Below are 57,671 nucleotides of genomic sequence, written 5' to 3'. Positions count from 1 at the left end.
ATATTCTCCTCGCCGCCATTGCTGAAAACAACCCCGGACTCACCGGCATCGACAATGACTACAAGGAAACCAAGCCGCAGCTTCGCGTCGAAATCGACCGGAACAACGCTGGCGACCTCGGCGTAACCGTGAACAATATCGGGCGGACGCTCGAGACGGTTTTTGGCTCTCGCCGGGTGACGACCTTCATCGAGGATGGCGAGGAGTACGACGTTATCCTCGAGGGCGAACGCGCGGGCCAACGCACGCCGAGCGACATGAGCAATCTTTTCGTGCGCTCCGAGCGGTCGGGCGAGCTCATTCCGCTCGCGAATCTCGTAACAGTGAGCGAAATGGCGGGCCCATCCAGCCTCAACCGCTACAATCGCGTACGTGCCATCACCATCGAGGCGGCCCTTGCGGATGGCTATACGCTTGGTGAAGCGCTCGACTACCTCGAAGGACTTGCCCGGGAGAAGCTGCCGGCCGGTGTTACGATCGACTATCGCGGCCAATCGCTGGATCTGGTCAAGTCCGGAAGCGCGCTTGCCTTCATATTCGTTCTGGGTCTCGTCGTGGTCTTTCTCGTGCTTGCTGCACAGTTCGAAAGCTTTATTCACCCGATCATCATCATCACAACGGTACCGCTCGCCATCGCCGGCGGGCTTCTCGGCATCTGGCTCACGGGCGGAACGATCAATCTCTACACGCAGATCGGTCTCATCATGCTGATCGGTCTCGCGGCAAAGAACGGCATTCTCATTGTGGAGTTCGCTAACCAGCTGCGTGACGAAGGCCGCGGGTTTCACGACGCATTGATCGAAGCTGCCGGTATTCGTCTCCGTCCGATCCTGATGACAGCCATCACGACGGCGGCGGGAGCCGTGCCGCTTATCCTCTCCTTCGGCGCCGGCGCGGAGACAAGGGCCGCCATTGGCGTCGTCATCTTCTCCGGCGTCATTGCCACCACCGCCTTCACACTTTTCGTGGTGCCCGTCACCTATCAGTTGCTGGCCCGGCGAACCGGTTCGCCCGGCGATACAAAGCGCCGCCTGGAACAGGAGATGGCGCCGGAAGCCAGCGACCCGATGCGGCCCCGACCGATGGAAGGCGCGGAATAGAAAGAAATTCCCAGGGCACGTCTTGACTTGCGTTCTCCACGGCCGAGATCAATAGACATGGATTGGCAGGAAATTCGCAAAAAACGGCTGACAAAGCCGATCTTCGGATGGGCTCAGCGCGCACTTCCGACAATGTCGGCAACGGAGCAGGAAGCGCTGGAAGCGGGCGATGTCTGGTGGGAGGCCAACCTCTTCACCGGCGACCCCGACTGGCAAGTGCTGCTCAATACACCAAAACCCGAGCTCACTTCCGAAGAGCGGGCCTTCATGGACGGCCCGGTCGAAGAGCTTTGCAGCATGCTCGACGACTGGAAGATTACCTGGGAAGACGGAAATCTTTCTCCTGAAGTCTGGGATTTCATTCGTCAGAACCGCTTCTTCGGCATGATCGTGCCGAAGAAATATGGCGGGCTGGAATTCTCGGCCTTCGCGCATTCCGAGGTTATTCGCAAGATCTCCAGCTGCTCGGCGACGGCAGCCGTCACCGTCATGGTGCCGAACTCGCTCGGGCCCGGCGAACTCCTGATGCAATTCGGGACGGACGAGCAGCGCGAATACTGGCTACCCCGGCTTGCCCGCGGCGAGGAAATCCCCTGCTTCGGCCTTACGAGCCCGGAAGCAGGATCCGATGCCGCCTCCATGGTCGATACCGGTGTTATCTGCCGGGGTACATGGAAAGGCGAGGAGGTTCTCGGCATCCGCCTCAACTGGCACAAGCGCTACATCACGCTCTCACCAGTGGCAACGGTTCTCGGCCTCGCGTTCAAATTGCGAGACCCGGAGCACCTGCTTGGCGATGAGGATGAGCTCGGCATCACCGTCGCGCTCGTGCCGACGGATCTTCCCGGCGTCGTCACGGGACGGCGTCATCTTCCCTCTTTCCAGATGTTCCAGAACGGGCCGACCAAGGGCGAAGACGTTTTCATCCCGCTCGACCATGTAATCGGCGGAGAAGCACAGGTCGGCAAAGGCTGGAAGATGCTGATGTCGGCGCTTGCCGCGGGCCGTGGCATTTCACTGCCTTCCCTATCGGCGGCCGCTGCCGCTTTCTCTGCCCGGACGACCGGGGCCTATGCGCGTATCCGCGAGCAGTTCGGCATTTCCATTGGCAAGTTCGAGGGTGTGCAGGAACGCATGGGCGCGATCGCCGCCACCGCTTATCAGCTCGATGCGGCGAGGCGGCTCACTTGTGCGGGGCTCGACAGCGGGCGGAAGCTCGCCGTTATTTCAGCCATCATGAAAGCTCATGCAACCGAGCGGATGCGTCAGGCCGTGAATGACGCAATGGATGTTCATGCGGGCAAAGCGGTCATCGACGGACCGAACAATTATCTCGGCAATCTCTACCGCGCCGTGCCTGTCGGTATCACGGTCGAGGGCGCAAATATCCTCACACGTAATCTCATTATTTTCGGGCAGGGCGCGATCCGCGCACATCCTTACTTGCTGAAGGAAATGGAAGCGCTGGAAGAGGATGATCGCGAGGAGGCGCTTGCAAAATTCGATGAGGCCTTCTGGGCGCATGTGGGGCGCGGCCTGAAGACAGCGGGACGCGCCTTCATTCGCAACTGGTCAGGCGGGCTTATCTCTCCTTCACCCAAGGCAGGTAAGGCCAGCCGCTACTATCGGCAACTTTCCCGGCGCGCGGCGGGATTTGCCCTTCTATCCGATTTTGCACTGCTGACACTCGGCGGCGCCCTGAAGCGCAAGGAAATGCTGTCTGCCAGGCTGGGGGATATTCTCTCGGAACTCTATTTCCTTTCCGCAGCACTTAAGCGCTGGGAAGATGAAGGTCGCCAGAAGGAAGACCTGCCGCTTCTCGCCTATTGCATGGATGCAGGCCTCGCAACCATAGATCAGCGCTTTGCCGAATTGTTTGCAAACCTGCCGAACCGGCTTGTTGCTGCCCTCTGCAAGGTCATCATCCAGCCCTTCGGTGCGCGCACTCGTGGCCCGAAAGACAAGATCACCATGGAATGCGCCGAAATCCTCATGGCGCCATCCGCGAGCCGAGACCGGCTGACGGATGGGCTCCATCTGGGCCGGGAAGGCGGGGCAGTGGCTAAACTCGAAGGCGCTTTCAGTCTTTCTGTTCTCACCAGTAAAGCGCGAGAGGCCATGCACAAGGCCCGTATCGAGGACCCGGAGGCTGCGGTCGCCAGTGGCGATATCACCGCCGCAGATGCACATAAGATTACCGACTACCGGAAAGCCGTGGCTGAGGTTATAGCTGTGGACGACTTCTCGCCGGAAGAGCTGGCGCTTCACGGTACCCAGGGAGGTCGTGCGGCTGGGCAAGCGCAGACGGCAAATTTCTGATCCGGCCTGCGGGGAAGCGGGTGCGAGCCGGACAGGCGGCTGATAGACTGAAGAGCAAAGCGGAGCAGCCCCAGAATCCGGTAAGAAAAAGCCTTGTCCAGCTCGCCCATGACTTTTGACGATGCCACTGCCCTTGCGGATGCAGTTATCTCACGGGTGGGCAAAAAGATCGTCATAGCTTTGCCGCTCGGTCTCGGCAAGCCGAACCATCTGACAAATGCGCTGGTCCGCCGCGCCATTGATGACCCCTCGATTTCCCTTCAAATTTTTACCGCTCTGACGCTGGAAGTGCCGCGCCCTTCAAGCGACCTGGAGCGGCGCTTCATGGGCCCCGTACTAGAAAGGTTGTTCAAGGGCTATCCTGACCTTGTCTATGCGAAGGCGCTCCACGCCGGTGCACTGCCGCCCAATATCGAGGTCAATGAATTCTTCATGCAGGCCGGGCGTTGGCTCAACTCGCCGCTGCAACAGCAGAATTATATTTCCGCCAACTACACCCATGCGCTGCGCTATGTCCTGGAGAGAAATGTCAATGTCGTGGGCCAGCTGGTTGCGCCGTCGGCTTCCCGCGACCATTTCAGCCTGAGTTCAAATCCCGACATAACAGTCGACTTGTTGAAGGCCCGACGCGAGGGGAGGGCCGATTTCATCTGTGCTGGCGAGACAAATCGGGCGCTGCCCTATATGGGTGGCGAAGCGGAAGTCGAGGCAACCGAGTTCGACTTTCTTCTCGATAACGAAGCGCTTCAGTTTCCTCTCTTCGCTCCGCCACGCGAGCCGGTATCGCTGGCTGACTATGCAATCGGGGTTCATGTCGCCAGCCTCGTACCCGATGGCGGAACGCTCCAGATCGGCATAGGCTCGATCGGGGACGCCATTGGACAGGCGCTGGTATTGCGTCATCAGAACAATGAAGTCTTTGCGGCAATCGCCTCTACTTTGAATGTGCGGGGACCGGAGCGAGTACCTTTCAAGGAAGGGCTCTATGGCGCCAGCGAAATGCTGGTCGAGTGCTTCATCGACCTCATTGAGGCGGATGTCCTGAAACGCGAGGTCGACGGTGTACTCGTGCATGGCGGCTTCTTTCTTGGATCCACATCGCTCTATCGGCGCTTGCGGGAGATGACGCCAAAGGAGCGCGCCCGCATTTCGATGGTGCCCGTTTCTTTCGTAAACGACCTGCATGGCGATGAAGAGCGCAAGCGCGCAGCACGCACGAAGGCACGATTCGTCAATACCGCGATGATGGCGACGCTGACAGGCGCCGTCATATCCGACGGGTTGGAGGACGGGCGTGTGGTGAGCGGCGTGGGCGGTCAGTATAATTTCGTCGCGCAGGCCTTTGCACTCGAGGATGCGCGCTCGATCATCACCGTGCGCGCAACGCGCAGCAAAAAAGGCGAGACGGTATCGAACATCGTCTTTTCCTATGGCCACACCACCATCCCGCGGCATCTGCGCGACATCGTGGTGACGGAATATGGCATTGCGGATCTGCGGGGAAAGACAGATGGCGATGTGGTCGCCGAAATGCTTTCCGTCGCGGATTCCCGCTTTCAAGCGGAGCTGCTTGAACAGGCGAAGAAGTCCGGCAAGATCGCAGCCAATTACGAAATCCCGGAAAGACAGCGCCACAATACGCCCGCGCACCTGGAAGCTGCGCTTAGTGAGACGCGGGAAGCAGGGCACTTGCCGCTCTTCCCCTTCGGTAGCGATTTTACCGAAACCGAAGTTGCACTGATGCCCGCCCTCGCCCGGCTGAGCAACGCTTCCAGAAGCGATCTGGCAAAGCTCATGCTTCGTGGAGGGCCGGAATCCGCCAGCACCCAGAGACACCTCGAACGAATGGGGCTTTCAAATCCCTGTTGCTTGAAAGAGCGGCTCTACAGACGCCTGCTTTTGAGTGCCCTTGCTCCCTGAGAAGCCATATCTGAAGGAAAATTTGCACAGGAATACGAGCGCCCTTGATGACGGTCGCTGCCGATCCCAATTTTTCCGAAGAAGGATTATGGAGTTTATTTTTGCGGTTTCCTGCATCGCCAAGACTGTGTGACTTCTGTGCCGCACTGCACAAAAATACGGTTTCCCCAAGGAAAATACCGCCCGCCGGTCTTGGATGTTGACCCGTGGTTCACATATATAGCGCCGATATATCGGCACTATATACCCGGCAGACCGCCGGCCAGGAATTACCCTATGCAAGTCACGACCCTCTGCCTCGGCGCGCTCGTTTTCGGCGACGCCACCGGCTACGAAATCAACAAGATGTTTGAGGATGGGCCATTTAGCCATTTCCTTGACGCGAGCTATGGCTCGATCTATCCGGCGTTGATGCGGCTGACGGAAGAAGGGCTCGTAACCTGCAAGGCGGAAGCGCAAGAACGCCGCCCGGACAAGAAAATCTATTCCCTCACAGAAAAAGGCCGGTTGAAGCTCCGCGAGGCGCTACAGCAGCCGATTGCCGACGACAAATTCCGCTCGGAGTTTCTTTTTACCCTGCTCTTTGCGCATCTTCTCCCGCGCAATCGCGTCCGCACCATGATGGACCACCGGCTTGCAGCACTGAAAGAAAAGCTCATCGAGCTTTCGCAACCAGACGCGGAAGATACCCCCGGCATGGATTTCGCCCGGCAATATGGATACGCGATCTATTCCGCCTCCATCGACTTTCTCGAAAATAAACGGCATCTGATCGAAGAGATCGCAACCGAAGAAGAAGCGCATGTTTGACCGGATCAAAGAACAAGTTGAAAAAACAACTAGCGGACGTCTTCACCGCTCGCATTTCGTAGCGATCGGCATTGCCGTCCTGATCGCATTGTGGTTCGCGACGGGTATTTTCAGCGGGAAAGAGAATACGGGCTCGAGCCTCACAGCAGCCGAGCAGGACGCCGCAAACACCGAAGCTGCGCGTGTTCGCGTTGCCGAATCCACCGCAACCATGCGGCGCGGCTCCATCATTGTTCGCGGGCGCACCGAAGCCAAACGCGCCGTCGAGGTCCGTGCGGAAACGCAAGGAACGGTGGCAAAGCTTCCGGTCGAGAAAGGCGAACGCGTTTCCGAAGGCGACGTTCTTTGCGAACTCGCTCCTAATGCCCGCGGTGCGCAGCTTGCCGAAGCCCAGGCACTGGTGAAACAACGGCAGCTCGAATATGACGCCTCCCGGCAACTCGCAGAAAAAGGCTACCGCGCACCCACAGTCGCCGCCGGGTCAAAGGCAGCTTTTGACGCCGCTCAGGCACGTCTGAAGCAGATGCAGGTCGAAATGGGGCAAACGAAGATCAAAGCGCCGTTCGACGGCGTCTTCGACAGCCGCCCCGTGGAAGTTGGCGACTATATGCGCGTGGGCGACACCTGCGGGCTTGTGGTCGAGTTGAATCCCCTTCTCATCGTGGGTCAGGTCGCGGAAGACCGTGTTGCCTCGCTCCAGATAGGCGAGGTCGGCAACGCAAGGCTCGTCACCGGCGAGACGGCGGAAGGCACCATCCGATTCGTGGCGAAAACCGCTGATCCCGCGACCCGTACTTTCCGGGTCGAACTCGAAGTCCCCAACGAAGACCTGTCTATGCGTTCGGGCGTCACCGCCGAAATTATCGTTCCCGGCAAGGAAATCATGGCGCACCGGATTCCGAGCGGTGTCATCACCCTTGATGACAATGGCGTAATCGGCATACGCACGGTCAATGCGAACCAGCAAGTCGAGTTCAAGCGCGTGACCCTCGTGGACGATACGCCGGATGGCCTTTGGGTAACCGGCCTACCCGAGAAGATCACGTTGATCACGGTCGGACAGGATTACGTCAAGGAAGGACAGAAGGTCGAGGCCGTGACCGGCAACCAGGTTGGAGCGACGCTGTGAACTCCTTTATCGAAGCCGCTCTCGGACATTCGCGCACCGTCCTGACGTCAATGGTGTTGCTGGTCGCGGCCGGCATCATTTCCTTCATCTCGATCCCGAAGGAAGCCGACCCGGATATTCCGATTCCGATCTTCTATGTCTCGATCATTCATCAGGGCATCTCCCCGGAGGATGCCGAGCGGTTGCTCATTCGTCCGATGGAGACGGAACTTCGCTCGCTTGAAGGGCTCGAAGACATCACGGCAATCGCTTCTCAAGGTCATGCCGGTATCCTGCTCGAGTTCGACGTGAATTTTGACAAGGACGCCGCACTGCAAGACGTGCGCGAAAAGGTCGACCTTGCTCGCGCAAAACTTCCGGGCGACACGGAAGAACCCATCGTCCGGGAGTTCAACGCAGCTCTGTTCCCTGTTCTCATCGTCACGTTATCCGGCGAAGTCCCGGAGCGAACGCTTTACAACGCCGCTCGGCGGCTTAAGGACGAGATCGAAGGTGTTCCGACCGTTCTCCAGGCGGAGCTTGTGGGCCACCGCGATGAACTTCTGGAAGTCGTGATCGACCCGGCGAAGCTCGAATCCTACAATGTTTCGCAGAGCGAACTGATCAACGTCGTTCAGCAGAACAACCGCCTGATCGCGGCAGGCAATATCGATACCGGTCAGGGCCGGTTCTCGGTCAAGGTGCCCGGGCTCTTCGAGGACCGCGAAGACGTTCTCAACCTGCCCGTGAAGGTCTCCGGGGAAGGTGTCGTCACGCTTTCCGATATCGCCGACATTCGCCGCACCTTCAAGGATGCAGACGGTTATGCCCGTTTCAACGGGCATCAAGCCATTGCCATTGAAATCACGAAGCGCATTGGCACGAATATCATCAACAACAACACGCAGGTCCGGCAGGTCGTGTCGGAGTTCACAGAAGACTGGCCGGAGGCCATCCATGTGAATTTCACGCTTGATGCTTCCGACTGGATTTTCCGCTCTCTCGGCTCGCTGCAATCATCCATCATGGCAGCGATCGTTCTCGTCATGATCGTCGTCGTTGCCGCGCTCGGCCTTCGTTCAGCCATGCTGGTCGGCATTGCCATCCCGACTTCCTTCATGATCGGTTTCTTCTTCCTCGCTTCCGCCGGCTACACCATCAACATGATGGTGATGTTCGGTATGCTGCTCGCCGTAGGCATGCTGGTCGATGGTGCCATCGTCGTTGTGGAATATGCCGACCGGAAGATGTCGGAGGGACTCGACAGACGCGAAGCCTACACACTTGCCTCCAAGCGCATGTTCTGGCCAGTTGCCTCATCCACTGCGACAACCCTTGCAGCTTTTCTACCCATGCTGCTGTGGCCCGGCGTAAGTGGCAAGTTCATGAGTTATCTCCCGATCACATTGATTGTGGTGCTTTCCGCCTCGCTACTGACAGCCCTGATCTTCGTGCCCGCGATGGGTACGATCTTTGGCAAGGCGGAAACCGAGAACAATGAGGTCTTGAAGCAGTTAGCCGGTGCCGAGACCGGCGACATTCGTTCGCTGTCCGGGCTCACCGGCTCCTACGTGCGATTCCTCGACCGCTTGATCAGGTATCCCGGGCGTGTGCTGGCCGTGACGGGGGGTGTACTTGTCACCACCATTGTTCTGTTCTCAACGTTCAATAACGGCGTCGAGTTCTTCGTGAACACCGAACCGGAACGCGCCATCGTACTCGTCAGCGCGCGCGGCAACCTTTCCGCCCAAGACACGTTGACGCTGGCGCGTGACGTGGAGCAGATCGTGCTCGATACGGACGGCGTTGCAACCGTCTTTACCCGGACGGGCCCCGGTCTCGGCAGTGGCTCATCAGGCCGCAATGACGTTCCCAAAGATCTCATTGCCCAGATGATGATCGAGCTGAAGCCTTATGAGGAACGGCGGAAAGGTGCCGTTATTCTTGAGGACATTCGCCAGCAGACGAAATCGATCCCCGGTATCAAGGTTGAACTGCGCAAGCAGGAAGACGGGCCGCCGACCGGCAAGGATATCCAGGTCGAGCTGACCTCGACCGACTACCAGAAGCTGCTCGAAACCACCTCAATCATTCGGGCGCATCTCGATAGTGAGGTGGAGGGCCTTATCGACGTCGAGGACGGAAGACCCTTGCCCGGTGTTGAATGGGTGATGACCGTCGATCGCGAAATGGCCGGACGGTTTGGCGCAGATGTGACGTCCGTTGGGGCTGTCATTCAGCTCGTCACCAACGGCATCATGATCGGCGATTACAGGCCGGACGATGCGCAAGACGAAGTCGATATCCGCGCGCGTTTCCCTGACAACTATCGAGTGCTCGATCAGCTCGATCAGCTGCGTGTGCAGACCTCATCCGGGCTCGTTCCGATCTCGAACTTCGTGCATCGCGAGGCGCAACCGCAGGTAAGCACCATTGAGCGGATCAACGGCTTTCGCCGCATCATGATCAAGGCCAACACGGCGGTCGACCCGGCCACGGGAGAGAAGATCAACGTGGACGAGAAAGTCAGTGAGATTTCCGCATGGATTTCTCAGCAGAAGATTGATCCGGCCGTGAAAGTGAAGTTTCGCGGTGCAAATGAAGAACAGGCAGAGTCGGCGTCATTCCTCGGCGGCGCGCTTATTGCTGCGCTATTTCTCATGTTCATCATCCTGCTGACGCAGTTCAACAGCTTCTATCATTCCGCTCTGACGCTTTCGACGGTCGTTCTTTCCACGATCGGTGTGCTGATCGGCATGGTCGTGACGGGGCAGGCGTTCTCCGTGATCATGACCGGCACGGGCATCGTCGCGCTTGCGGGTATCGTCGTGAACAACTCGATCGTTCTGATCGACACTTATCAGCGGCTGCGGGAGGATTCGATGGACGCAGTGGAGGCCGTGCTGCGTACAGCGGGCCAGCGCCTCCGCCCCATCATGCTGACGACCATTACAACCATGCTCGGCCTGTTACCGATGGCGCTTCAGATCAATCTCGATTTCATCTCGCGCGATATCGTGATTGGTGGCCCTGTATCGGTCTGGTGGGTCCAGCTTTCGACCGCGATCATTTTCGGCCTCGGATTCTCGACGCTGCTCACGCTCGTCCTTGTACCGGTGCTGCTTGCAGCGCCATCCGTCATCAGGGAAAAGCGCAAGGCACGGCGCGAAGCATCGCAGGACTGGAACGATGATGTGGGGAACAGTACCCGGCGCGCAGCCGAGTAAGTTCACGCTTCGTCGATTACGGGATTGGAAAGAAGGCCTACGCCTTCGATTTCGATCTCGATCGTATCGCCATGTTTCATCCAGAGAGGCGGCGTGCGCGCGAACCCCACGCCTGCGGGCGTTCCCATGACGAGCACATCGCCGGGTTCCAGTGTCATGCATTGACTGAGCAGCATGATCGTCTCGTCGACGGGAAAGATCATGTCCGCCGTGTTCGCGCTCTGCATGACGGCGCCATTGAGGCGGGACTGGATATTCAATCCGGTGGCGCCCGGCGGCAGCTCATCGGCGGAAACGAAAGAAGGTCCGAAGGGGCCCGTGCAATCGAAATTCTTGCCGATCGTCCATTGCGGAGTCCGTCGCTGGTAGTCGCGGACGGAGCCGTCGTTGAAGCAGGAATATCCCGCAACGAATGAAAGCGCATCCGACTTCAATGTATGGCGAGGTACGCGACGTCCAATGATGACGGCGAGTTCTGCTTCAAAATCAAGCTGTTGCGAGATGCGGGGCCGACGCATGGGCGCGCCGTGGCCAACGAGCGAGGTCGCGCTGCGCATGAAAAAATTCGGATAGTCAGGTTTTTCGCGGCCACCTTCTGCAGCATGTGCAGCATAATTGAGGCCGAGGCAGATGATCTTGCCCGGGCGGGGGACCGGCGGAAGAAAAGCTATTTGCGACAAAGAGATACGCGGTGCGGCCTCAACGGCGCCGCGGATGGCCTCGAAGCCCTGCTCGCCCGCCTCAAGGGTCGCGAGGAGGGATGAGGGCAAGCCGGAAAGTGCTGATATATCAACAACTTCGTCGCCAATGAGGGGGCCGAATTTTTCCCTGCCGTCATGTTCGAACGTCACGAACCGCATCGCTTCAAATCCCCCGTCTCTTTTTCATAGCGGAACGGGCGATCTAGGCGCGAAGCCGGGGACAAGTCAACGAGGAGACGGGGATAACCGGGCCCGACTGTCATCATAACGTCACCATAACGTCACCATAACGTCACAAATGCAATTTACTCGACGATGAGGTTGTCGAGTTCGCCCATCAGATTGACCGAGATGACGACATGCTCGCCGGGCTGGAGGTAACGCAGAGCGTCACGCTCTTTCGCGATCTGACGTTCGACGACATGAGAGGCGATGGTGCGGTCCCAGCCGCCCGCGAGCCAGTCCCAGGCACCCAGCGCCATAGCGGACTTGTCCACGCCCCGGAAGACCGTGCCGTCGGGCGTGCCCGCCAGGATGGCGGTGCGGGAGGGAACGATGCCATCATCGATCGGGAGACCGACTTCCCGACCCTCGAAATCCCAGCGTATGTCCTGACGAGCGGCGGACTGACGGATGAGTTCGTCGAAATCCCAGATCGCTTCCGACTGGCGGGCGGACTGCGCCACACCACCGTTGCGCCAGAGACGCAGTTCGACGGCGGCGGCGAAGGCGCGGACGTCGCGCGGGATGACGAAGAGGTTGCCGACGGGCAGGAAGCCCGGCGCGCTCTTGCCGGTGGTGAAGCCCTTGCCGGAGGTGACGTCGGAGGCGTCGATATTGCGCATCAGTTTCGCGCGGTCGGTGACGTCGTTGCAGAGGATGAGGCCTGCTTGCGCAGGCGCCTGCGAAATGTCGAAAGCATCGAGCGCAACGAAGCAGAGCTCGACTTCATAGTCGAGCAGCGCATCGCCCGCCGGGATGGGCGCATCGAAAGCTGTGGGCTCTACTTCCTTTGCGAAGAGAAAGGGGCCGTCCTCGACCGTCGCCTCCTCTGCATGTTCGGGGAAGTTGGTGCCCGCCGCGATGTGCGAAGCGGTGAGGTCTACCGGGATACCGAGTTCGGCGCGGGAGAGCGTGACCTGTTTGCTTGAGGCGGCGAGTGCCGCAATCGCGTCGTAACCCTGCGCGGTGTAGAGCGCGACGGGATCGACGGCGCCGGTGACGACGGTGAGGTCAACGCCCGTCACCTGCTTTCCCTCATAGGACGAGACCAGGATGAGGCGTGTGCCCTCCTTGTCGCGCGCGAAGGTGAGCGCCTCTTCGACGGGGGCGATTTCAACCGTGCCGAACGTACCCGCCTGCGCCGCGTGAGACATGGATAAACCCATCAGCAAAACTCCGACAAAACGCGCAAACATGCCGCCTCCATTTTCAATTCGCGAGCAGGAACACGCCGATGGTATTCACTGTCATCAGTATGGTGCCACCGAAGAGGTTGGTGTCCACGAGATAAATCTTGCCGAAGATGTTGAAGCGGAAGGGTTTGATGCCGTTCACATCTTTCAGCGCGCCACCGTAAAGCCGCATGGAGGCGAGCGTCGCGTAGAAGCTTGCGCCCCAGACATAGTTGAGGATGGCGGCGACCCAGATGTGAACCGTGTAATCCACCGCATCGGTCCAGAGCAGCCAGAGAATGACGAGCGAGACACCAGACTGGCTCAGCACCTGCCAAACGACGTGAAAGCGGGCGTGGGGCGGCCAGAGCGGGTTTGTCGCGTGGGTCTTGTTGAAGTCGGCGAAGATGGGACCGACGAAAATCATGAAGGCGACCACCGTGAAAAGCAGCCGGGGAACGAGAAGCGCGTCGAAACCGGTTTCCATTTTCCGTTTCCTCAGATGAGACCGGGATAGGTGCCGCCATCGAGCTGGAGGTTCTGTCCGGTGATGAAGCCCGCCTGCGTGCTGCAGAGAAAGGCGCAGGCATCGCCAAACTCCGAGGGATCGCCCATGCGCTTGGCTGCAATCGACTCCGCGATTTCGGCGCGCGCCTCTTCCATCGTGATCTTCTTGAAGGCCATAGCGAGCTCGGCCATCTTTTTCTGGCGGTCCGTGTCGAAACGCTCGGGCAGCATGTTGTTGATCGTGACGTTGAAGGGCGCGAGGTCGGTCGACAGTCCCTTGCACATGGCGGTGAGGCCGGAGCGCGCGGCGGTAGAGAGCCCCATGACGGAGCGGGGCGCCTTCACCATGGCGGAAGTGATGTTGACGATGCGGCCGAAGCGGCGCTCCTTCATACCGTCCATCAGCGCCTTGATCATGAAGAGCGGCGCCAGCATGTTGGCATCGAGCGCGGCGCGCCATTCGGCCTCGCCCCATTGGGCGAAGTTGCCGGGGGGCGGGCCGTCATTGTTGTTCACGAGAATGTCGGCGTCAGGACAGGCGGAGAGGAGACGCGCCCTGCCCTCTTCCGTATTGAGGTCCGCAATGATCGGGAGGACGGAGCCGGTCGCGTCCGCCGAGATGTCGTAGGCCGCCCTGTCGAGACTTTCGGCGTTACGCCCGTTCACGACGACATGCACGCCTTCGCGCGCAAGCGCCGCGGCGCAGGCCTTGCCCAGGCCGCGCGACGACGCGCAGACAATCGCCTTCCTTCCGTTCAGTCCGAGATCCATGAGCGTGTCCTTTACTAGATGGCGTGAGCGGGGAGCGCGAGCGCGGGAAGCCCGAGCAGCAGGGCCATGCGGCGCTGCAATTCGCGCGGCGCCTCTATCGGCGCGGAAAAACGGCAGGCGATGTGACCATCCGGCCTGACAAGGAGCGCGCCCGCATCGGCCAGACCAGTGAGCGCCCGCCAGTCTTCGCTGTCCGTGAAATCCTGCCCGGCGACGAGGCACTGCATGCCTTGCGCGCGGGCCGCGCTTGCCCAGGCGGTGGCGGCAGGACCGGCAAGAAGCATGAAGCGCGCGGGATCGCGGAGCGAAAGAAGCGAGACTTTTTCGCCGCCGCTCACGACCCAGCGATGCGGGAGATGGGCGCCGACGTCCCATGACGGTTCGTAGTTGGTGATGTCGATTTCCGAAGCGGCGAGAAGCGGCGGCGCATCGGCGAGCGCGGCGGAATTATAACGATAGCCGAGCTGGAGATTGAAGCTGTCGAAATGAGGGCGCTGCGCCTCAATGGCGGCAGGAAGTTCCGCGCTGGCGGCGGGGTCTACCGCGAGGACGCCGTAATGCTCCATCATGCGCTCAGGGTCTGCCCCGTAAAGCACACCGAAAAGATCGAAGAGCTTCGCGGCGTTTGTGAGGCTCTGTTCGCTGTTCGCAATAGCGACGGGGCGGCGCTCCGTCTCGTAAGTGTCGAGGAGCGCTTCGCCCGCTTCACCCTTCAGCACGGCGGCGAGTTTCCAGGCGAGGTTCTGCGCATCGACTGCGCCGGTGTTGAGGCCGAGGCCGCCTGTCGGCGGAAAACGATGCGCAGCATCGCCCGCGAGGAAGACGCGGCCCTTGCGGTAGTGTTCCGCGATCTGCGCCGACATGGCCCATGGGCTGATGTTACGGATGGTGAAAGAGGTATCGCCACCAATAGCGGCTGCGACCAAGGGGCGGCACTTCGCCTCGTCGAAACGCTCCGGCGAGGCGACCGCGGGGTCGCAGGGATGCATGAGCACCCATGTGCCCGCGCGGTCATAGGCAATGATGACACCGCTGGTTGCCGGATCGAAAAGGAAATAGAGGACGCCGGGACGCGGCGCGGTCGCGCTCCGCAGGTCAGCCTCAAAATGGATCATGATGTAGTGCTGGAGGGCCTCGGGGCCTTCCATCGCGATGCCGAGCGCATCGCGCAGGCGCGAGCCCGCGCCATCGGCGGCGACGACATAGCTGCAGTCGAGCCGCGCGGTTTCGTTTTTGCCCGTGAGCGTCGCCACGACACCATCGGGGTGCTCTTCCAGACTCGTGCAGGCGACACCGCGCTGGAAGGAGACGAGCGGCTCGGCGGCGAGCGCCTCGAAGAGCGCAGCCTCGAATTTCGATTGCGGGATGTTGGTCAACGGAAAAGGCGTGTAGGCGAGCGCCGCGTCGTCCTGACGTTCGTAGGGCAAGGAACCAAATTCAGGGCCCGACAGCGTTCCCATGAAGCGGACGAAGCCGGCATCGTTGGCGCTTGCCCCTGCCCTTCGGAGGGCGGCAGCGGAGACGCCGATGCTTTCGCAGATCTCGAGCGTGCGTGGATTTACCGCATGGGCACGAGGCGCGGAGGACGGCAGGGGCCGCCTGTCGACCAGATGCGAGACGATACCCTGGCGTGCGAGCAGAAGCGCGGCGAGGCAACCGACCGGACCGGCGCCGACGACGAGAACGGGAAGGCGGGACATGCGCGCTCCATAAAATGAGATTACTCTCATATTTGAGATACATCTCATAAATGGCTTTTGTCAAGCCCGGTGCCGCGCTATGCTGCACGGCACAAGGAGCGGCGGCGTGCGGCAAGGACATTTCCAGGAACAGGCGACAGGCGGCGGCAAGCGGGAGCGGACGCGCTCGGCCCTGCTCGACGCGACCGTCGCCGTGGTGGCGGCAAAGGGGATGGAGGCGACGAAGATCCTCGACATCACCGAGGCGGCGGGGCTCGCGAACGGCACCTTCTACAACTACTTCACGGACAAGGACGAGATCCTGCGCGAGGTGGCCTACGGGATCGCACTGGCGGTGAGCCGGCAGCTCGACGAGGAGATGAGCAGCATCGAGGACGCGGCACGGCGCGTCGTGACGGCGACGGCGCGCTTCATCGAAATCACGATCGCCGAGCCGGACTGGGCGCATGTGCTGCTCGGAAGCGCCGAACACCTGCCCGAGGTGCGGCGGGACATCTATCGCTATCTCAGGAGCGACATCGAACGCGGCGTTGAGCAGGGGAAGTTCGATGTCGAGGTGACACCCTTCCTGCTCGACCAGGTGGCGGCGCTGATCGGCGTTGCGCTGCGCGCGCAGATTCACGGCGGACGGAACCCGGGACTGGCGCGGCAGACCTGCGAGAGCATTCTGAGGCTTCTCGGCATGAGCCCGGCAAAGGCGCGCAAGCTCGCCAGCGCGGCCTGAGCCTCACCTGTCCTTCCCGACCCCATTTGCCGTCCGGATTTGACAGGCGGGCCAGAGCTTTCTACTCAGGAATTAAAAGAAATTCCGGGCAAGGGAGGCCCTACCCCATGAAAAGCCTGTTGATCGCCAATCGCGGCGAGATTGCCGTGCGCATCGCGCGCGCGGGTGCGGAACTCGGATTGCGGACGGTCGCCGTCTACGCAGAGGACGATGCGCTGTCGCTTCATGTGCGCGCGGCGGACGAGGCGCTGCCGCTGACGGGGACAGGGGCGGCCGCCTATCTCGACGTTGCGCAAATCGTCGCCGAAGCCAAAAAGGCGGGATGCGATGCGATCCACCCTGGATATGGCTTCCTGAGCGAGAATGCGGGCTTCGCGGAAGCCTGCGCGAAGGAGGGGATTATCTTTGTCGGGCCCTCGCCCGAGGCGTTGCGCCTCTTCGGCGACAAGGCACAGGCACGCGCACTGGCTGAGAGGGAGGGTGTGCCGCTTTTCCCCGGCACGAACGGTGCGACGAGCCTTGAGGAGGCCCGCGCCTTCATGGAAGCGCTTGGCGATGGCGGCGCCGTGATGCTGAAGGCACTGGCGGGCGGCGGCGGACGCGGGATGCGCGCGGTGACGAATATCGAGGAGCTGGCGGAGGCTTATGAACGCTGCCGCTCGGAGGCGACGGCCGCCTTCGGCAGCGGCGACATCTATGTCGAGAAGCTGGTGCGTAAAGCGCGCCACATCGAAATCCAGATCGTCGGCGACGGAAGCCATGTGACCGATCTGGGTGAGCGCGACTGCACGCTGCAAAGGCGCAACCAGAAGGTTGTCGAAATCGCGCCAAGCCCGACGCTCGACGTCGCGACGCGCAAACGCCTGACGGATGCGGCGCGGAAGCTCGCAAGCGCCGCCGCCTATAAGGGCCTCGGCACGTTCGAGTTCCTGATCGATACGGAAGCGCGGACGCCGGAAACGGCAATTGCCTTCATGGAAGCCAATCCGCGTTTGCAGGTCGAGCATACGGTGACGGAGGAAGTGACGGGCATCGACCTCGTCAAGACGCAGCTCAGGATCGCGGGCGGGGAGACGCTGGCCAATCTCGGTCTTCGCGAGACCCCTGCCCCGCGCGGCTATGCGATCCAGCTTCGCGTGAACATGGAGCGGATGAACGAGAAGGGCGAAGCGGTGCCGACGGGCGGCACACTCAGCGCCTTTGCGCCGCCTTCGGGGCCCGGCATCCGCGTCGATACATTCGGCTATGCCGGATACACCACCAGCCCGCATTACGACTCGCTGCTTGCAAAGGTGATCGCGCATTCGCCCTCGCCGGACTATGACGCGGCAATTGCACGGGCAAGGCGCGCACTCAGCGAATTCCAGATCGAGGGCGTGACGACGAATATCGCCTTCCTGCAGGCACTGCTCGCGCGGGCGGATGTTCAGGAGAACAAGATCTATACGAGCTTCATCGCCGAACATGCAGGCGAACTCGTGAAGACGCATGCGGAACAGGAACGCTATTTCACCGGCGCGAATGGCGATGGCGCCGCGGCCCCAATGAAACAGGTGGAAGGACCGGCGGGAACGACGCCCGTGCCATCGACCATGCAGGGCAAGGTCATTTCCATCGATGTGAAGGAAGGCGCGAAGGTCGCGAAGGGCCAGCAGATCGCCGTGCTCGAAGCGATGAAGATGGAGCACACCATCGCCGCGCCCTTCGGCGGCACGGTGCGGAAAGTCGCCGCCGTCGCGAACGCCACGCTTATGGAGGGCGAGCCGCTTCTCTTCGTCGAGGAAGGCGCAGGCGGCGACGAACTTGCGATCACGGAAGAAGCGGTCGACCCCGATTACATCCGGCCCGACCTGCAACATGTGATCGACCGGCATGCGCTCGGCCTCGACGAGAACAGGCCCGACGCCGTGGCGCGGCGGCGCAAGCGCAACCAGCGGACCGTGCGCGAGAATATCGATCATCTCTGCGACGAGGGAAGCTTCATCGAATATGGCGCGCTGGCACTTGCCGCGCAGCGCAGACGCCGCTCGATGGACGAGCTTCTGAAGATGAGCCCGGCGGACGGGCTCGTCTCCGGCATCGGCACTGTGAACGCGCAACTCTTCGGCGAAGAGAAGGCGCGCGCGATGGTGATGGGCTACGACTTCACCGTGTTCGCGGGCACGCAAGGCGCGATGAACCACAAGAAGATGGACCGCATGCTGTTTCTCGCGCGGGACCAGAAGCTGCCCATCGTGCTGCTGGCGGAAGGCGGCGGCGGACGGCCGGGCGACACGGACACGGCAGGCGTTGCCGGGCTCGACACGCCGAGCTTCCATACGTTTGCGACGCTTTCGGGCAAGGTGCCGCTTGTCGGCATGACGGCGGGACGGTGCTTTGCGGGCAATGCCGCGCTGCTCGGCTGCTGCGACGTGATCATTGCGACGGCCGATTCCAATATCGGCATGGGCGGGCCAGCGATGATCGAGGGCGGCGGGCTCGGCGTCTATACGCCGGAGGAAGTCGGCCCGGCGGATGTTCACCGCGAGAACGGCGTGATCGATATTTTCGTGAAGGACGAGGAAGAGGCGATCGACGCCTGCCAGAAATATCTCTCGTATTTTCAGGGACCGGTGGATGACTGGGAGGCGGGCGACCAGCGGCTGCTGCGCCACATGATCCCGGAGAACCGTTTGCGCGCCTATGACATCGGCAAGGTGATCGAAGGTGTGGCGGACAAGGGCTCCGTGCTCGAACTGCGCAAGGGCTTCGGCATCGGCATCAAGACGGCGCTCATCCGCATGGAAGGCCGCCCGATGGGGCTGATGGCGAATAATCCCTATCACCTTGGCGGCGCCATCGACGCGGAGGCCGCCGACAAGGCCGCGCGCTTCATGCAGCTTTGCGATGCGTTCGGGCTTCCGATCCTGTCGCTTTGCGACACGCCGGGCTTCATGGTGGGACCGGAAATCGAGAAGCAAGCCCAGGTGCGCCATGTGAGCCGCATGTTCGTGACGGCAGCGAATATGAGCGTACCGCTGTTCGCGGTGGTCTTGCGCAAGGGCTACGGGCTCGGCGCACAGGCGATGACGGCGGGAAGCTTCCACGCGCCGTTCTTCAACATCTCATGGCCGACAGGCGAGTTCGGCGGCATGGGGCTCGAAGGGGCGGTGAGGCTCGGCTATCGCCGCGAGATGGAGGCCATCGAAGACCTTGAAGAGCGCGATGCCTTCTACCGCAAGATGGTCGACCGGTATTACGAGAACGGGAAGGCGACCAACATGGCCTCCTTCCTCGAAATCGACGCGGTGATCGACCCGGCCGAGACACGCCACTGGGTAACGCGAGGGCTGAAGTCGCTGCCGCCCGCAGAGGCGCGCATAACGCGGCCCTTTATCGATACGTGGTGAGACGCGAGGCGCCGGAGCTTTGGAGCAGATCATGACCGGATGGAATCGCTGTGCGCTTCCATCCGGCCGTGAAAATCTGTTCTTCGCCTATGATCTGGACCGTTTTCCGAACCGGCAGGTGGAACCCCCTGCCTGGAAAACCGTCCAGGCTCAATCTTCCTTCGCGACCTTCTCGAAATCACTCGCGTCGTGACGCTCGGGCAACTGGCTCGACTTTTCGCCCCAGACGCGATTGACCATGCGGCCGCGCTTCACGGCGGGACGCCCGGAAATCTCATCTGCCCAGCGGTTCACGTTCTTGTATTCGTGGACACTGAGAAATTCGGCAGCCTCATAAAGAACGCCCTTCGCCAGCGCGCCATACCAGGGCCAGATCGCGATGTCGGCGATGGTGTATTCGTCGCCCGCGATGTAACGGCTTTCACCGAGACGGCGGTCCAGCACGTCGAGCTGGCGTTTCACTTCCATCGCAAAACGGTCGATCGCATATTCGATCTTGAAGGGGGCATAGGCATAGAAGTGGCCGAAGCCGCCGCCGAGATAAGGGGCGGAGCCCATCTGCCACATCAGCCATGAATAGACTTCGGCGCGCTTCGCGAGATCCTTCGGCATGAAGGCGCTGCCGAATTTTTCCGAGAGATAGAGCAGCATCGCGCCGCTTTCGAAGATACGGGTCGGCGGATTGGTACTGTGATCCATGAGGGCGGGAATTTTCGAGTTCGGATTGACGGCGACGAAGCCGGAGCCGAACTGGTTGCCCTCGCCGATATTGATGAGCCAGGCGTCATATTCCGCGCCCTTGTGGCCAAGCTCCAGCAGTTCTTCCAGCATCACCGTGACCTTGACGCCGTTCGGCGTGGCCAGCGAGTAAAGCTGGAAGGGATGTTTGCCGACCGACAGCTCTTTTTCATGCGTCGGACCGGCAATGGGCCGGTTGATGTTGGAGAAGCGGTTTTCGTTCTTGTCCTGGTTCCAGGTCCAGACCTTGGGCGGAACATAGGCTGTGTCGGACATGTGGCATCTCCCTGTTTGCGGATTTTCTTGCAGGCGTTTTCAGAATCAGGCGGCTTCCTCGGCGACGAAACCCTTCCAGCCGCGCATATAAGTGACGAAGGCGCTGCCGAGACCTTCGTCGCGCAAATGCTCTCCGGTGACGGGAAGCGCGGGTGAGACATAGGACGGATCGGCAAGCACCCGGCGCGGGAAATCGTGACGCAGGATCGCGGCGCGTCCGACGACGGCAAAATCGCAGCCCGCATCGATGACGGCATCTGCATCCGCCGCGCTCATGATCTTGCCCGCAGCGCCGAGGCGAACTTCGCCACGCGGCAGATCGGTGAAATAGCTCATGAGCGAACGGCCCTGGAATTCCTCTTCGACGGGTTCCTTCGCCACATCCCAGAGCGACATGTCGAGGAAGTCGATCTTCGCGTCGCGGAGAAGCTCCGCCGCGACATCGCGCACTTCAGCGAGCTTGAGACCGAAGCGCTCCGGCGAGAGACGAATGCCCAACTGGAAATCGGGCCGGCAGGCGGCGCGAATGCCTTCGACGATTTCGAAAGTGAGGCGGGCGCGATTTTCCAGCGAGCCGCCGTAAGCGTCGTCGCGCCGGTTAAGCTCCGGCGAGAGAAACTGCGCAAGGAGATAGCCATGCGCGCCGTGAATCTCGACGCCGTCGAAGCCCGCTTTTTCCGCGCGCTTCGCCGCCGCGATGAAAGCATCGCGCGATGCCTCGACTTCGCCCGGCGTCATGGCACGGGCGCCCGTGTCCTTGTCATCGGAGGGGCCAACCACATCCGTCACGATGTCCTTCGGCGAGCGGATACCGGCATGGTGAAGCTGGACGGAAGAAACCGAGCCTTCTGCCTTGATGGCGGAGGCCAGCCGCGTGAGGCCTTCGAGATGCCTGTCGTCCCAGACGCCGAGCTGGCCGGGAAAGCCCTGTCCGCCCGCCTGCACATGGGCAGCGCAGGTCATTGTGAGGCCGAAGCCTCCCTTGGCGCGCATGGTGAGCCAGTGAAACTCATCGTCCGAGAGGCGGCCATCTTCATGGCTCTGCGTATTGGTGAGCGGCGCGAGCATGAAGCGGTTCTGCCAGGCGGGGCCGTGAGCGAGCGAAAGCGGCGCGGCAAGCTTGTTCGGCATTGGATATCCTCGAAGGCAAGAAAATGGCGACTGGTTCCTATATAGAGGTTCCACGGCACTTATTCACCCAGGAGAAATTTTCCCTTTTTTGAATGGAGAATTTCCGCCGTTCGCCGGACGCGAAGGCAGGACAAGCCGCGTGAGGGGCTGGAGGGCGCGCCGCGCCGTAGAGACCGCGGTCAGGACCGCCACGAGGACCGGATCAGATCTGGCCGGGCGATTTATTCTGTAGACTGATAAAGGGTAACGACGCAGGCGCCGCCAAGGCCAAGATTGTGCTGGAGGGCGACACGCGCGCCCTCGACCTGGCGGGGGCCTGCCTGCCCGCGAAGCTGCCAGGTGAGTTCGGCGCATTGGCCAAGTCCCGTGGCGCCGAGCGGATGCCCCTTGGAGAGAAGGCCGCCCGAGGGGTTGGTCACGACCTTGCCGCCATAGGTGTTGCCGCCGTCCCAGATAAATTTCTCCGCACCCCCCTCCGGGCAGAGGCCGAGCCCTTCATAGGTGATGACTTCATTGGTGGTGAAGCAGTCGTGAAGCTCGACGACATCGACATCTTCCGCGCCGATGCCTGCCTGTTCATAGACGATCCGGGCGGCTTCCTTCGTCATGTCGGCACCGACAACCTTGATGAGGCTTTTCTCGGCGAAGGTCGACGGATAGTCCGTGGTCATGGCCTGACCGGCGATGACGATGCGCGTATCGAGGCCGTGCTTGCGGGCGAAATCCTCCGAACAAAGGATGGCGGCGGCCGCGCCGCAGCTCGGCGGGCAGCACTGGAGCCGCGTGAGATTGAGGAACATTTTCGGCGAGTTCATCACATCCTCGACCGACACAGGAGTGCGGAAGATGGCGCGTTCATTGTGCTCGGCATGGCGGCTCGCCTTTTCGCGCACCTTGGCGAAGGTCTCGGTCTTCGCGCCGAACTTCTGCTGGTACTCGTAGCCCGCGCCGCCGAAAAGGCGAAGCGCCATCGGCACTTCATCCGCGCCTTGAAAGGATTCGTCTGCGATCTTCAGGAATTCGTCGAGCGGGCCCGGCCGATCGTCGAAGAGCGACCCAAGCGCACCGGGCGACATCTGCTCGAAGCCCAGGGCGATGGCACAATCGACGATGCCCGCTTCCACCGCCTGACGCGCAAGGAAGAGCGCGGAAGACCCCGTGGAGCAATTGTTGTTCACGTTGACGACGGGAATGCCTGTGAGGCCCACCTTGTAGAGCGCGGCCTGGCCCGCGGTTGAATCGCCATAGACCCAGCCGATATAGGCCTGCTGGACCTTGGCGTAATCGAGGCCCGCATCGGCAAGCGCGAGGCGCGCCGCATCCGCCCCCATCTCGTCATAGGAGGCGCTCGCGCCCGGCTTCACGAAGGGAAGCATACCAACGCCGGCAACAACCACGCGATTGCCCATACTGCATTTTCCTCTTCGGCCAGTTCAGTTTCTACTTTTGAGTAACCTATGGTCCTTATGGTATGTTGTCAAACCCCGAGACGAGGCTATGCTCGGCCGCGAGCGTCACGCAGCGGACGGACAATGAACAAGACGGCAATCGCATCGCCCTGGAAGAACGAGGCTGAACGCAAGCAGGAGCGCGCGCTGAAGCGCGAGGCCGTGCTGGCGGCGGCGGCGCATATGTTCTCGGAAAGGGGCTATCACCGCGCCTCGCTGGACGAGGTGGCGCGTGTTCTGAACGTGACGAAGCCGACGCTCTATTACTATTTCAAGAACAAGGAGGCGATGCTCTATGCCTGCATCGAGCACGGGCTTGAGCTGCTGAATGCCGCGGGCGAGGACGCGAACGAAGATGGGGGCAGGCACACAGAAGACGCGGCCAATGGCATGGAGCGGCTTGTCGGCTATCTCAAACGCTATGCGGTGGTGAGCGAAACGGATTTCGGCCGTTGCGCGGCGCGCATCAGCGACAATGAATTGTCGGAAGAGAGCGCCAGAAAAGTGCGGCGCATCAAGGGGACGATCGACCGGAAGATCCGCGACCTCGTGTCGGCGGGCATTGCGGACGGGTCCATCGCTTCGTCGGACCCGAAAGTGACGGCCTTCGCGCTCGCCGGTGCGCTCAACTCCATCGGTCACTGGCATGCGGGAAGCGCGAGTCTGCCCGGCGCGCGCATCGCCAATGAATATATCAACCTGCTGGTGAACGGCCTCGCGCCGCGGAAAGCCGCTCCGTGATATGAAAGCTTGCGCGCTTTATCGGGCCAGGCCGAAAAGACCTCTTTCTCCCGTGAGCACCCGGAACGCATCCGAGATACCGACGACCGTTTCCGCGCCGCCGAGACAGAGATAGCCCCAGGGGCGCATGACCTTCGACAGGCCTGTGAAGACGCGCTTTCGGGTCGCCTCGTCGAAATAGATGAGGACATTGCGGCAGAAGATGACGTCGAAAGATCCCATGCCGCTCGTGTAGGGATCGTCCAGCAAATTGTAGTTCCGGAAATCGATCATCTGCCGCAGCTCGTCCTTCACGCGCCAGCCATCGCTTTCGGGCACGAAGTATTTTCGAAGCATGTAATCGGGGAGGCCGCGCGACACCTCGAAGAGCGAGTACCGGCCCGCCTCCGCCCTTGCGAGCATCCCGTCCGAAATATCGGTGGCGACGATTTCCACCTGCCAGCCGTTCAGGGCGGGTCCCATCTCGGCGAGTGTCATCGCGAGCGAATAAGGCTCCTGTCCGCTCGAACAGGCCGCGCTCCATATGCGGATGCGCCGGGACGTCTTTGCCTTTTCCATCACGTCCGGCATGAGGCTCTTGCTCAGACGTTCGAAAGGCCAGGCGTCGCGAAAGAACAGCGTCTCGTTGGTCGTCATGGCGTCGATGATCTGCTTCAGCAGAACCTCGTTTCGCGTCCGGCGAATTTCGCCGATGAAACTGCCGACGCTTTCGATACCGCTGCGGCGCGCGAGCGGCCCAAGCCGACTTTCGATGAGATAGCCCTTTTCCGGCGTCACCACGAGGCCGGCGCGATCGTAGAGAACCTGCTTCAGATAATCGAATTCGACATTGTTCATTTCGCTTCTCCCCCCGCGATACGAAAGATCGCCGGACCTATCAGTTGCAACGGCAGAATTTCCTCACAGATGCCGGCCTGCGCAACCGCGCCGGGCATCCCCCATACAACGCTGCTCGCGCGATCCTGCGCGAGCACGCGCGCCCCTCCCTCAATCGCTGCCTCCGACCCCTTGAGGCCATCGCAGCCCATGCCCGTCAGGATCACCACGAGCAGGCGTTCCTTGAAGTTCTTCGCAAGACTGCGCAGCATCGGATCCACTGCGGGCTTGCAGGAATTTTCCGGCGGTCCGTCATCGAGCCGGATGATCGTTCCGCCCGCCGCGCGGCGCTCCACCAGCATGTGCTTGCCGCCCGGTGCGATATAGATATGCCCGGGCTGGAGCGGCTCGCCATCGCGGGCCTCCGTGGCGGGGCGGCCGGAATATCGCGTCATATGCTCCGCGAGGAGCCCCGTGAAGGTGGCCGGCATGTGCTGCGTTACCATGATCGGCTGGGTGAGCCGCGGATCGATATTTCTCAGCACCTCCGCCAGTGCCTGCGGACCGCCGGTCGAGGAACCGATGGCGATCACCTCGGGCCGCGCCAGATTGCGCGCGGGGTTGCGCGGCGAAGGCTTCGGCTTTCCGGCGGCGGCCGCAGGCTTCGAGGGAGCCGGTTTCCGCTTCGCCGTCTTTGCGTCGCGCGCACCATGTTCGCGCACCTTGCTCACGAGTTCCGCCCGGAAGCTTTCCGCGCCCCCCAGCCCCGCTTTCGGTTTGGCCACATAATCCACCGCGCCCATCGCCATTGTCTTCAGCGATATGTCCGCGTCGCGCTGGCTTGCCGACGACACCATGATGACCTTCACGTCCGGCCTCAGTTCCAGCAGGCGCGGAAGCGCGGCGAGCCCGTCAAGCTCCGGCATCTCGATATCGAGAACGACGACGTCTACCTCGCGGTTGCCGATTGCCTTCAACGCCATGAGCCCGTTCGGTACGGAGGCGACGACCTTGATACCTTCTTCCTCATCGAGGGTGCGGGTAACGATTCCACGCGCAATGGCGGAATCATCAACGACCATCACCCGGCAAAGGTTTACCTCTTCGTTGCTTCGTCTCTCCGAACTGCTTTTCATTTGCCCCTATCGCTTTCCCTTGCCGCCCGCGAGGAGCCGGTCAACCGCGTCCTGCTCCATAGCCGCGCCGGGAAGCGCAGGCCCATTGAGAAGGCTCTCTTGCGGAGGAGACGCCGGTTGCGCCGCCTGCCCTTCGGCCAGTTTCGCAAGCGTGCTCTCGATTTCGGCGAGCGTCCCGTTCACCTGCGACATGCGCTGACCGACCATGTCCTGAAAACAGCAAGCTTCCATGATCTCGCCGCAACCGGCCGCCACCTTCTCCCCGGCGGCCGCAGTATCCGAAAAATCGATCTCCGACATTCCCTCGACCGCCGTCAGGATGCGGTCGACGGCTGCTTCCATCTCCTTGACGGCCACCTTCTGCTCGTTGACGGCCCTCTGCAGCTTGTGTGTGCGAAACGACGGCCCGAGCAGCGCTTCGAGATGCTTGCGCCCGTGCAACATGGTCCGGCACATGTCGATGCACTCATTGGTCAAGCGCTCGATGCGTTCGAATTTTCCTTCCGCCGCCATCAGAAATCTCCCAGTACCGTCTTCAATTTCGCCTTCAGCACCTCGGCGCTGAACGGCTTGATGATGTAGTTGTTGACGCCTGCCTGGCGGGCAGCCATCACGTTTTCAACCTTGGATTCGGCGGTGACCATGACGAACGGGAGCGACTTCAGCCCGTCATCGGCACGGACTTTTTGCAGCAGCTCGTATCCCGTCATCGGCTGCATGTTCCAGTCGGAGATGACAAGCCCGTATTTCTTGCCCTTGAGCTTCGCCAAGGCGTCCGTTCCATCCGTCGCCTCATCGATCTCGGTGAAACCCAGCTTGTTGAGCAGGTTCCTCACGATGCGGAGCATCGTCTTGTAGTCATCCACAATCAGAATCGGCATTTTCATGTCGACGGCCATAAATTCATCCTCCGTTATGCTGCGTGAACCGGGTCGACACCAATCGCGCTGAGTACACTGGTGACGCTCAAGACCAGCAAAAGCCGGTCGTCAAGCCGGTAGATCCCCTGGGAGACGTCGCGCCAGCGCTCGTCGAGCGTCGCCGGCACACTCTGCCGCTCTGACATCGGCAGGCTGAGCACCTCCCCCACCTCATCGACGAGAAGGCTGAACGGCTCATCGTCATGCTCGACGACAACGGCCATCGCGCGTTCGACAAAGCCATCCGCGGGCAAACCCAGCCTCGTTCGCATATCGATCGCCGTCACGATACGGCCACGCAAGTTGAGAGACCCCGCGATCTCGACGGAAGCGAGCGGAATGCGCGTGATGATCTGGGGACTGAGCACATCGCGGACGTTGAGAACCGGAATGCCGAAAGTCTGCCCGGCGACCTTCATCGTCACATAGTCTTCGGTCGCCGTTTCCGAGCCCTCGACGGGTGCTGTCGTGTGAAGGGACGTGTTCATGCGCTGGCCTCCCGCTGGGTATCGGCAGTGGATGTACGCGAGAGAACATTGAGCAACGCCTTGGGATCGAGCTTGGTCACGTAATCCGTGAAACCCGCCTCCATGCCACGCTCTATGTCCCTGGAATTCGCATGAGAAGAGAGAGCGACGATCGGCACATCGTCCAGTCTTTTATCGGCACGAAGCGTACGCACCAGGTCGAAGCCGGAAAGCCCCGGCATTTCGATGTCGGACACGATGAAGTCGAAGGCCGCGCCATCCTTGCAGAGCGATATCGCCGCTTCTGCGTGCTCTGCAACCGTCACGGAGTACCCGGCGATGGTGAGCATCGGGATAAGGAGGTTGCGGAAGAAGGCACTGTCCTCGACGAGCAATACATGCCGCTCGCTGTCGTTCCCGAAGGGGCTCTCGGTTTTGACCTCGAACCAGTCGGCATCGCTCTGCCGGAGATAATGAACCGTATCGATGATGTCGGTCGCATTGCCGCCGATGATCGCGCTGCCGAGAATGCCCGGCCTGCTGCCTCCCGCGAGGTGAAGATCGAGCGGCGCTTCGATAATATCGACGACACGGTCGACGACGAGGCCGAGCATGCGGTCCCCGTCCACAAAGACGAGAATCGGGTGCTTGCCTTGCCGCTCCGCAGGGTGCCCATCGAGATCGATGAGCGGCATCAGGCCACCGCGATACTGCAACACCGTGCGCGATCCGGCCTTTTCAGCAGCGGCGAGATCCTTTTCCTCAAGACGCGCGACAAGGGAAAGAGGCACGGCCTTGGGACCGCCATCGCGGGCTTCGAAGACAAGCATCGAAATCGCCTCGTTGCGCTGGATGCCGCGCCCGGCCCTGGCGGTGAGGGCCGCCGCTTCCGCATGCGGAGAGGAAGAGACGGCGGAGGCGAGGCCGTTCGGGTCCAGGATCATGATCACGCGCCCGTCGCCCAGGATTGTCGTGCCGGAGAAGCAGGAAATGTGACGCATACAACGCGAAACGGGCTTCACGACGATCTCTTCGGTGTCGAATACCTTGTCGACGATGATGCCGAAGACGAAAGCACCCACCTGCGAGACAACGACATAGGTGCTGTCCGCCGGTTCATGCTCTTGCGGCGAGACCTCGTCTGAATCCGGCGAATCCGGGAGGCCGAGGATTTCGCTCAGCGATACGAGCGGCAGCAGCCGGTCGCGCAGGCGATAGACCGGACGGCCATTGATGTTTTCCAGCCCCTTGGTCGCTGCCCGGTTGATGCGCACGAGTTCAACGACGCTGTTCTGCGGCAGGGCGAAGCGCTCACCCTCGCATTCAACGATGAGCGCGGAGACAATCGCGAGCGTCAGCGGGATCTTGATGACAAAGCGGGAGCCGACGCCTTCCGTCGAGTGAAACTCGATGATGCCGCCGATCTTTTCGATATTGTTGCGGACCACATCCATTCCGACGCCTCGGCCGGAGACACTCGTCACCGCCGCCGCCGTCGAGAAGCCGGGCCTGAATATGAATTGCTGAATCTGCTGCTCGCTCATGCCGTCGAGCTGCGATTCCGTTGCCAGACCGTTCGCCACGACCTTTTCGCGGATGCGGGCCGTGGGAAGACCACGCCCGTCATCGGAGATGATGACGACGATGTGGCCGCCCTCGTGGCGCGCGGCAAGTTCTATGGTGCCATATTCGGGTTTGCCGGAAGCGGCGCGATCATGCGGCATTTCGATGCCATGATCGGCGGAATTGCGGACCATGTGGGTCAGCGGATCGCGGATCGACTCGAGGATCTGGCGGTCGAGCTCGGTGTCCGCCCCCGTCATCGCCAGTTCGATCTTCTTGCCAAGTTCCTGCGAGAGATCGCGAACAAGGCGAGGCAGCTTTCCCCAGGCGTTTCCGATGGGCTGCATGCGTGTCATCATCACGCTTTCCTGCAGCTCGGTGGTGACCTGATTCAAGCGCTGCAACGGTGCGGCGAACGGCGTTTCCTCATGGCTGCGCATGATCTGGAGAAGCTGGTTACGCGTCAGAACGAGTTCACTGACGAGCGTCATCAGGTCTTCCAGCACGTTTATATTGACGCGGAGCGTCTGGGTTTGTCCGTGTGCTGCGTCGTGCTTTTCGTTACCTGCCTGCGGCTTCTCCGCAGAAGCGGGCTTCGCAGGCGGCAGCACTTCGGCCTGAACCTCGGGCTCTGGTATTTCACCGCGATGCAGATGCGCGAGCAGTGAAAGAACGTCGTCGTCTTCCACCCCGAGCGAGCGGTAAGCGGTTCCCAGTTCCACTTCGAGGAGTGCGATGTCCTCTTGCGTCCAGCCATTGTCCTTCAGGCAAGTCAGCACGTCGGCAATGTCGATTCCCGGCGTCTTTTCGAGAGCTACCTCAAAGCCTTTGGCGAGCGCAAATTGCAGCTTCAGCATTTCCGGCTCGAGGGCGGCTCCTTCTTCCGACTTCGCGATGAACCCGCCACAGGCAAGTTCGCATGCCGTGTCGATGCCGGAGGCGCCCCCGGCGCGCTCGAAAAGCGACCCCTTCCTGGCGGGCATTTCTTCCTTTTTTTCGTTGTGCGCTGCTTTCACCGGGGCCGCCGCCTCACCACTCGCAATCGCCCGCAGCACAGCGATGATTTCGTGATCTTCGCCCTCCGGCTCCGCACCCGTCTCGCCAAGCAGGCCGACGAGTTCCTTGATGCGGTCGAGCGCGATCAGCACCTGGGATATGACGTCATGCGAAACGGAAAGCTCGCCGTCGCGGACCCGGCCAAGGACATCCTCCGCCGCATGCGCCACGGCTTCGAGGCGGGGAAGCCCTAGGAAGCCGCAGGTGCCCTTGATCGTATGCATTACGCGAAAAATGCTGCCCAGAAGCGCCGGATCACCGGGACGCTGCTCCAGTTCCACAATCTCGCTATCCAGCAAATCAAGAGATTCACTGGTTTCCGCGATGAAATCCTTCAGAAGATCGTCCATCTTCAATAGCCCGTTTCTCTGTTTTCACAAGAAGCAGTCTATTTTTTATTTATATAATTATATGTAAAAATGGATATATTTATTGTTATTACTTCATAAATACTTTGAAGCAAGATACAGCTTGCACTAATCGCCGGTCGCGGCAAGCAGCGAAGGCGGGCCGGACCGCACCCTCTCGGGTGGGAAGCGAATTGCGACAAGCGTTCCCTTGCCTTGCGTGCTCTCGATCGAAATGACGCCGCCGTGCAGCTCAATGAACTGTTTGGTGAGAGCGAGCCCGAGGCCCACGCCATCGAAGCGGCGAGACAGGTGACTTTCCACCTGCATGAAAGGCTCTGTCACACGGTCGATGTCCTCAGCCGCGATGCCTATGCCTGTGTCCTCGACGGAAAGCACCAGCGCCCCGTCCGCAGCGAGTTCCGCACCGACGCTGACGGTGCCGCCAGCGGGTGTGAACTTGATCGCATTGGACAGAAGATTGAGCAGGATCTGCCGGACGAGCCTTTTGTCCGCATGGAGCATTGCCGGATACGCGACCGGCAGCCGCACCAGATCAAGCTGTGCCGAGCGCGCCCGGCCCTCCACCGTCCTTATGCAGAACTGGCCCAGCTCCTCGACGTCGACTTCCGTCTCTTCAAGTTCGGTCACCCCCACTTCGATCCGGCTGAGATCGAGGATGTCATTCACGATGGCAAGGAGATGCAGCCCGCTGTCATTGATGTCCTTTGCATAAGCCTGATACTGCGAAACCTCCATGGGCCCCAGAACATCGGTCGCCATCAATTCCGAAAAGCCGATAATGGCGTTCAGCGGCGTGCGAAGCTCGTGGCTCATATTGGCGAGGAATTGCGACTTCGTCCGGTTTGCGTATTCGGCTTTATTGCGCGCGGCGCGAAGCTCCTCCGTCGCCTTCTGAAGATCGGTAATATCGAGCACGGTGCCAATAAGCTGCACGACATTGCCATGTGTATCACGCACCGGCTCGGCCTCGTTGCGGATATAGCGGGTTTCGCCATCGGCAAGGATACGAAGTGTAATGCGGAACGGTACACCGAGCGTGGTGGCATCTTCCGCTGCCGCGCGCATACGCGGCCGGTCGGAAGGATGGACCCTGTCCAGGAATTGCGGGAGCGTTATCGGCCCTTCTTGCGGATGGCCGCCGAAAATGCGGAAGGCCTCGTCGGAACAGGCAATCTCGCTCGTTTTTATGTCGAGCTGCCAGTTGCCGAGATGAGCAATGCGCTCCGCCGCCGCCAGATTATGCGCGCTTTCACGCAAGGCCTCCTCAGCACGACGCCTGTCCGTGACATCGTAGCAACCGATGAGAACAACATTTTCGCCGCCCATGCTGAGCGCGACAGCGGAGATGACGCACCAGAACTCGACGCCGCCGGCGCTTTTCATTATGCCCTCAACTTCGCTCATGCGTCCGTCAAGCCCCTTGCCGGCCATGAGCGTTGCGGTGAGTTCGCTATCTGCAAAGTCCGTTATGTGCCGCCCGGTGAGACGCTTTCGCCCGCAATCGACCAGGACGCTGAAGGCGCTGTTGGCAAAGAGGATCTCGCCCGTCTCCTGCTTGATCGTCGCAAGGCCGAAAGGCATGGCTTCGATGATCATGCGCATCTGCCGTTCGCGCGCCCGAAGTGCATCCTCCACCTGACGCAGCGCCGTCAGGTCACGCAGCACAGCGGTGAAAACCATTTCTCCATTGAGCATGATACGCGAGACGGACGCTTCCGCCGGGAACTCCGAGCCGTCCTTGCGGCGTCCCTTCACTTCCGGCCGCCGCCCCATGATCCGCGTCGGCGCTTCCTCACGCGCGAAGCGGGCGACATGTGTGCGATGCCGCGCGCGAATGCCTTGAGGCAGAAGCATATCGAGCTTGTTGCCGATCGCTTCCTCGGCGGTGTAGCCGAAAATCTTTTCCGCACGCTTGTTGAAAATGCGGATGCGGCGCTCGGCATCCATCGCGACTATCGCATCTCCCGCCGCATCAAGCAGCTCGTCGAGCTGCCGGCGTGCGCCCGCTGCCTCCTCGGCATTGATCCGGCATTTCAGCGCCATGCCGATCCGGTCGGTAATGCCATCCAGTACTTCGAGCGTCAGCCTGTCGCGTGTGCATATTTCTCCCGTACAGAAACTGAGGACAGCGATGACCTCACCATTCGCCCTGAGCGGAAGAATGACGCAGCCACGAGCCTCATCCCAGACGTGGGACGTCTCGCCGTTGCGCCAGCAGGTTTCGGCAAGCGGGCGGATGAATTTCTGTACCGCTTCACGATCCGGCGTCGCGCCGGCACCCTTGCGCGAGAGGCTTTCCTGCATGAAAAGGCCGCCCTTCTTCGGTATCCAGGCCGCCCCTCTCTTCCAGCCCGCGTAAAGCATGACGGCGCGCAACAGCGAGACAAGCGCATCCGACAGCGAATCCGACTTCATCAGCCGGTCGATGGTCATTTGCGCAAAGCGGAGCTGACGCTCTGCCTGCACCGATTGCGTGATGTCGGCAACGATCAGTGTCGTACTCGAACCCGGTGTCCAGATGCGGGTCAGGATCAACTCGCTGCTATCGGGACGGCGGCAGCGCCTGCGCAATTCATAGTTGCGCTCCTCATCGCCGACGACAACCTGCGGATCGGTCGAGACCCTGGCGTCGCGAATGAGCAGCCTCTCCACGGCGGAGAGCGTCGGCGGCTCGTCACCTTGCCAGCCGACAGCCGCCAGCAGCTCACCCGCACTTGCGTTTTGGGAGACGAGCTGCTTCGTCGCAGGATCGAAAACGAACACTGCGGGCATGCGCGGCAGAACGCTTTGGCGGTAAGCCACCTTCGCCTCCCGGACGTTTGCTTCAGGCCGCTCTTGCGCGGCTGAGGAACGTGTCGACCTGCTGGCGAAGCGTTTCGGCCTGTCTTGCGAGGATATCCGACGAGCCGGAGATCTGTGCCGCGGCTGCGCCCGTTTCGGCCGCTGCTTCCGACACAGAGACGATGTTGGAGGAGACGTCCTGCGTTCCGCGCGCGGCTTCCTGCACATTGCGGGCGATCTCGTTCGTCGCTGCGTCCTGTTCGTCGACGGCTGCGGCAATCGAGGTGGCGATCTGGTTCATCTCCGTGATCGTCTGCTCGATGGACTTGATCGCGTCGACGGATTCATGCGTCGCGCCCTGCATGGCCTTGATCTGCTCGGCAATCTCTTCGGTCGCCTTTGCAGTCTGGTTGGCGAGGCTCTTCACCTCCGAGGCGACGACGGCGAAACCCTTGCCCGCCTCCCCGGCGCGCGCGGCCTCAATGGTCGCGTTCAGTGCGAGAAGGTTGGTCTGCGCGGCGATGTCATTGATGAGCGTCACAACGTCGCCGATCTTCTGGGCGGCTTCGGCAAGGCCCTGCACCTTTTCGTCCGTCCGGTGCGCATCCTGCACGGCCTGCCCGGCGATCTTGGTCGACATGGAGGCCTGCCGGCCGATTTCCGCGATCGAACTGGAGAGCTGTTCGCTCGCCGAGGCGACGGTCTGCACGTTGGCGGATGCCTCCTCCGAGGCGGCGGCAACCGTGGTCGTTCGCCCGCTCGTCTGCTCGGCCGTCACCGACATGGCCTGAGCCGAGGCCTGAAGCTCGGTCGAGGCAGAGGCGACCGACTTGATGATTTCGTTTACGGCTACGTCGAAATCGGAGATGGCCTCCTCCAGCGCCCTTTGCCGGCCAGCCCGCTCTTCGACCATCGCATCCTGGTAGGCGGAAATGGCGAGGTCCATATCAAGACAAACGGCAGTATTCACTGCACAAAGAACGTCCGAAAGCTGCCCGGGGCTCCAGCGATACTTTTTCACGGCAATATCGACAAGCCTGTTCATCACAAACTTGTAGCCACCGATATACCAGCGCGGCTCAAGGCCGATGCGATTATGCGTGAGGCCGATCGTATGAACGCTTTTCATGTAGGTGTCGTCGAACGTGCCGGAGAAAAGCCGTCCCCAATGCGCGCCCTGAGCCTGTTTGAGGCGCGGGGCCTGGCTGCCCAGGAGCTTCGACAGCTCCGGGACGGTGACGAGATGGCCGTAGAAGTCTTCCAGAACACGCGGCAAATGCGGCTCCAGAACCTTCCAGAAATCACGAAGCGACGTTCCCGTCGTCTCGGATACTTCCATGAAACGCAGACGCGAATCCCGGTCCGCAGCGGATATTTCGGCGTTTGTCATAATGCCCCCGATTTACGGTCACCCGGCTCCGCCGGGCATATCCCCCAGACTCCTCTTCAACGACAAGGCCGATGATTACTGCGACACTTTGCCTTCGAATTTGAGCTGTTAAATTCGATGCTAATAGTCGATGTGAAATAAATGGTTAATTATACTGGATTAGCTCAAGTTTTATTATAACAATTACTTATGCTTCAGGTTTATAACTCAAGTTAAAAATTTTGTTCACTTATATTCATTCTGGAAAAATTGGTTCGGGTACGCTAACTATCTCTATATGAGACAGTCTATCTGCCTATCCCAATCGGGCCGGGCCCCTCCGGCGGTGAATATTTTTTGAGTGTAAGTAGCAGCGACACCCGCCCCGGGGATGAGAGTGCAGAGAGCGGAAGGACACCTGTCTCAACCGATGGGTGCAATGCCTGCCCGTTCCGGCATGTCGGCCTCTGCCACGCCGTCATGGACGCCGCATCGGAGTCGGAGCGTGGCCGCAGCGCCAAAGGCTCGTTCCGGGCGCGCCAGCACATCTACAGGCCCGGCGAGACGCCCAAACGCATCGTCGTTCTGCGGAGCGGCTGGGCCCTTCGCCTGGCCTTGACGTCCGACGGGCGCCGCCAGGTGCTTTCCATTTTGCTGCCCGGCGATATCGCGGGCGGCGAACTCATCATGCGCGATCAGGTCCGCACCCCCGTACAAAGCGTGACGCCGGTCGAGTACTGCGCCTTCGACGTCAGCAATCTCAAGGAAATCGCGAAGGATGACCCCGCCCTTGTCTGGACCTTCGTCGATATATGTTTCTCGGGCAGGGAGGCCAGTGAGGCGCGCCTCGTCGATCTTGGCCGGCGAAACGCGGAGCAACGCCTGGCGCGGCTTGTTCTCGACCTGCATGAACGGCTGACAGAAAAGAAGCTGACGGACGGTGCGGCCATTCCGTTTCCTCTTCGCCAGCAAAGCATTGCCGATGCGCTGGGCCTGACCCAGGTTCATGTGAGCCGGGTGATGCGCAGCCTGAAGGAAAATGACGTCATTCGCGTACAGGGCGGCGTGCTGACCATACTCGATATGGAGGCGCTCATGGATATCGCCGACATCTATCCGTCCTGACCGGCAGAACCGTTCGGCGAATGGTCTTTTCGGCCTCGCCGGAAAGCGACACCTTCGAGGATGCGTGGAACGCCTCCCGTGATGGTTTCGCCGTGCCGTCGCGCAGCGCCGGTTTATGTGCCCGGTCAAACCATTCCGATCGATCGCGGTCTCACGCTCCGAGCAAGAATAAACACCGAAGATCAGAGATAGTCTTCAGGCGGAGCTTTTCGGCCTTATCGGAAACGGGTGATCCCCTTGGGGAGGATACTTCGCAAGTCCCCGAAAGCGCGGACACTTCCGGGAAAACACTACCGGTCTTCAACTGACTTGGAGAGGATTGGTGGAGCCAGACGGAATCGAACCGACGACCTCTTGCATGCCATGCAAGCGCTCTCCCAACTGAGCTATGGCCCCATCCTGTGCGCGGCGCGGCCTGGGCCCCGCGCCAACGGTGGCGGAACTTAGTGCCGCTCTTTCTCACGATCAAGAGAAACTTGGCACTGCCGCCATCTTCCTGTGTCTACCACCCCGAAGGGAGCGGCGATCAATCGTCGTCGCCGCCCTTGCCGCCGCGCACGATGCCGGTCACGTCGTCACCGTCCTCGTCATCCTCGAGGAAGGCGTCGTTGCTGTCATCGTCATCGTCGACATCCACACCGACATCATCGATATCGATATCGTCGTCATCGCTATCGGCCGCGAGTTCGTCATCCCTCATCGCATCGAGCGAGACATTTCCCTCATCATCGGCGGCAACCACCCGTTTGGAGGCCTTTTCCTTGGGCTTTTCCGCCGGCTTGGCGCGCTTCGCCTTCGTCCCCGTATCCGGGACATATTCATGCTCGCACTTCGGGCACACGACCGGGTTCTTGTTCAGGTCGTAAAACTTTGCGCCGCAGCTCGGGCAATCGCGTTTCGTTCCCAACTCCGGTTTCGACAAGCTTTACTCTCCCCGCACCAGTTTGCGTCAAGGCCTTGCGCCGATGGGCGCGTGGCGTCAGTCAAGAAGGATTTTCCCATTGCCACGTTAAATTGCTCCTGTCAAAACCTATTCGCTCTTCAGGGCGGGGAACTCATGCCTTCCCGCAGCGGCCGGGAAACGCCCGGCCCCTTCATCCCATGCACCGCTGGACGGATATCAATTGGCCACGCCTTCTCATTCCGCTTCTCATTCCGTCTCCGCCAGCCTTACGGCGGAGCCCTCGCACGGCCTTGGCGGACGGATTCAGGTGCCCGGCGACAAGTCGATCTCGCACCGGGCGCTCATTTTTGGCGCGCTCGCCGTCGGTGAAACGAGAATCAGCGGGCTTCTTGAAGGCGAGGACGTTCTGGCGACCGCGGAGACCATGCGCAGGCTCGGCGCCGAAGTGACACGGCTCGGCGAGGGCGACTGGTCGGTCCATGGCGTGGGCACGGGCGGACTTCGCGAACCCGAACAGCCTCTCGATTTCGGCAATTCAGGCACGGGCGCGCGCCTTGTCATGGGGCTCGTCGCCGGGCATCCCATAACTGCCACCTTTATTGGCGATGCCTCGCTGTCGAGGCGGCCCATGGGCCGCGTGATTTCGCCGCTCTCGCAAATGGGTGCGCATTTCCATGCGCGGGAAGGCGGACGGATGCCGCTCACGCTGACAGGTGCCCGGCGGGCCCTGCCCATCAGCTACCGTTCGCCCGTCGCTTCGGCGCAAGTGAAGTCGGCCATTCTGCTCGCCGCCCTCAATACGCCGGGCGTCACGACCGTTATCGAGGCAACACCGACGCGGGACCATACAGAGCGCATGCTCAAGGCCTTCGGTGCCGAAGTTAAAACCGAAACCGGCAAGGATGGCGCCCTCGCCATCAGCCTGACCGGGGAACCCGAGCTCCGCCCCTGTCCTATCGTGGTGCCGGGCGACCCTTCTTCAGCCGCTTTCCCTGTGGTTGCCGCCCTGCTCACACCAGGCTCCGAAATCGTGGTCGAAGGCATCACGCTCAATCCCCATCGCGCCGGGCTCTATACGACGCTGATCGAGATGGGCGGCGATATAGAGGTCATGAACCAGCGCGACGAGGGCGGCGAGCCGGTTGCCGATCTGCGGGTGCGTTCAAGCCGGCTGAAAGGCATCGATGTACCGCCGGATCGCGCGGCCTCGATGATCGACGAATATCCGGTTCTCGCCGTCGCCGCCTCCTTTGCCGAGGGCACGACGCGGATGAGCGGCATCCACGAACTTCGCGTGAAGGAGAGCGACCGCATCGCCGCCACCGCCTCCGGCCTTCGGGCGAATGGCATAAAGGTCCATGAGAGCGAAGATGGAATGGTGGTCGAGGGGCGCGCAGGCGAGGTTTCCGGCGGGGGCCATGTGATGACACATATGGATCACCGCATCGCGATGTCCTTTCTGGTGATGGGACTTGCGGCCCAGAAGCCCGTGACGGTGGACGATGCATCGATGATTGCGACGAGCTTCCCGGATTTCATCGGGCTCATGCGAGGGTTGGGCGCGAGTTTTACCGGACAGGCCCAATGAAGGCGGTATCGAGGAAAGCGGCGTTGAGGAGAGGGGCGCCGTGATGAAAAGCGCCACCATCATCGCCATCGACGGCCCCGCCGCTTCGGGCAAGGGCACCCTCGCACGCCAGATTGCCCGGCATTATGGCTATGCCTATCTGGATACGGGCTCACTTTACCGCGCGACCGGTCAGGCGGTATTGGCCTCGGGCGGCGATCCGAACGACGACAAGGCTGCCCTCGCCGCCGCACAGGCCCTCGACGCCGCCCATATAGACGAACGCGCCATCAGGACGCGAGAAGCCGGGGACGCGGCTTCCATCGTGGCCGTCAAGCCTGCCGTCAGGGCCGCAATCCTCGATTTTCAGCGAGATTTCGCCTCCTGCCCGCCCGGTGGCGAAAAGGGGGCCGTTCTGGACGGGCGGGACATCGGCACTGTCGTCTGTCCAGACGCGACGGTGAAGCTTTTCGTGACCGCAAACCCGGAAATCCGGGCGCACAGGCGCTGGCTGGAACTCAACAAATCGGGGGTGGAGGTCAGCGAGGCACAAATTCTAGAAGATGTGCGCGAAAGGGACCACCGTGACGCCGAGCGAACGGCGAGCCCCATGAGGCCCGCATCCGATGCGCACTTGCTCGATACGTCCGATTTGAGTATAGAGGCGGCGTTCGACGTGGCCGTCGCGATCATAGACAAAGCAATGAGTTAAGTGCGTTTTCGCCCGTCGGCGAGTGCGCTTTTCGGCATTGGCGCAAGATGATCGCGAACAGGTTGTGCGGACATATGTGCAACCCTTAAACCGACACTGCCCAAATCCACATGCTCCCGGACAAACCACGATTTCGGGAGAAGACCGCCGGACCCAACCGTCGGCCGGAATAAAAGCACCGTCAGGAGACTTCTGCATTGGCTAACACAGACAGCGCGCTCAATCCGAGCCGCGAAGATTTTGCCGCCCTGCTTGAGCAGTCCTTCATGGACAGCAACATGCAGGAAGGTTCCGTGATCAAGGGAACCGTTGTCGGCATCGAAAACGATCTCGCCATCATCGACGTCGGCCTCAAGACCGAAGGCCGTGTGCCGCTCAAGGAATTTGGCGCACCGGGCAAGCCGGCCGAACTCGGCGTTGGCGACACTGTCGAGGTTTATCTCGAGCGCATCGAGAACGCGATGGGCGAAGCCGTGCTGAGCCGTGAAAAGGCGAAGCGCGAAGAAAGCTGGATCCGCCTCGAAGTCGCATTCGAAAAGCAGGAACGTGTCGAAGGTCAGATCTTCGGCCGCGTGAAGGGCGGCTTCACCGTCGACCTCGACGGCGCCGTTGCATTCCTTCCGGGCAGCCAGGTCGACATCCGCCCCGTGCGCGACGTCACCCCGCTCATGAACATTCCGCAGCCCTTCCAGATCCTGAAGATGGACAAGCGCCGCGGCAACATCGTCGTGTCGCGCCGTGCCGTACTCGAAGAGACCCGCGCCGAACAGCGCCAGGAACTCGTCGAGAACCTCAAGGAAGGTCAGGTGCTCGAGGGCGTCGTCAAGAACATCACCGATTACGGCGCGTTCGTCGATCTCGGCGGTGTGGACGGCCTGCTCCACGTTACCGATATTGCGTGGCGCCGCGTGAACCATCCGACCGAAGTTCTCTCGATCGGCCAGACCGTCAAGGTCCAGGTCATCAAGGTGAACCACGAGACGCAGCGCATCTCGCTCGGCATGAAGCAGCTTGAAGCCGATCCGTGGGAAGGCGTCGAAGCCAAGTACCCGCTCAATGCGCGCTTCAAGGGCCGCGTGACGAACATCACCGATTACGGCGCATTCGTCGAACTTGAGCCGGGCGTCGAAGGCCTCGTTCACGTCTCCGAAATGAGCTGGACGAAGAAGAACGTGCATCCGGGCAAGATCGTTTCCACTTCGCAGGAAGTGGAAGTGATGGTGCTGGAAGTCGATCCGGTAAAGCGCCGCATCTCGCTCGGCCTGAAGCACTGCATGGACAACCCCTGGACCACGTTCGCCGAGCGTTTCCCGCCCGGCACGATCGTCGAGGGCGAGATCAAGAACATCACCGAATTCGGTCTGTTCATCGGTCTCGATGCGGATGTCGACGGCATGGTGCACATGTCGGATCTCGACTGGAACCGCTCCGGCGAAGAAGCCATGACCGACTACACCAAGGGTCAGGTCGTCAAGGCGCAGGTGCTCGACGTCGACACCGAGAAGGAACGCATCTCGCTCGGCATCAAGCAGCTTGGCGGCGATCCGATGGAGTCGCTTGGCGACACCGTCCGCAAGGGCGCCGTCGTCACCTGCACGGTGACCGGTGTGAGCGATAACGGCCTCGAAGTGACGGTGGGCGAAGACAGCATGCCCGCTTTCATCCGCCGTGCGGAACTCGCCCGCGACCGTGGCGACCAGCGTCCCGAACGCTTCGCCGTCGGCGACAAGCTCGATGCGCGCGTGACGCAGTTCGACCGCACATCGCGCAAGATCCAGCTTTCCGTCAAGGCGCTGGAAATTGCGGAAGAAAAGGAAGCCGTGGCGCAGTACGGCTCGTCGGATTCCGGCGCGTCGCTCGGCGACATCCTTGGCGCGGCCCTCAACAAGGCCAGCACCGACGACAAGTGAGGCATGCCGGCGGGAGGGCTCAAACCTTCCCGCCGGACCTTTTCGAGACCTCTCTTTCGTGTGTCGCGCGCGTCAGGCGGCGTTAGACGTTTACGGTCGCAGGTTCGCCCTCTAAGCTCCCGGCACCTGTTCGCACCATTCGGAGGAGAGTCCTTTTGTCTCTCGATGCAGATACGTTAGCGGACAGGCGGCGCCTCAAACGCCGCCTGTTTTTTTGGCGGGCCGGCGCCATCGCCGCCGTCCTGGCTGCTCTCATCGTCCTGCTGGCCGAAGGCGGACTTGTGCTGCCCGGCGCGCAAATCGCGCGGGTCTCGATCACCGGCATCATCGTGGACGACCGCCCGCAGCAGGAAATGCTGGAGCAGCTCGCCGAAGACGACAATGTGAAGGCGGTCATTCTCTCAATCGACAGCCCCGGCGGCACGACGACCGGCGCCGAGGCCCTTTTCGCCTCCATCCGCAAAGTGTCCGACAAGAAACCCGTCGTCGCCGTCCTTGGAACGGTAGCCGCATCGGGCGGCTACATCGCCGCCATCTCGGCCGATCACATCGTTGCCCGTGGCAATACGATCACCGGCTCCATCGGCGTCCTGTTCCAATGGACGCAGATCGAGGAGCTTCTCGACAATATCGGCGTCGAGATGAAGGAGATCAAATCGGCTCCGCTCAAGGCCGAGCCGAACCCTTTTCACAAGACCAGCCCCGAGGCCATCCGCGTAACGCAGGCCATGCTCGACACGTCCTATGAATGGTTCCTGCGTCTTGTCGCGGAACGGCGCAACATGGATGCGGCGAAAACAAAAGAACTCGGCGACGGCCGCGTCTATACCGGCTGGCAGGCGGTCGAGAACGGTCTCATCGACGAACTCGGCGGCGAGGAACAGGCTATCGCCTGGCTCGCAAGCGAGCACGGCATTCAGGAAGAATTGCCTGTCAGGGACTGGACCCCCGCCTATCCCGAACTCGGGATGGCCGGCTTCGCAGGCCGGGCGCTTGGTGAAGCCACCGTCACGGCAATCGACGGGCTGAGCGGAAAAACACAGCAGGCAAAACGACTTACACTTGACGGTCTTACGAGCGTTTGGCAACCTGACCTCTGATAAGGGAAGAGCTTTCACCGCTTCCGGTGGCGTGCGAAGCTGAATTGGAAGAAGCCGGGGGACGGAAAAACATGATCAAATCGGAGCTCGTCGCCCGCCTCGCCCAAGGCAACCCTCATCTCTATCAGCGCGATGTCGAACGCATCGTCAGCACAATTTTCGATGAAATCAGTGCGGCGCTCGCACGGGGGGACCGGGTGGAGCTTCGCGGCTTCGGCGCCTTCTCCGTCAAAAACCGGCCTGCGCGAACGGGACGCAATCCCCGGACCGGCGAGCCTGTGCATGTCGAGGAAAAGTCCGTACCCTTCTTCAAGACGGGCAAGGAATTGCGAGAACGGCTGAACAATGCCGATATCGCAGACGACAAGCTCATGAACGATGATGGCGACGACGACGGCGACGATTAAGTCCGTCTCCGACGCCTTGCCATCTGCCCTTTGTTCGCGTTCCGAACCGGAAGTGCCGCCTCGTGAAACTCCTGCGCTGGATTATTCTTCCCCCGGTCGTGGTTCTCGTCATGGCGCTCGCCGTCGCGAACCGGGCACCCGTGACCTTCAGCCTCGACCCCTTCGACCCGGTTTCCCCGGCGATCGGTCTTGAAGTGCCGCTTTTCCTCGTGATTCTGATGTCAGTGCTGATCGGCATTTTGATCGGCGGAGTGGGGGCGTGGGCGCAAGCCCGCCGAAAGACCGCAAAGGCCCGCATGTCCTCCCCGGCGGGAGAAAATCTGCCTGCCTTGCGTGACTGAGGCGCGAAAAGCCGAGCCCCGCGCATGGACGATCTGCTATAAGGCCCGGAACCCGGACAGCAGGTGCAAAATGAGCCTCGAAAACCCCGTTTTCTGCGCCCTCGACACAACCGACCTCGGCAGGGCGGAAACGCTTGCGCGGAGCCTCGCAGGCAGCGTCGGCGGGGCAAAGATCGGCATGGAGTTTTTCAACGCGCATGGACCTGCGGGCTACCGCGCGGTCGCCGCGGCGGGCCTGCCGGTCTTTCTCGACCTGAAGCTTCACGACATTCCGAACACCGTCGCAGGCGGTATTCGCGCGGTGCTGCCGCTGCGTCCGGCCATCGTCAATGTTCACACGGCTGGGGGCAGCGCGATGATGCGGGCCGCCGCCGAAGCAGCAAAGGAGGCCGGCGAAAGCCGTCCGCTTGTCATCGGCGTCACCATGCTGACGAGCCTTGATGCCGCCGACCTCAAGGATACAGGGGTCAGCGGCAGCCCAAGCGACCATGTGCGCCGTCTTGCGGGCCTGGCGGCTTCTTCAGGGCTCGACGGCGTGGTTTGTTCCGCACATGAGATCGAGGTGTTGAGGCGCGATCTCGGCAAGGATTTCAAGCTGATCGTACCCGGCATTAGACCGGCCGGCAGCGACGCCGGAGACCAGAAGCGCATCATGACACCTGTAGAAGCACTGACGCTCGGTGCGGACGTGCTCGTCATCGGGCGTCCCATCACCAGCGCGAGCGACCCACGCGCGGCGGCCGAGGAAATCGGCCGCTCGCTTGCGGCGTGAGCCGGCAATGAGCGTTCGCGTCAAAATTTGCGGGCTTTCGACGCCCGAAACGGTCGAGGCCGCGGTAAAAGCCGGGGCGGACTATCTGGGCTTTGCCTTCATCCCGAAAAGTTCCCGGAATATCTCGACGGGACAGGCACGCATACTGGCACAAGGGGTGCCTTCCTCCGTGCTGAAGGTCGCGCTGACCGTCGATGCGGACGAGCAGACGCTCGATGAGATCGTGGAAGCGCTCAAACCGGACATTCTGCAGCTTCACGGTGCGGAAACGCCGGAACGGCTGATGGAACTGAAGGCGCGATACGGTCTTCCACTCATGAAGGCCATTGGCATCGCGGAGCCGGAAGACCCGCTCAAGGCTGCCATTTACCGAGATTCCGCCGACTTGTTGCTGTTCGATGCCAAACCACCTAAATCTATGGCAGGTGCATTGCCGGGCGGTAACGGCCTCGTCTTCGACTGGTCTTTGATCGCCGGGCACAGGCCGGAAACACCCTGGATGCTTTCGGGCGGCCTGAACGCCGAAAACGTCGCCGAAGCGATCCGGATCACCGGGGCGCAGGCGGTTGATGTTTCATCCGGTGTCGAGGATGCGCCGGGCCGGAAAATACCGGGACTGATCGAAGCCTTTATCAGGGCGGCAAAGGCCGCCTGACGGGCGGACCTGAACGGGAAGAAAGTGGCAAGCGTGAGCCAGACGAAAGCAAATTCACTCCGCAGCGGGCCGGACGAACGCGGCCGCTTCGGCATATTCGGCGGGCGCTTCGTCGCCGAGACGCTGATGCCGCTCGTCCTCGATCTCGACCAGGCCTACACGGACGCGAAAGCCGATCCTGCCTTCCAGGCGGAAATCGACTATATGCAGCGCGACTATGTGGGCCGCGAAAGCCCGCTCTACTTTGCCGAACGCCTGACGGAACATCTTCGTGAGAAGTCTGCGGCTTCCGGCCAGGATGGCGGCGCGAAAATCTATTTCAAGCGTGACGAGCTCAACCATACCGGCAGCCACAAGATCAATAACTGCCTCGGTCAGATCCTGCTCGCAAAACGCATGGGCAAGACGCGCATTATCGCGGAGACGGGCGCGGGCCAGCACGGCGTGGCAACCGCAACCGTGTGCGCACGTTTCGGCCTTCCCTGTGTCGTTTATATGGGGACGACCGACATCGAACGGCAGAAGCCGAATGTCTTCCGCATGAAGCTTCTGGGTGCGGAGGTCATTCCCGTGACCTCGGGCACAGGTACGCTCAAAGACGCGATGAACGAAGCGCTGCGCGACTGGGTGACAAATGTCGACAGCACCTATTACCTGATCGGCACAGTCGCGGGACCACATCCCTATCCTGCCATGGTTCGCGACTTCCAGTCCGTCATCGGCGAGGAAACGAAACGCCAAATGATGGAACGGGAAGGACGGCTGCCGGACAGTGTCGTCGCCTGCATCGGTGGCGGATCGAACGCGATGGGGCTTTTCCATCCCTTTCTCGATGACACCTCTGTGAAAATTTACGGCGTCGAAGCCGCAGGCAAGGGAATTGAGACGGGCGAACATTGCGCATCGCTCAAGGGCGGCACACCAGGCGTGCTGCACGGCAACCGCACCTATCTCCTTCAGGACGATGACGGACAGATCAAGGACGGTCATTCGATTTCGGCCGGCCTCGACTACCCCGGCATCGGGCCGGAACATTCATGGCTGCATGAGACGGGCCGCGCGGAATATGTTTCGGCGACAGACAAGGAGGCACTCGAAGCCTTTCAGCTCTGTTCGCGCCTCGAAGGCATTATCCCGGCGCTTGAGCCTGCGCATGCGCTTGCTTATGTGACGAAGCTCGCGCCGACGCTGCCCAAGGACCACTTGATGGTGATGAACATGTGCGGGCGCGGCGACAAGGATGTCTTCGCCGTCGCCGACCATCTGGGGGTGACGTTGTGACGACGAGACTGGAGAAGCGGTTTGCTCATCTGAAAGAAGAAGGCCGCGCTGCCTTTGTCACCTTCATCACGGCAGGCGACCCGGATTTCGACACAACGCTCGACATTCTGAACGGGTTGCCGAGAGCAGGCGCCGATGTGATCGAGCTCGGCATGCCCTTTACGGACCCGATGGCCGATGGACCTTCCATTCAGGCTTCATCGCAGCGCGCGCTCCGCAACGGGGCGAGCATGAAGAAGACACTTGAGCTGGTACGCCGCTTTCGCGAAAGCGATCCGGAAACGCCGATCGTTCTCATGGGGTATTACAATCCGATCTATCACATGGGCGTCGAGACCTTTCTCGGACGCGCCATCGATGCGGGTGTCGACGGACTTATCGTCGTCGACCTGCCACCGGAAGAAGACGATGAACTCTGTCTGCCTGCGCTGAAAGCTGGCCTGAACTTCATTCGTCTTGCGACGCCGACAACGGACGACAAGCGGCTTCCCGCTGTTCTCGCAAATACATCCGGCTTCGTCTATTACGTCTCGATCACCGGCATCACCGGCGCTGCGAGCCCGCAGGCGCGGAACGTCGCCTCCTCGGTGAAGCGGATCAAGGGACACACATCGCTACCGGTGGCCGTTGGCTTCGGCATACGGACACCGGAACAGGCCGCAGAAATCGCCCGCGCGGCCGACGGGGCCGTGGTCGGTTCCGCCATCGTCGATGCGATCGCGCGCGAAGTCGGCGAAGACGGCAAGATCAAAGCAGGCGCCGTCACGCGCGTTCTCGAATTTGTAAGCAAGCTCGCCAATGGTGTTCACGCCGCGCGCGCCGCTGCCGCAGAATAAGGAATTCAGCCGATGAACTGGATCAACAATGTCGTCCGGCCGAAAATCCAGCGTGTCTTCAACAAGAAACAGCAGACGCCGGACAATCTCTGGCACAAGTGCTCTTCGTGCGGAGAGATGATTTTTCATCGTGACCTCGAAGCGGCGATGCGTGTCTGCCCGAACTGCGACCATCATATGCGTCTCGGCACGGACGAACGCCTGGCCTCCCTCTTCGACAATGCGGACTATCAGGTTGTTGCGGTCGATGCTGTCGTGGCCGATCCCTTGAAATTCCGCGACCAGAAGAAGTACCCCGATCGCCTGAAGGAAGCGCGTTCGAAAACGGGCCGCAACGACTCCGTGACCGTGGCGCATGGCCCCCTCGACGGTGTTGAGACCGTGGTCGCCATCGAGGATTTCTCCTTCATGGGCGGCTCACTCGGCATCGCGGCTGGCGAAGCCATCATTCGCGGTGCAGAAACAGCGCTCGAAAAGAAAGCTCCCTATATCCTCTTTGCCGCCGCGGGTGGCGCGCGCATGCAGGAGGGCATTCTTTCTCTTATGCAAATGCCGCGCACGACCGTCGCGCTTCAGCTTTTGCGTGAGGCCGGGCTCCCCCTCATCGTGGTGCTGACCGACCCGACAACCGGCGGTGTCCTCGCTTCCTATGCCATGCTGGGCGATATCCAGATTGCGGAACCGAAGGCGCTTATCGGCTTTTCTGGCCGACGCGTCATCGAGCAGACAATCCGCGAGAAGCTGCCGGAAGATTTCCAGTCGGCCGAGTTCCAGTTCGAGCACGGCATGATCGACATGATCGTGCATCGTCACAAGATGAAGGACACGCTTGCGCGTATCATCCGGCTGATGACACACCGCCCACGCAGCCAGCGCCAGCAAACCGCAAACGTGCCGGCGAAAGCCGCAGCGCCAAGCACATCGTGAGCCAGAACGCCGCCCCTTCAAGCGATGTCATTCTCGAGCGGCTGACTAAACTCCACCCGAAGCTGATCGACCTGTCACTCGACAGGACATGGCGCCTGCTCGGCGCACTCGGGAATCCCGAACGGGCACTACCGCCCGTCTTCCACGTCGCGGGCACGAACGGCAAGGGATCGGTTTCCGCTTATCTCCGCACCGCACTCGAGGCTGGTGGTTATGCTGTCCACAGCTATACCTCACCGCATCTTGTTCGCTTCCACGAACGCATCAGGCTTGCAGGCAAGCAGGGTAGCGCGCCCATACCGGAGGAGCGTCTTGCCGCGCTTCTCGATGAATGCGAAAAGGCAAATGCGGACGCACCTATAACCTTTTTCGAAATTACGACGGCAGCAGCGCTCCTCGCCTTCTCGCGTGAGCCTGCCGACGCGCTCATTCTGGAAGTCGGCATGGGCGGACGGCTCGACACCACGAATGTGGTCGAAAAGCCCGCTGCCTGCATCATCACGCCCATCGGCCTCGACCATCAGGCATTTCTCGGGGACACTATCGAGCTCATAGCGAATGAGAAGGCTGGCATATTGAAACGCGGCGTGCCTGCCGTGATCGGGCCGCAGACAGATGAGGCGAGGATCGCCATCGAAATGGCTGCGGAGAGAGCGGGCGCTCCGCTGTTCATTCACGGGCAGGATTTTTCGGCGTACGAAGAGGCGGGATCACTCATCTATCAGGATGAAGACGGGCTTCTCGATCTTCCGTTGCCACGCCTGCCGGGCCGTCACCAGATCGACAATGCGGGTATCGCCATTTGCGCGTTGCGAAAGACAGGTATCTTACCGCTTGAGCACGATGCCATTGCACATGGCATGACGGATATCGAATGGCCCGCGCGCCTGCAGCGTCTGACGAGAGGGCCTCTCCTCTCACGGCTTCCGCAGGGAGCCGAACTCTGGCTCGATGGCGGGCACAATCCCGCAGCAGGGCGAGCGATATCGGAAGCCATGGCCGACCTCGCGCAGCACGATCCCGAGGGTGAGGCGCGTCCCCTCATCCTCATAAGCGGCATGCTTGATACAAAAGACGCGACGGGCTTCTTCGCTCCGTTTCGCGGTCTCGCCTCGCATATCGAGACGCTCGTCATTCCGGGTGCGCCGGCCAGCGTTTCCGCGGAGGCACTGGCGAGCGCAGCGGCGGATGCCGGGCTCGATGCCCATCCCGCAGCTTCGCTCGACGAAGCGCTTGAGCGCACATCACTCGCTGCCGGACGCGCCACGCCGCGCATTCTTATATGCGGCTCGCTCTATCTGGCAGGTCACATTCTCGCTGAAAACAGCTGAGATGAAAAAGGCCGGTCACGAAGGACCGGCCTTTCAAAAATTTCAGTGGAAAATCAGAGGGCGCTGTCGATCCACTCGACGATCTTGCCCTTGGGCAATGCACCGACTTTCGTCGCGGCGACCTGACCGTCCTTGAAGATCATCAGGGTCGGAATACCGCGCACACCGTACTTGGTCGGCACGTTCGGGTTTTCGTCGATATTGATCTTCGCGATGGTGATCTTGCCATCGTAATCCTTTGCGATTTCCTCGAGAGCCGGGCCAATCTGCTTGCAGGGGCCGCACCACTCCGCCCAGAAGTCGACCAATACGGGTCCGCTGGCATCGATGACATCGGTCTCGAACGATGCGTCGGTCACTTTGTTAGTCGCCATTGTCTTTCGTCCTTTCTGGCCGTCTTCCCGGAAATCCGGTCGCGGCGCGCAGCTTAGCGCATAAACAGGTACTGGTTCGGTTCGCTTGAATCTAGGAACGGCACCACCCGAGGTCAAGGTCGCGCAATTGCCGCAGGTTTTGCCTGCTTCAACGCCATTTCCAGCATTTCCGCAGGTAAATCCATAAGACTCGGTCCATCGGTCCAGAGAAGACCGCAGCGAATCACACGGGTTGGATAGATTTGAGCGAGTACGGCGCGGTAGGCCGCCATCTGTACAAGATAGGCCTCGCTGACCTGATCGAGCGCGGTGGGGGGCGGGCGGTTCGTCTTGTAATCGACGATGATCACCTCGTCGTCCGAGATACATAAACGGTCTATCTGGCCGCCTACGAGAAGTGTGCGCCCGCGGAACCCGATCGTGCCCGCAACCGGCACCTCGGCACGGCTCGGCTTTGCGAAAACAGAGGCGAAGCGCGGATCGTCCAGCACGCGGAAAACGGCATTCTCGATTTCTTCTTTTTGTTCATCCGCGAGCCCGTGTGCGGGCAGCGCCAGGAAACGCGCCGCCGCGGCGTGACGCGCACTCTCTTCGAGATCGGGCAAGGTTTGCAACAGGCGGTGAATGAGACTGCCACGGCGAAAACGATGCGCACCGTCCTCGGCAAGCGGCGAAAGAGCGGCAGGCTCCGCGATGTCTTCAGGCGGCAGGCGGGATGGCGCGAGCGGGCGCGCCAGGGCGGGCTCTTCCGGCGCATCCTTCGACACCCAGACCGGCAGCGCCAGTGGCGCGACATCAACCGCACTCTCTTCCGCCTCGACCTTGCGGCGCTGTTCGCCTTCGATCCGCCAGACCGTCCGCCCGTCGGATGTTTCCACTTCCTTCGCATCGGGCAGCAACGCCTTGCGGGCAAGCTCGTACCAGCATTCTTCGGAAGGCCGGTTCACACCGCAATAGCCTGCGATGTAGAGCCGGTCGCGCGCGCGCGTCATCGCGACATAGAGAAGCCGCCTGTACTCCGCGGCCTGCAGATCGCGGCGGAACTGGCGCGCCGCTGCGGTCACGTCATCTTCTTCCTTCTTGCGCACCGGCCAGAGCAGAAGCTCCGGTCCATCCTTTTCGAGCGGCGGCATGGCGATGAGCGCCGGGTCATGCGCCCCTCCCGGCGCGGCGCAGGTATCCGGCATGAAGACGATCTCGGCTTCGAGCCCCTTTGCGCCATGCACCGTCATCACGCGCACTTCGTCGCGCCCCTGATCCATGTCGCGCTTGATCTCGGCAGCACCGCGCTCCAGCCAGTGCAGGAAAGCCTCAAGCGATGGCGGATGATTGCGCTCGAACTCAAGGGCGAGCGACAGGAACTCGTCAATGGGGTCTGCCGCATCGGGACCGAGCCGCGCGAGCAGGCGGCGGCGCCCCTCCTCCCCGGTCAGCACATGGGCAAAGAACTCATAAGGCGGCTCGAAGTCGGCACGGGCGAGAAGCCGCGTCAGCAGGGCTTCCGCTTCGGCGTATCGCGGATCGCGCCCGGCCTTGTCGCGCAGAGCATTCCAGAGCGAGCCCTTGCGGCCATATGCCAGATCGAACAGATCGTCCTCGCCGAGACCGGCAAGCGGCCCCTTCAGAACCGTCGCCAGCGTCAGGTCATCTTCCGGCAGGAGAACGAACCGGCCCAGCGCCATGAGGTCCATCACCGCCATCTGCTCGGTGAGGATCATGCGGTCCGCACCGGCGACGGGCACACCACGCGCCTTCAGGTGGCGGACCATTTCACCGACAAACGCGTTGCGGCGGCGGACGAGAATGAGAACATCGCCAGGCCTGATCTTGCGGCCCTTGGCGAGCAGCCTCTCTTCGTTTTTGATCCATCCCTGAATGGTGTCTGCGATACGCGCTGCAAGACGGGACATGGGCGCTTCGCCCGTCATGTAGTCGAGCGGCGCATCCCAGGGGTCGGGATCCTCGTCGCCTTCAGGTTCTTCCAGTTCCCACAACTCGACAAGGCCTGCGTCGAGTTCGCGATGCGCGATATGAGGGTCGAGATCGCCGGACGCCGTGAGACCGTTTCGCGCTTCCTCAAGCGCGAAGACGCGGTCGACGGCACCCAGCACTTCCGGCACGGAACGGAAGGATCGCGTGAGCGGGACGTAGTCCCAGAGGAGGTCAGCCGCCTTCACGCGCTTTTCAAAATAGCGTTTCATTTCATCGAAGCGTGCAGGGTCCGCGCCCTGAAAGGAGAAGATCGACTGCTTTTCGTCGCCTACCGCGAAGATGGTCCGCACAAGGTCGCGCGAACCCTCTCCCGAGAGAAACTCATCCGCAATGCGCGCCACGACATCCCATTGCTCCGGGCTCGTATCCTGAGCTTCGTCGACAAGAATGTGATCGATGCCGCCATCGAGCTTGTAGAGCACCCAGGGCGCCATGCTGCTGGTGGTGAGAAGTGCGCGGGTTTCCGCAATCAGATCGTCATAGTCGAGGAAGGCGCGGGCGCGCTTGGCCTCCTCAAAGGCGTCGAGAATTTCAATCGCAATCGTCATGATCGCTTCCGTCGCTTCCGCAACGCGGATGGCGCGGATGCGAGCGGTGAGGCGCAGGATACGCTGCTGTTCCGTCGCAAGCTTGGCGCGAACTTCGGGATATTCTTCGCCTCTTTTCTTTGTAATGACGTTTACGCGTGGTTCGTCCTTTGTTGTCAGAAAGACTAGCTTGTACTCATCCAGCATCTCCAAGCGCGACGACATATTCAAGAACCCGTCCAATGTTGCCGCGCCTTTGGTATCCGTCTTTGTGCCGCCCGACATGACGTGAATAGCGTGCCGCAGCTCTTCTTCTGGAGGCGAGGCAATCTCCTCCATCAGCGCCTCCGTAGTCACACCCGGCTCCACAGAAAGTGCCACGCGGACCGCCCGGCAAATGCCCTCAAGACCGCCGAAGCGTTCCAGCATGCGCGCAAAGTTGCTGCGTTGGCCCGTGATCTCGCGAAGCAGCTTTCCGAAGGTGAGTTCGTCCACACGGGCAACGATATGGGATAATGCGTGACCGAGCGGCGTTTCGGGCGCGGCGCCCGCGCGCAGAAGGACAGTATCGCGCACCTCGTCCATCAGCTCACCGGCGCTGCGTTCGTCGAGAATTTCGAATTGCGGCGGCACACCCGCCTCCAGCGGAAAACGGCCGAGAAGCCGCTCGCAAAAGGCGTGGATGGTCTGGATCTTGAGCCCGCCCGGCGTTTCAATGGCACGCGCGAAGAGCTTGCGCGCGTTCTCCAGCATGCGCTTGTCTGGCGGTCCGCCTTCGATGCTCTCAAGTTCGACCGAGAGTTCCGCGTCGGGCATGGTCGCCCAGCCGCCAAGCCGCTTGTAGAGACGGCCCGCCATTTCGGCTGCTGCCGCCTTGGTGAAGGTGAGGCAGAGAATGCGCTGCGGGTCCGTGCCCGACAGCAGAAGCCGGGCAACGCGCGTCGTCAGCGCATGGGTCTTTCCCGACCCCGCATTGGCGGAAACCCAAACGGACGCCTGCGGATGGGAAGCCCGGCGCTGCGCGTCGTCCGTGCCGCTCGTTTTTTTCGGCGCAATGCTCATTCGGCGTCATCTCCCGCCGACGACCATTCCTTCACGCGGGCGAGATGATCGTAATCGCCATAGCGGCCCCAGAACATCGGACGCGGCCGCGAAAGATAGGGCGTGCGCTCGTCTTCATACTGGCGCAACAGATCAACCAGCCAGCCATAGGTATTTTCGGTGAGGTCACCGCCTTTGTCGGGCACCGGGCGTATTTCGCCCGCCGTTTCACCGCCTGTCAGACGGAGATAGATCATGCTGCTTGTCTTCGCTTTCGCGATCGGCGGGCCGTCCTTCGACTTCTCGCGAAAACCGCCTCGCGCAGCGATGGCCGCCTCAAGCGGCAATTGCGGCGCAAGGCCAATCTCGACCTGCTTCACGCTTGGCAGCGCGCCTGTCTTGTAATCCACGATGTCGATGGTGCCGTCGTCGCGCATGTCGATGCGGTCGGCCTTACCTACCAGCGTCACGGCGCGGGAGAGCTCGCCAATGGAGATTTCGCCCTTCGCTTCGGCATATGAGCGGCGGAGACCTTCGCGCTCTTCGCGTTCATGTTCGACGATCCAGCGCGCAATGCGCTTGAAGCGCGGCCACCAGAAAGCTGCCACGCCGGGACGGTTGATCGCATCCGCAAAGACGTCCTCGCCAATGGCGATCAGCTTCTCAAAGGCGTTGTCCGGCATCGCTTCAGGATATTCGTCAACGAAGCGTTCCAGTGCTTCATGGATGATATTGCCGCGCTCGGCAGCCGCGATATCGGCATCGAGCGGATCCAGAACCGGGAGCCGCAGAATTCTGCGCGCGTAGATCGAATAGGGATCGCGGATGAGTGTTTCGATTTCCGTCACCGACAAGCGGTCCGGCCTCGCAACCAAAGGTGGCGCGGGATGCGGACGCGAAAGCAGCGGATCGATCAGCGTTCCCGGCTTGTCGAGATCCTGCGCCCATCTCCACCAGCGCGAAACATCGTCCTTTTCCTCATAGCCGACACCGCTTCGAATACTTTCGAGGCGGAGCCACCAGCGCGAGGCGACGGCGGGCGCGCCTTCGACTTTCAGCGCGCGCGTGAGGATCGCTTCCGGGGCGGAGGCCCCTTCCGCAAAGTCATGCGCAGAAAGGCCGATGCGCCGTTCCGGCGGCTCCAGCCCCATCGCCGCACGCATGGGGCGATTAAGCCAGGGGTCGATATTGGCTTCCGCAGGCCAGATGCCCTCGTTCAGGCCACCAAGGATCATCCGGTCCGCATGCTGCAAGCGCGCTTCGAGCGGCCCCCAGATGAAAAGGCGCGGATGCACGCCCCAGCGCGTCCGGAGAACGCGGCCGGAAAGAAGTTCCTCGAAGAAATAGACATAGGCGCCGGGATCGATCTTGCCGAAGGATGGCGCGGCCTCGACCAGTTCGCGAATGAACTCCGATGCCGCTTCGCCCGCCTCGCCTTTCCAGAGCCGCTCGGGGGCCTTCTCCTCCGCCGTTGCCGCGAGGCGTTCTGCGGCCTCCGCATGAGCAAGAACGAGCGCGGCGACCTCCGCCCGCGCCTTCATCGCTTCTGCGAGCGGCGCCACGCAGCGTTCGATTTTCGCGATCAGTTTTTCAAGGCGAGCGATGCGCGCTTCTCTTTTCTCGCCATCCTCGCCCTCGCGCAATGCCTCGTTTCTCAACGCATTGCAGGCAGCATAAAGGCCTTCAATACCGGGCGCAGGGCGCGGCCCGCGAAGAAGAATTTTCTCGAAAGCCCGCAGCTCGGCGCGGAAGGAGGCGGGATCTCCGCCCGCGGCGGCCAATGGGTGTTTCAGACATGCGAGAAGCGGCACGGGCGCGAAATCTTCAGCAACCATCTGCGCGACAAGACGGAGAAAGGCGGCGGGCGCCGTGTTCCTGAGCGGTTCACCGCCGGAATCGTTTACCTCCACATTCCACCGGCGAAGCTCCATCGCGACACGGCGCGCGAGCTTCCGGTCGGGCGTAACTAGAGCGGCTGTCTTCTCCGGCGTTTCAAGCACATCGCGCATCAAAAGTGCGATGGCGCCCGCTTCATCCCTTTCGCCTGGCGTCTCGATGACCGACAGGCCCTTGAAACCGTCCGCCGCGCGGTCTTTCAACCCGGCAAGACGGGAGAGCCACTTTTCGGTGGTTTCGGCAGGGCGCAAGGCCTCGGACAAGAGCCGCGCACGGGCCGTGCCACCAGAAGATTTTTCTGAACCCGGCCAAGGCTCGACGTCTTCGCGCGTGGCGCGCAAATGGCCGAGCAATTTCCTCATGCCATATTGCGGATGTGAGGCGGTGCCGGGATCGCCTATCGCATTCCAGCTCGCCTCGTCGAGATCGAGGTCGAGCCCCGGAAGCACGACGGCGCCGAGCGGAAGATTGGCCACGACCTGAAGCAGCCCGGCGGTTGCAGGGATCGACCCGGTGGAGCCCGCCGCGATGACGGGACCGGAAGGAGGTGCCGCCTGCCACGCGGCGGCCTGAGCGCGCAGGAGACGGTTTCGCCGTTCCGCCTGTTCCATATAACCGAGACGCGCAAGCTCTTCGGGCCAGCGGGCGGTGAGCACCTTGAGAAAATCGAGCGTGATCTGCCAATGGTCCGCAAATTCCTGCGGCACCAGAGATGCGAGCTGCGCGAGATCCGCGCCCTCCGTGAGCACCATATCCAGAAATCGCCCGAGATCGGCGGCGAGACCGAGTGCGCGCACTTCATCCTCACCGCCATCGGCGGCAATCATGCGTGCGAGACGAAGCTGGCGCTCAAGCGCAGGCATGGCAGGAGGAAGATCGAGCGCTTCCGCGCCGAGGCCTGCGGGGTCGAGCACGAGCTCTTCTTCATCGACATCGCCCAGCGCGCGGATCGACGGAAGAACCATCGCCGCGCCATCGCCCGCGCGCAGAAAGGCGTCGCCCAATGCGCGAACCGCGCGGCGGGTGGGCAGCAGAATGGTGAAATCGGCAAGCGCGGGAGAGGCCGCAAAGCGTCCGCCGAGCGAGGGATCGGAGACGAGCGTCTGCGCCAGCCGTTCGAGGAACGGCGTACCGGGCGGCATTGTGAAAAGCGTCGGGGAATCGGCTTTCATGAGGCTCATGGTAGCGCGCCTCTCACCAGAAAGCCGTCACAAATCCCGCAGGAAGGCTTCCGCCTCGGCCAGATCGTCCGGGGCACCCACATGCATCCAGACGCCCGTCATGCGCTGGCCGAAAAGTGTGCCTTTTTCGATGAGGCGGTCCCAGACGAAATTGGTCGAGAAGGCCCCGTCCGGCCCGTCCGCGAAGAGGGCGGGCTTGATGACCTGCACACCCGCGAAGACATGCGGCGCGGTGGACGAGCCTTCACGGCGTGCGAGCGCACCAAGCGGGTCCATGGTGAAATCACCCCGGCCGACATAGCCGATGGTGCGGGCGGTATCGGCAATCATCAGGAGGGCGTCCATGCGCTCCGGGTCGAAGCTTTCCGCGAGAATGCGGAGGTTGGAGCCGAAGCCCTCGACCCAGACGGAATCGGAATTGAAGGTGATGACGGGATCGTCGCCGAGAAGACCGAGCGCCTTCTTCGTGCCGCCGCCCGTATCGAGCAAGGCGTCTCGTTCATCTGAAATGACGATGCGGGGGCCGCCCTTCCGCTTGGCCAGATGATCTTCCAGCATGTCCGCGAAGTGGTGGACGTTCACGACGGCTTCCTCGATGCCCGCTTCTTCGAGACGGTCGAGCACATGGTCGATGAGCGGGCGCCCGGCGAAGGGGACGAGCGGCTTCGGCATGGTGTCCGTCAATGGACGCATCCGCGTACCCTTGCCCGCCGCCATGACCATTGCGCGTTTTATCTTCATGACGTCAGGCCCGGTCCGGCAGATGCGCATCGAGCCAGGCGCGCAGCGGCGCGAGGACGGGATGAGCGAGATTTCGATTGAGGTAGTCCATGGTGCGCGGCATATGCGCCATGTATTGCGGCTTGCCGTCGCGCTTCAGGAGGCGCGGCCACAGACCGATGAGGCGCAGCGCACGCTCCGCGCCGAGGACGGCATAGGAGGCGCGGAACTCCTCTTCGCCGAAGCCCTCAAGCTCGTCTTTCGCGCGCTCGACATAAAGCGCGAGCATGGTCTGTTCGCGCTCCACCGGCACATCGCGGCGCGCATCCTGAAGAAGGGAGACAACATCATAGGCGCGGCTGCCGATCAGCGCGTCCTGATAATCGATGAGGCCGACACGCGCGGCACCGGAACGCGCGCCCAGCCAGAGCATGTTGGGCGAGTGATAATCGCGCAGGAACAGGGTTTCGACGCCCGCATCGATGTGGGGACGCAGGCCCGTCCAGATTTCGTGGTAGCTCTCGCGCATCGACGGCGTCGCGTCTGCGCCCAGCACCACCGGAAAATACCAGTCGAGAGGCACATCGAGTTCCGCGCGGAAGACGCTGTCATCGAAACGCGGTACCTCATGCGCGGTGCCATCGCCAACGGAAAGCGAAAGCGGCGCGGGCACGGATTGCAGACGCAGCAGCGTTTCGACGGCGGCGCGGTATAGCTCGTCCAGTGCTTCGCCGGAGGGGCCCCTGCCCTGTTCGATGAGCGCGCCGTAAACATGATCGCCGAGATCTTCGAGGAGCAGCAGGCCATGCGTGAGATCGCGCGCGAAAATTTCAGGCGCGGCAAGGCCGAGCGAGCGCAGATGTTCGCCCACGGCGACGAAGGGGCGAACGTCCTCGGCGAGATGCGCGATGCGGCTATAGGCGGCGCGGGTTTCGGCGGCGGGCGCGTCGGGCCCTGCCGGCCAGTCCATCAGCACGGCGGGACGGCCATCGAGCAAGAGACGCTCATAACGGCGCGAGGAGGCATCGCCCGCAAGGGGACGGCGTGTCGCCTTTCCCCAGCCCGCCTCTTTCAGAAAAGCACGGATCGTTTCTTCGCGCGGCGTCAAATCGTCAATCCTTCGAGACGCGCGGCCCAGCTGCCAGAGCCTTCAAGCCGCGCGTGACGCATGCCTTCTGGCACGAGAGAGAGGGAGATGTCGAGACGGTCGTGCGAGAGGCGCTTCATCTTCGCTTCCGCGCGCTCCGGCCATTCGACGATGACGACGCCTTCATCCACCGCTTCGCCGAGGCCGAGCTCGCGAAGCTCGGAGGGCTCTTCCACGCGATAGAGATCGACATGCGTGATGAGGAGCGCAGGGCTCTCATAGGTCTGGACGAGGGTGAAGGTTGGCGAGGGCACATCGTCGGAAAGGCCGTGTGCGCCGAGATGCGACTGAACGAGGGCGCGGGCGAGCGCGGTCTTGCCGGCACCGAGATCGCCGCGGAGAAGCAGGAGGTCGCCTGCCGCCACGCGCGCGGCAAGGGCCGCCCCGAGGCGGAGGGTCGCCGCCTCGGAGGGGAGCTCGAAATCAAGGGTTGCCGCCGCTT

The 57,671-nt window shown here is 61.6% G+C and carries 45 protein-coding genes and 1 tRNA gene (2 of these 46 cut by a window edge); 22 read left to right on the top strand and 24 right to left on the bottom strand.

The annotated features are described in order from the left end of the window. The 6 genes from ABJO61_RS13615 to ABJO61_RS13590 all read left to right on the top strand — a co-directional run. Nucleotides 1-1,100, top strand: partial view of an efflux RND transporter permease subunit gene (locus ABJO61_RS13615; RefSeq protein WP_348326008.1) — the final stretch only. 2,041 nt of this gene lie to the left of the window's left edge; the window shows 1,100 of its 3,141 coding nt (coding positions 2,042-3,141); its start codon lies off the left edge, out of view; it ends in the stop codon at nt 1,098-1,100. Nucleotides 1,101-1,157: 57 nt separating this feature from the next. Continuing rightward, the gene (locus tag ABJO61_RS13610) at nt 1,158-3,419 is read left to right on the top strand and encodes an acyl-CoA dehydrogenase (RefSeq protein WP_348326010.1); all 2,262 of its coding nucleotides are present in this window, start codon (nt 1,158-1,160) and stop codon (nt 3,417-3,419) included. A gap of 108 nt (nt 3,420-3,527) precedes the next feature. Beyond that, nucleotides 3,528-5,339 (top strand): acetyl-CoA hydrolase/transferase C-terminal domain-containing protein, encoded by a 1,812-nt coding sequence (locus ABJO61_RS13605; protein WP_348326094.1) that lies wholly within the window; start codon nt 3,528-3,530, stop codon nt 5,337-5,339. Nucleotides 5,340-5,615: 276 nt separating this feature from the next. Then, nucleotides 5,616-6,149 (top strand): PadR family transcriptional regulator, encoded by a 534-nt coding sequence (locus ABJO61_RS13600; protein WP_348326012.1) that lies wholly within the window; start codon nt 5,616-5,618, stop codon nt 6,147-6,149. After that, nucleotides 6,142-7,278: an efflux RND transporter periplasmic adaptor subunit gene (locus ABJO61_RS13595; protein ID WP_348326014.1), complete on the top strand. Its 1,137-nt coding sequence runs from the start codon at nt 6,142-6,144 to the stop codon at nt 7,276-7,278. The genes ABJO61_RS13600 and ABJO61_RS13595 overlap by 8 nt, the downstream gene beginning before the upstream one ends. Continuing rightward, nucleotides 7,275-10,484, top strand: coding sequence for an efflux RND transporter permease subunit (locus ABJO61_RS13590; RefSeq protein WP_348326016.1), 3,210 nt, complete (start codon nt 7,275-7,277; stop codon nt 10,482-10,484). The genes ABJO61_RS13595 and ABJO61_RS13590 overlap by 4 nt, the downstream gene beginning before the upstream one ends. A 2-nt stretch (nt 10,485-10,486) precedes the next feature. On the opposite strand, the gene ABJO61_RS13585 is transcribed toward ABJO61_RS13590, so the two are convergent. From ABJO61_RS13585 to ABJO61_RS13565, 5 genes are all read right to left on the bottom strand, one after another. Continuing rightward, nucleotides 10,487-11,344 carry a fumarylacetoacetate hydrolase family protein gene (locus tag ABJO61_RS13585; protein ID WP_348326018.1) on the bottom strand — a complete coding sequence of 286 codons (858 nt, stop codon included), beginning with the start codon at nt 11,342-11,344 and terminating at the stop codon, nt 10,487-10,489. Between the two features lie 146 nt (nt 11,345-11,490). After that, on the bottom strand, nt 11,491-12,573 hold the full coding sequence (locus tag ABJO61_RS13580) for a fumarylacetoacetate hydrolase family protein (protein WP_348326020.1): 1,083 nt from the start codon (nt 12,571-12,573) through the stop codon (nt 11,491-11,493). A 43-nt stretch (nt 12,574-12,616) separates the two neighbouring features. Further along, complete coding sequence (locus ABJO61_RS13575; protein ID WP_348326022.1) at nt 12,617-13,066, bottom strand: DUF6640 family protein; 450 nt, start codon at nt 13,064-13,066, stop codon at nt 12,617-12,619. Between the two features lie 11 nt (nt 13,067-13,077). After that, entirely contained in the window at nt 13,078-13,857 is a 780-nt protein-coding gene (locus ABJO61_RS13570) for an SDR family oxidoreductase (protein WP_348326024.1), read from the bottom strand. 14 nt (nt 13,858-13,871) lie between these two features. After that, complete coding sequence (locus tag ABJO61_RS13565; protein WP_348326026.1) at nt 13,872-15,557, bottom strand: FAD-dependent monooxygenase; 1,686 nt, start codon at nt 15,555-15,557, stop codon at nt 13,872-13,874. Between the two features lie 106 nt (nt 15,558-15,663). Between ABJO61_RS13565 and ABJO61_RS13560 the strand changes: the two genes are divergently transcribed. Together ABJO61_RS13560 and ABJO61_RS13555 are read left to right on the top strand one after the other, a co-directional pair. Continuing rightward, nucleotides 15,664-16,281 (top strand): TetR/AcrR family transcriptional regulator, encoded by a 618-nt coding sequence (locus tag ABJO61_RS13560; protein ID WP_348326028.1) that lies wholly within the window; start codon nt 15,664-15,666, stop codon nt 16,279-16,281. A 107-nt stretch (nt 16,282-16,388) separates the two neighbouring features. Then, nucleotides 16,389-19,670, top strand: coding sequence for a carboxyl transferase domain-containing protein (locus tag ABJO61_RS13555; RefSeq protein WP_348326030.1), 3,282 nt, complete (start codon nt 16,389-16,391; stop codon nt 19,668-19,670). 150 nt (nt 19,671-19,820) lie between these two features. Here the strand turns inward: ABJO61_RS13555 and yghU are convergent, their stop codons facing one another. The 3 genes from yghU to ABJO61_RS13540 all read right to left on the bottom strand — a co-directional run bounded on the left by yghU (nt 19,821) and on the right by ABJO61_RS13540 (nt 23,224). Continuing rightward, a complete protein-coding gene (yghU, locus tag ABJO61_RS13550; protein WP_348326032.1) occupies nt 19,821-20,684 on the bottom strand; it encodes a glutathione-dependent disulfide-bond oxidoreductase in 864 nt (287 codons plus the stop codon). Nucleotides 20,685-20,729: 45 nt separating this feature from the next. Next, nucleotides 20,730-21,815 carry an NADH:flavin oxidoreductase gene (locus ABJO61_RS13545; protein WP_348326034.1) on the bottom strand — a complete coding sequence of 362 codons (1,086 nt, stop codon included), beginning with the start codon at nt 21,813-21,815 and terminating at the stop codon, nt 20,730-20,732. Nucleotides 21,816-22,036: 221 nt separating this feature from the next. Beyond that, complete coding sequence (locus tag ABJO61_RS13540) at nt 22,037-23,224, bottom strand: lipid-transfer protein (RefSeq protein ID WP_348326036.1); 1,188 nt, start codon at nt 23,222-23,224, stop codon at nt 22,037-22,039. 123 nt (nt 23,225-23,347) lie between these two features. Between ABJO61_RS13540 and ABJO61_RS13535 the strand changes: the two genes are divergently transcribed. Continuing rightward, the gene (locus ABJO61_RS13535) at nt 23,348-24,004 is read left to right on the top strand and encodes a TetR/AcrR family transcriptional regulator (protein WP_348326038.1); all 657 of its coding nucleotides are present in this window, start codon (nt 23,348-23,350) and stop codon (nt 24,002-24,004) included. 18 nt (nt 24,005-24,022) lie between these two features. On the opposite strand, the gene ABJO61_RS13530 is transcribed toward ABJO61_RS13535, so the two are convergent. The 8 genes from ABJO61_RS13530 to ABJO61_RS13495 form a co-directional block, all read right to left on the bottom strand. Further along, nucleotides 24,023-24,841 carry a protein-glutamate O-methyltransferase gene (locus ABJO61_RS13530; protein WP_348326040.1) on the bottom strand — a complete coding sequence of 273 codons (819 nt, stop codon included), beginning with the start codon at nt 24,839-24,841 and terminating at the stop codon, nt 24,023-24,025. Beyond that, nucleotides 24,838-25,956, bottom strand: a complete 1,119-nt coding sequence (locus tag ABJO61_RS13525) for a chemotaxis response regulator protein-glutamate methylesterase (RefSeq protein WP_348326041.1) — start codon at nt 25,954-25,956, stop codon at nt 24,838-24,840. Before ABJO61_RS13525 ends, ABJO61_RS13530 begins: the two co-directional genes overlap by 4 nt. A 6-nt stretch (nt 25,957-25,962) precedes the next feature. After that, complete coding sequence (locus ABJO61_RS13520) at nt 25,963-26,469, bottom strand: hypothetical protein (protein ID WP_348326043.1); 507 nt, start codon at nt 26,467-26,469, stop codon at nt 25,963-25,965. Continuing rightward, nucleotides 26,469-26,855, bottom strand: coding sequence for a response regulator (locus ABJO61_RS13515; RefSeq protein ID WP_348326045.1), 387 nt, complete (start codon nt 26,853-26,855; stop codon nt 26,469-26,471). The genes ABJO61_RS13520 and ABJO61_RS13515 overlap by 1 nt, the downstream gene beginning before the upstream one ends. 14 nt (nt 26,856-26,869) lie before the next feature. Continuing rightward, on the bottom strand, nt 26,870-27,364 hold the full coding sequence (locus ABJO61_RS13510) for a chemotaxis protein CheW (protein WP_348326047.1): 495 nt from the start codon (nt 27,362-27,364) through the stop codon (nt 26,870-26,872). Continuing rightward, nucleotides 27,361-30,312, bottom strand: coding sequence for a chemotaxis protein CheW (locus tag ABJO61_RS13505; RefSeq protein ID WP_348326049.1), 2,952 nt, complete (start codon nt 30,310-30,312; stop codon nt 27,361-27,363). Before ABJO61_RS13505 ends, ABJO61_RS13510 begins: the two co-directional genes overlap by 4 nt. Before the next feature lie 126 nt (nt 30,313-30,438). Continuing rightward, nucleotides 30,439-33,135 (bottom strand): PAS domain S-box protein, encoded by a 2,697-nt coding sequence (locus ABJO61_RS13500; RefSeq protein WP_348326051.1) that lies wholly within the window; start codon nt 33,133-33,135, stop codon nt 30,439-30,441. Between the two features lie 22 nt (nt 33,136-33,157). Further along, nucleotides 33,158-34,504, bottom strand: a complete 1,347-nt coding sequence (locus tag ABJO61_RS13495) for a globin-coupled sensor protein (RefSeq protein ID WP_348326053.1) — start codon at nt 34,502-34,504, stop codon at nt 33,158-33,160. A gap of 459 nt (nt 34,505-34,963) precedes the next feature. Here ABJO61_RS13495 and ABJO61_RS13490 point away from each other — a divergent pair, with 459 nt between their 5' ends. Next, nucleotides 34,964-35,608, top strand: a complete 645-nt coding sequence (locus ABJO61_RS13490; RefSeq protein WP_348326055.1) for a Crp/Fnr family transcriptional regulator — start codon at nt 34,964-34,966, stop codon at nt 35,606-35,608. Between the two features lie 320 nt (nt 35,609-35,928). Here ABJO61_RS13490 and ABJO61_RS13485 read toward each other — a convergent pair. Both ABJO61_RS13485 and ABJO61_RS13480 read right to left on the bottom strand, forming a co-directional pair. Continuing rightward, nucleotides 35,929-36,004, bottom strand: a tRNA-Ala gene (locus ABJO61_RS13485). Between the two features lie 130 nt (nt 36,005-36,134). Then, nucleotides 36,135-36,530, bottom strand: a complete 396-nt coding sequence (locus tag ABJO61_RS13480) for a TIGR02300 family protein (protein ID WP_348326057.1) — start codon at nt 36,528-36,530, stop codon at nt 36,135-36,137. Between the two features lie 202 nt (nt 36,531-36,732). Here ABJO61_RS13480 and aroA point away from each other — a divergent pair, with 202 nt between their 5' ends. From aroA to ABJO61_RS13420, 12 genes are all read left to right on the top strand, one after another. Next, a complete protein-coding gene (gene aroA, locus ABJO61_RS13475) occupies nt 36,733-38,100 on the top strand; it encodes a 3-phosphoshikimate 1-carboxyvinyltransferase (RefSeq protein ID WP_348326059.1) in 1,368 nt (455 codons plus the stop codon). A gap of 43 nt (nt 38,101-38,143) precedes the next feature. After that, nucleotides 38,144-38,791, top strand: a complete 648-nt coding sequence (gene cmk, locus ABJO61_RS13470; RefSeq protein ID WP_348326096.1) for a (d)CMP kinase — start codon at nt 38,144-38,146, stop codon at nt 38,789-38,791. A gap of 197 nt (nt 38,792-38,988) precedes the next feature. Then, complete coding sequence (gene rpsA / locus ABJO61_RS13465; protein WP_348326061.1) at nt 38,989-40,701, top strand: 30S ribosomal protein S1; 1,713 nt, start codon at nt 38,989-38,991, stop codon at nt 40,699-40,701. Between the two features lie 155 nt (nt 40,702-40,856). Then, nucleotides 40,857-41,801, top strand: coding sequence for a signal peptide peptidase SppA (gene sppA / locus ABJO61_RS13460; RefSeq protein ID WP_348326063.1), 945 nt, complete (start codon nt 40,857-40,859; stop codon nt 41,799-41,801). A gap of 71 nt (nt 41,802-41,872) precedes the next feature. Beyond that, nucleotides 41,873-42,208: an integration host factor subunit beta gene (locus ABJO61_RS13455; RefSeq protein ID WP_348326065.1), complete on the top strand. Its 336-nt coding sequence runs from the start codon at nt 41,873-41,875 to the stop codon at nt 42,206-42,208. Between the two features lie 62 nt (nt 42,209-42,270). Beyond that, a complete protein-coding gene (locus ABJO61_RS13450) occupies nt 42,271-42,549 on the top strand; it encodes a LapA family protein (protein ID WP_348326067.1) in 279 nt (92 codons plus the stop codon). A gap of 70 nt (nt 42,550-42,619) precedes the next feature. After that, nucleotides 42,620-43,321: an orotidine-5'-phosphate decarboxylase gene (gene pyrF / locus ABJO61_RS13445; RefSeq protein WP_348326069.1), complete on the top strand. Its 702-nt coding sequence runs from the start codon at nt 42,620-42,622 to the stop codon at nt 43,319-43,321. Between the two features lie 7 nt (nt 43,322-43,328). Then, entirely contained in the window at nt 43,329-43,976 is a 648-nt protein-coding gene (locus ABJO61_RS13440) for a phosphoribosylanthranilate isomerase (RefSeq protein WP_348326071.1), read from the top strand. Nucleotides 43,977-44,009: 33 nt separating this feature from the next. After that, on the top strand, nt 44,010-45,257 hold the full coding sequence (gene trpB, locus ABJO61_RS13435; RefSeq protein WP_348326073.1) for a tryptophan synthase subunit beta: 1,248 nt from the start codon (nt 44,010-44,012) through the stop codon (nt 45,255-45,257). Next, a complete protein-coding gene (gene trpA, locus ABJO61_RS13430) occupies nt 45,254-46,093 on the top strand; it encodes a tryptophan synthase subunit alpha (RefSeq protein WP_348326075.1) in 840 nt (279 codons plus the stop codon). Before trpB ends, trpA begins: the two co-directional genes overlap by 4 nt. 12 nt (nt 46,094-46,105) lie before the next feature. Then, complete coding sequence (gene accD / locus ABJO61_RS13425; protein WP_348326077.1) at nt 46,106-47,020, top strand: acetyl-CoA carboxylase, carboxyltransferase subunit beta; 915 nt, start codon at nt 46,106-46,108, stop codon at nt 47,018-47,020. Beyond that, nucleotides 47,017-48,351 carry a folylpolyglutamate synthase/dihydrofolate synthase family protein gene (locus ABJO61_RS13420; protein WP_348326079.1) on the top strand — a complete coding sequence of 445 codons (1,335 nt, stop codon included), beginning with the start codon at nt 47,017-47,019 and terminating at the stop codon, nt 48,349-48,351. Before accD ends, ABJO61_RS13420 begins: the two co-directional genes overlap by 4 nt. Before the next feature lie 53 nt (nt 48,352-48,404). On the opposite strand, the gene trxA is transcribed toward ABJO61_RS13420, so the two are convergent. From trxA to tsaE, 6 genes are all read right to left on the bottom strand, one after another. Next, a complete protein-coding gene (gene trxA / locus ABJO61_RS13415; RefSeq protein WP_293333875.1) occupies nt 48,405-48,725 on the bottom strand; it encodes a thioredoxin TrxA in 321 nt (106 codons plus the stop codon). Between the two features lie 113 nt (nt 48,726-48,838). After that, complete coding sequence (gene addA / locus ABJO61_RS13410) at nt 48,839-52,306, bottom strand: double-strand break repair helicase AddA (RefSeq protein WP_348326081.1); 3,468 nt, start codon at nt 52,304-52,306, stop codon at nt 48,839-48,841. Further along, the gene (gene addB / locus ABJO61_RS13405) at nt 52,303-55,362 is read right to left on the bottom strand and encodes a double-strand break repair protein AddB (protein WP_348330582.1); all 3,060 of its coding nucleotides are present in this window, start codon (nt 55,360-55,362) and stop codon (nt 52,303-52,305) included. Before addB ends, addA begins: the two co-directional genes overlap by 4 nt. 27 nt (nt 55,363-55,389) lie before the next feature. After that, entirely contained in the window at nt 55,390-56,103 is a 714-nt protein-coding gene (locus ABJO61_RS13400; RefSeq protein WP_348328612.1) for a nucleotidyltransferase family protein, read from the bottom strand. Between the two features lie 4 nt (nt 56,104-56,107). Continuing rightward, complete coding sequence (locus tag ABJO61_RS13395; RefSeq protein ID WP_348328615.1) at nt 56,108-57,190, bottom strand: phosphotransferase; 1,083 nt, start codon at nt 57,188-57,190, stop codon at nt 56,108-56,110. Continuing rightward, nucleotides 57,187-57,671, bottom strand: the 3' portion of a protein-coding gene (gene tsaE, locus ABJO61_RS13390) for a tRNA (adenosine(37)-N6)-threonylcarbamoyltransferase complex ATPase subunit type 1 TsaE (protein WP_348328618.1). Its footprint extends 10 nt past the window's final position; 485 of the gene's 495 nt are visible here — the last part of the coding sequence; its start codon lies beyond the right edge, outside the window; it ends in the stop codon at nt 57,187-57,189. Before tsaE ends, ABJO61_RS13395 begins: the two co-directional genes overlap by 4 nt.

The sequence above is a fragment of the Parvibaculum sp. genome (genome assembly GCF_039973015.1).
GTDB lineage: Bacteria > Pseudomonadota > Alphaproteobacteria > Parvibaculales > Parvibaculaceae > Parvibaculum.
This window is presented reverse-complemented; position numbering and strand designations above follow the sequence as displayed.

Excerpts from the sequence above, each read along its gene's own strand:
- ABJO61_RS13515 (WP_348326045.1), bottom strand. The coding sequence starts at position 26,855 with ATGGCCGTCGACATGAAAATGCCGATTCTGATTGTGGATGACTACAAG.
- ABJO61_RS13535 (WP_348326038.1), top strand. The coding sequence starts at position 23,348 with ATGAACAAGACGGCAATCGCATCGCCCTGGAAGAACGAGGCTGAACGC.
- ABJO61_RS13520 (WP_348326043.1), bottom strand. The coding sequence starts at position 26,469 with ATGGCGGCGGAAGGAAAATTCGAACGCATCGAGCGCTTGACCAATGAG.
- ABJO61_RS13455 (WP_348326065.1), top strand. The coding sequence starts at position 41,873 with ATGATCAAATCGGAGCTCGTCGCCCGCCTCGCCCAAGGCAACCCTCAT.
- ABJO61_RS13495 (WP_348326053.1), bottom strand. The coding sequence starts at position 34,504 with ATGACAAACGCCGAAATATCCGCTGCGGACCGGGATTCGCGTCTGCGT.
- yghU (WP_348326032.1), bottom strand. The coding sequence starts at position 20,684 with ATGTCCGACACAGCCTATGTTCCGCCCAAGGTCTGGACCTGGAACCAG.
- cmk (WP_348326096.1), top strand. The coding sequence starts at position 38,144 with ATGAAAAGCGCCACCATCATCGCCATCGACGGCCCCGCCGCTTCGGGC.
- ABJO61_RS13510 (WP_348326047.1), bottom strand. The coding sequence starts at position 27,364 with ATGAACACGTCCCTTCACACGACAGCACCCGTCGAGGGCTCGGAAACG.
- pyrF (WP_348326069.1), top strand. The coding sequence starts at position 42,620 with ATGAGCCTCGAAAACCCCGTTTTCTGCGCCCTCGACACAACCGACCTC.
- ABJO61_RS13580 (WP_348326020.1), bottom strand. The coding sequence starts at position 12,573 with ATGGGTTTATCCATGTCTCACGCGGCGCAGGCGGGTACGTTCGGCACG.
- ABJO61_RS13540 (WP_348326036.1), bottom strand. The coding sequence starts at position 23,224 with ATGGGCAATCGCGTGGTTGTTGCCGGCGTTGGTATGCTTCCCTTCGTG.
- addB (WP_348330582.1), bottom strand. The coding sequence starts at position 55,362 with ATGAGCCTCATGAAAGCCGATTCCCCGACGCTTTTCACAATGCCGCCC.
- ABJO61_RS13595 (WP_348326014.1), top strand. The coding sequence starts at position 6,142 with ATGTTTGACCGGATCAAAGAACAAGTTGAAAAAACAACTAGCGGACGT.
- ABJO61_RS13525 (WP_348326041.1), bottom strand. The coding sequence starts at position 25,956 with ATGAAAAGCAGTTCGGAGAGACGAAGCAACGAAGAGGTAAACCTTTGC.
- addA (WP_348326081.1), bottom strand. The coding sequence starts at position 52,306 with ATGAGCATTGCGCCGAAAAAAACGAGCGGCACGGACGACGCGCAGCGC.
- ABJO61_RS13555 (WP_348326030.1), top strand. The coding sequence starts at position 16,389 with ATGAAAAGCCTGTTGATCGCCAATCGCGGCGAGATTGCCGTGCGCATC.
- ABJO61_RS13585 (WP_348326018.1), bottom strand. The coding sequence starts at position 11,344 with ATGCGGTTCGTGACGTTCGAACATGACGGCAGGGAAAAATTCGGCCCC.
- ABJO61_RS13570 (WP_348326024.1), bottom strand. The coding sequence starts at position 13,857 with ATGGATCTCGGACTGAACGGAAGGAAGGCGATTGTCTGCGCGTCGTCG.
- ABJO61_RS13490 (WP_348326055.1), top strand. The coding sequence starts at position 34,964 with ATGGACGCCGCATCGGAGTCGGAGCGTGGCCGCAGCGCCAAAGGCTCG.
- trxA (WP_293333875.1), bottom strand. The coding sequence starts at position 48,725 with ATGGCGACTAACAAAGTGACCGACGCATCGTTCGAGACCGATGTCATC.
- ABJO61_RS13600 (WP_348326012.1), top strand. The coding sequence starts at position 5,616 with ATGCAAGTCACGACCCTCTGCCTCGGCGCGCTCGTTTTCGGCGACGCC.
- ABJO61_RS13505 (WP_348326049.1), bottom strand. The coding sequence starts at position 30,312 with ATGGACGATCTTCTGAAGGATTTCATCGCGGAAACCAGTGAATCTCTT.
- ABJO61_RS13605 (WP_348326094.1), top strand. The coding sequence starts at position 3,528 with ATGACTTTTGACGATGCCACTGCCCTTGCGGATGCAGTTATCTCACGG.
- ABJO61_RS13400 (WP_348328612.1), bottom strand. The coding sequence starts at position 56,103 with ATGAAGATAAAACGCGCAATGGTCATGGCGGCGGGCAAGGGTACGCGG.
- ABJO61_RS13565 (WP_348326026.1), bottom strand. The coding sequence starts at position 15,557 with ATGTCCCGCCTTCCCGTTCTCGTCGTCGGCGCCGGTCCGGTCGGTTGC.
- ABJO61_RS13440 (WP_348326071.1), top strand. The coding sequence starts at position 43,329 with ATGAGCGTTCGCGTCAAAATTTGCGGGCTTTCGACGCCCGAAACGGTC.
- ABJO61_RS13545 (WP_348326034.1), bottom strand. The coding sequence starts at position 21,815 with ATGCCGAACAAGCTTGCCGCGCCGCTTTCGCTCGCTCACGGCCCCGCC.
- accD (WP_348326077.1), top strand. The coding sequence starts at position 46,106 with ATGAACTGGATCAACAATGTCGTCCGGCCGAAAATCCAGCGTGTCTTC.
- ABJO61_RS13530 (WP_348326040.1), bottom strand. The coding sequence starts at position 24,841 with ATGAACAATGTCGAATTCGATTATCTGAAGCAGGTTCTCTACGATCGC.
- ABJO61_RS13610 (WP_348326010.1), top strand. The coding sequence starts at position 1,158 with ATGGATTGGCAGGAAATTCGCAAAAAACGGCTGACAAAGCCGATCTTC.
- ABJO61_RS13575 (WP_348326022.1), bottom strand. The coding sequence starts at position 13,066 with ATGGAAACCGGTTTCGACGCGCTTCTCGTTCCCCGGCTGCTTTTCACG.